Here is a 57671-nt window from a genome sequence, read left to right as displayed (position 1 = left end):
ATGGCATCGCGCACTTCGGTGACTTCGGAAAACATCACGGTCGCGCCGGCGCGCAGCAACAGGTCCGAGGCATAGCCCAGCGCCGGGTTGGCGGTGATGCCGGAAAACGCATCGCTACCACCGCACTGCATGCCCAGGATCAGCTCCGAAGCCGGCACGGTTTCGCGACGGCGCTGGTCGAGCTTCTTCAGGCGGGTTTCAGCCAGCGCCATGATCTGCTCGATCATCTCGGTGAAGCCGTGGCTGGAGTCCTGCAGGCGATACAACCATGGCTCGCTGAGGTCCACCGAGCTGTCGTTTTCGTGCATCACCTGGCCGGCCTGCAATTTCTCGCAACCCAGGCTGATCACCAGCGCTTCGCCACCCAGGTTCGGGTTACGCGCCAGGTTGCGCACAGTGCGGATCGGAATGTACGCATCGGTGGCGGTGATCGCCACGCCACAGCCGTAGCTGTGGGTCAACGCCACCACGTCGTCGACGTTCGGGTACTTGGGCAGCAATTCATCCTTGATGCGCTTGACCGCATGATCCAGCACCCCGGTCACGCACTGCACCGTGGTGGTGATGCCCAGGATATTGCGCGTGCCAACGGTACCGTCGGCGTTGCGGTAGCCTTCGAAGGTATAACCCTCCAGCGGCGCATCCGCCGCCGGCACGTCGGTGGACAGCGGCAGGCTGTCCAGCGGTGGCGCGGTGGGCATGCGCAACTGGTCTTCCTTGACCCAGCTGCCACGGGGGATCGGTTGCAGCGCGTAGCCGATGACCTGGCCGTAGCGAATCACCTCGCCGCCCTCGGGAATGTCCTGCAGCGTGACCTTATGGCTCTGGGGCACGAAGTCCACGGTGACCAGGCCGTCCGGAAACTCGGTCCCGGCCGGCACACCCTGGTCATTGACGACGATCACCACATTGTCCCGCTCGTGCAGGCGGATGTAGCGGGGCGAATCGGCATGTTCAATCAGTTGCATCGGTGCCGCTCCTTCAGGATTTGGCTTCAGACAGACTGGAGAGGTCGGCATCCCTGGCCATGGGTTCCTTGAGCACGACACGCTTGATCGGCCCGACGATGACCAGGTAGCTGAACACCGCCACCAAGGCGTTGCAACCGACGAATACCAGTGCCCACTTGAACGAACCGGTGGCACTGATGATGTAGCCGATGACGATTGGCGTGGTGATCGACGCCAGATTGCCGAAGGTGTTGAACAAGCCACCGCTCAGACCGGCGATCTGTTTTGGCGAGGTGTCGGACACCACGGCCCAGCCCAGCGCGCCCACGCCCTTACCGAAGAAGGCCAGGGCCATGAAGCCCACCACCATCCATTCGATTTCAACATAGTTGCAGGCCACGATGCTGCTGGACACCAGCAGGCCGGCAATGATCGGCGCCTTGCGAGCGAACGTCAGCGAGTGACCCTTGCGCAACAGGTAATCGGAAATCACCCCACCCAGCACACCGCCGATGAAACCGCAGATCGCCGGCAAGGACGCGATGAAACCAGCCTTGAGGATGGTCATGCCGCGTTCCTGAACCAGGTATACCGGGAACCAGGTCAGGAAGAAGTAAGTGATGCCGTTGATGCAGTATTGGCCCAGGTACACGCCGAGCATCATGCGGTTGGTGAGCAATTGGCGGATGTAATCCCATTTCGGACCGTCGGCCTTCTTCTCTTTCTTCCCTTTGTCCTGATCCATGTCGACCATCGCACCGTTGGCGGCGATGTGGTTGAACTCGGCGTCATTGATCAGCGGATGCTGGCGTGGGCTGTGAATCACTTTGAGCCAGATCAGCGAGAACACAATGCCGACCACGCCCATCACAATGAACACGTGCTGCCAACCGAAGCGGTAGACGATCCAGCCCATCAGCGGCGCGAACAACACCGTGGCGAAATACTGCGCCGAGTTGAAGATCGCCGAGGCGGTGCCGCGCTCTGCGGTGGGAAACCAGGCGGCGACGATACGTGCGTTACCCGGGAAGGACGGCGCTTCGGCCAGTCCTACCAGAAAACGCAGCATGAACAGCGCGACCACGGCCGTCGACATACCGAATTCACCGACATAACCTTGCAACACGGTGAACAACGACCAGGTAAAAATGCTCAGGGCATAGATTTTTTTCGAGCCGAAACGGTCGAGCAGCCAACCACCGGGAATCTGCCCGGCGACATAGGCCCAACCAAAAGCGGAGAAAATATAACCGAGGGTAACGGCGTCAATGCCGAGGTCTTTCTGCAGGCTGGAGCCTGCGATGGCGATAGTTGCGCGGTCGGCATAGTTGATCGTCGTCACCAAAAACAGCATGAGCAGGATCAAATAGCGGACGCGGGTCGGCTTGGTTTCTTGCATGTAATCTACTTCCACTATTTATTTTTATACGGGAAATCAAATTGTGCGGTCGGCGCCGGTTTCGGCGCCGACCGGTGTTGCGTGTTACGAACCGATGTAGGAGGTCTTCACCACGGTGTAGAACTCCTGCGCGTAGCGACCTTGCTCGCGCGAACCATAGGACGAACCTTTGCGCCCGCCGAACGGCACGTGGTAATCCACGCCGGCGGTCGGCAGGTTGACCATCACCATGCCCGCCTGGGAATGGCGCTTGAAGTGGTTGGCATACTTCAGCGAGGTGGTGGCGATACCGGCCGACAGACCGAACTCGGTGTCGTTGGCCATCGCCAGCGCCGCCTCGTAGTCGGCCACGCGCACGACGTTGGCCACCGGGCCGAAAATTTCTTCGCGGCTGATGCGCATGGCCGCTTCGCTGTCGGCGAACAGGGTCGGCGCCAGGAAATAGCCTTCGGTGTCGCAGGTTACCAGGCCACCACCGCTGACCAGCCGCGCACCTTCGCTCTGGCCAATGTCGATGTACTTCAAGTCCTGGCTGAGCTGGGCTTCGGAAACCACCGGGCCGATGTCCGTACCCGCCTTCAGGGCGTGACCGACCTTGATCGATTGCATGCGCTCGGCCATGGCTTCGACGAACCTGTCGTGAATGCCGGCGGTGACAATCAGGCGACTGGAGGCCGTGCAACGCTGGCCGGTGGAATAGAACGCACTCTGCACCGCCAGTTCGACGGCCTGCTTGAGGTCGGCGTCGTCGAGGATGATCTGCGGGTTCTTGCCGCCCATCTCCAACTGCACCTTGGCCTGGCGCGACACGCAGCTGACGGCGATCTGCCGGCCCACGCCCACGGAGCCGGTGAAGCTGATGCCGTCGACTTTCGGGCTGTTGACCAGGATGTCACCGACCACGCGACCGCTGCCCATCACCAGGTTGAACGCACCGGCCGGGAAACCGGCGCGGGAAATGATTTCCGCCAGGGCCCAGGCGCAACCTGGCACCAGCTCGGCGGGCTTGATCACCACGCAGTTGCCGTAGGCCAGGGCCGGGGCGATTTTCCACGCGGGGATGGCGATGGGGAAGTTCCACGGCGTGATCAGGCCAACCACACCCAGGGCTTCACGGGTCACTTCGACGTTGACGCCCGGACGCACCGACGGCACATAGTCGCCGGACAAGCGCAGGCATTCACCGGCGAAAAACTTGAAAATGTTGCCGGCGCGGGTCACTTCGCCGATGGCCTCGGGCAGGGTCTTGCCCTCCTCCCGGGCCAGCAGTTGGCCGAGTTCTTCGCGGCGGGCGAGGATCTCGCTGCCTACCTTGTCCAGCGCATCGTGACGAGCCTGGATGCCCGAAGTCGACCAGGCCGGGAACGCGGCGCGGGCGGCTTCGATGGCGGCATTGACTTGAGCAGCGTCAGCCTTGGCGTACTCGCCGATGACATCGGACAGGTCAGACGGGTTGATGTTGGTGCAATAGTCGGCACCGGCCACCCACTGACCATTGATGTAGTTATCGAAACGCTTTGCATCTGCCACGGATGCTTCTCCTTACAAATAGCCTGTCTGGTTCCGAGAGCGTTCCCACGCGGAGCATGGGAACGAGCCGCTGATTGCTCAGCGGCTCGCCGGGGTCTGTTACTGCTTGCCTTGCTTGTCGATCAGCGCGGCCAGGGCTTCGTATTCGTCCGGTAGCAGATCGGTCAGCGGCGTGCGCACGGGACCGGCGTCGTAGCCGACGATCTTCGCGCCCGCCTTGACGATGCTCACGGCATAACCGGCCTTGCGGTTGCGGATATCCAGGTACGGCAGGAAGAAGTCATCGATGATCTTGCCGACAGTGGCGTGATCGTCGCGGGCGATGGCGCGGTAGAAGTCCATCGCGGTTTTCGGGATGAAGTTGAACACCGCCGAGGAATAGACCGGCACGCCCAGGGCCTTGTAGGCCGCTGCGTAGACTTCAGCGGTCGGCAAACCGCCCAGGTAGCTGAAGCGATCGCCGAGGCGACGACGGATCGACACCATCAGCTCGATATCGCCCAGGCCGTCCTTGTAGCCGATCAGGTTCGGGCAACGCTCGGCCAGTTGTTCGAGCTGCGCGGCGTTCAGTCGGCAGACGTTGCGGTTGTAGACCACCACGCCGATCTTCACCGATTTGCACACGGCTTCAACGTGAGCGGCAACACCGTCCTGGCTGGCTTCGGTCAGGTAGTGCGGCAGCAGCAACAGGCCCTTGGCACCCAGGCGCTCGGCCTCTTGGGCGTACTCGATGGCCTGGCGAGTCGCACCGCCGACACCGGCGAGAATTGGCACGCTGGTGGCGCAGGTATCGACAGCCGTCTTGATGACCTGGGAATACTCGCTGGCGGCCAGGGAGAAGAATTCACCGGTGCCACCGGCGGCGAACAGGGCCGAGGCGCCGTAGGGAGCCAGCCACTCGAGGCGCTTGATGTAGCTGTCGCGATTGAAATCGCCTTGGGCAGTAAAATCGGTGACCGGGAACGACAGCAGGCCAGACGAGAGGATGGACTTCAGTTCTTGTGGATTCATTATTCGAACACCCTGGGACGCAAAAATATGTTTGAGAGAGATAAGCTTCGGCCAGAAGTTGTAGGTCATCGTACAACTTAAAATACGAACGTCAACTGCATTTCGTCATCAAGGAGGGAAAAAGTCCGGCGGACCGTTCATCCGCACTGTCGACTTTGACAGTTTCGACTCGTCAGGCGATGCCCTAAAACAGCCTGAACAGCCACGGAGAGCAAACCATGAAGACCCAACATCGATTCCAATACACCCACGAAGCCAAACAGCAGACGCTGGACTTCACCGTATTCGACCTGCACGTCAACGTAGGCGATCGAGTGGTGTTTCCAGGCAGCGACCAGGCCCACATCGTTACTTACAAGGAATTCCACCTGAACGACGACGGCAGCGTCGGACATGTCGATTACCGGACAGATTAGGTTGATGGCGCCTTCAAGTCACATCGCCACGGTCGGCCCCTCAAGGAGTGACACTATGAGTACCTATAAAAAGCCTGTTCTCGTCCAATTCCCGGACACAGACGAAGTCACCATCGATCTGACGGATCTGGAGAGTGGGTTGAAATTCAGAATCCCGGAGCTGGATAAAATCGGATACGAATGGGAAGTCGCCCCGATACTGGGCTCGGAACCCGTTGAATGGGCCGATCGAAAGTCCCTGGCCAGCTATGACGACGAGGGCAATGCGCAGAAACTCACCGTACTGGAACTGATAGTGCCCAAGGCCAGGCTGGAAAAGTATCGCGGCCAGGTGGTTGAACTGCGTTACCGGTATTTCAGCGAGTCCGATGGCTATGGCGATGAGATGGTTTCGGCGCCGGTGCGCTTGAAGGTTGAGTAAGGTTCTTCGGCTCAGGCCGCGTGCAGGCACATAGGTATGGAGGTAGACCATCCTGTGGCGAGGGGATTTATCCCCGCTGGGCTGCGCAGCAGCCCCAAAGGCAGCGACCTCAATTAATCTGACACACCGAGGTGTCAGGTTGGGGGCTGCTGTGCAGCCCAGCGGGGATAAATCCCCTCGCCACAGGGTATCCCGGCGGACTCAGCCCTGCGCTTGCGCTTCTTCATGGGCCTGGCGCAGCCGCTCGCGGCTGTTGGTCAGGTGAAGGCGCATGGCGGCACGGGCGGCGTCCGAGTCCTGGCGGGCGATGGCTTCGTAGATTTCTTCGTGCTCGCGGCTCAGGCGGTCCATGTAGTGTTGCTGGTCGTCATGGGCCAGGCGTGCCGAGTTCACCCGGGTGCGCGGGATGATGCTGGTGCCCAGGTGGGTCATGATGTCGGTGAAATAGCGGTTGCCGGTGGACAGGGCGATTTCCAGGTGGAAAGCGAAGTCCGAGGCCACCGCATCGGTGGCGTGAGCCGCACTTTCGTTCAGTGCATCGAGGGCTGTACGCATCGCGGCCAACTGCTCGTCGCTGCGGCGCTGGGCGGCGAGCCCGGCGGACTCCACTTCCAGGCTGATGCGCAACTCCAGGATCGCCAGCACGTCACGCAAGGTGACCACCGTGGCCGGGTCGATTCGAAAACCGCTCGGGCTGGGGGTGTCCAGCACGAAGGTGCCGATGCCGTGGCGGGTTTCCACCTGGCCGGCCGCCTGCAAGCGTGAGATCGCTTCACGTACCACGGTGCGGCTGACGCCATGGGCCTCCATGATCGCCGACTCGGTGGGCAACTTGTCGCCACGCTTGAGCAGGCCGTCACGGATCTGCTCGGTCAGCACCGTCACCAACTCCTGCGCCAGGCTGCGGCGCTTACGGGGAAAGCGTGGTACGTCGATCGGGTTTTCCATGGGGCTCTTTCTCGGCAAGCGATTGAATGCGCATTATCATAGCGTAACGTGGTTGTATGATCACTGTGTTCCCTGGCGGCCTTCCCAAGGGTTGCTGGCCACCACAGTGGTCAGACACGGCCATCAAGTGACTACAGCCCGCTCCAGCAGTTGGCCATTTTCGATACGTACATGTCGTGGATGGAATCGTTTCAAGCTGCTTCGGTGGCCGACGCTGACGATGCTCAACCCCGGCAACTGATCGATCAACGCCTGGTACAGCGTCGCTTCGTCCTCCTCATCCATCGCCGACGTCGCTTCGTCCATGTACAACCACAGCGGTGCGTAGAGCAGTGCCCGGGCAAAGGCCAGGCGCTGCTGCTCGCCGGGCGAAAGCATGCGCTGCCAGTGGTTGCTTTCATCCAGGCGTGCGATCAGGTGCGGCAGGCGGCAGGTTTCGAGCACCTGTGCATAACGTTCGTTAGGGTAGACGTCGCCGGGCTGTGGATAACTCAGCACCTCGCGCAGGCTGCCAATGGGCAGATAGGGTTTCTGCGGCAGGAACAGATAACGTGCCGCCGGCAATACAATGCGACCATGCCCGGTGGGCCAGAGGTGCCCCATCGCCCGGAACAGCGTGGATTTACCACTGCCGGAACGGCCACTGAGCATCACCCGCTCCCCAGCGCCAACGGTCATGTCGGCGGCGTCGAGCAGATGACGCCCGTCATTCAGGTCCAATCCCAGCTGGTGCACTTTCAGTTGGTTGCCCTGGTTCTGCACGTCGATGGCCGGTATGCGCGCCTCGTTGTCGCTCATGGCCTGACGGAAACTCAGCAGACGATCACAGGTGGCGCGCCACGCGGCGAGGTCGGTATAGGCGCTGATGAACCAGCTGAAACTCTCCTGCACATTGCCGAACGCCGAGTTGATCTGCATGAGTTCGCCCAGCTGGATCTTGCCGGCGAAGTAACGCGGCGCCGCCACCATGAACGGGAAGATGATCGCGATCTGGCCGTAGCCGGAGGTGAAGAACGTCAGGCGCTTGGACACCCGCATGATGTCCCAGAAGTTATGCCAGACCAGGCCGAAACGCCCGCTCAGGCGACGGTTTTCGTTGGGCTCGCCGTTGTACAGCGCAATGCTTTCGGCGTTCTCGCGCACCCGCACCATGGAAAAACGCAGGTCGGCTTCGAAGCGCTGCTGGTTGTTGTTCAGGCCGATCAGGCGACGACCGATCAGGTGCGTCAGCCAACTGCCCACCGCCGCGTACACCAGCGCGCACCAGAACATGTAGCCCGGAATGGTGTAGCCGAACACTACGATACTGCCCGACACACCCCACAGGATGATCGAGAAGGACACCAGGCTGACCACGTTGCGCAACAAGCCCAGCCCCAGGCCCAAGGTATTGCTGGTGAAGCTGTTGAGGTCTTCGGAAATCCGCTGATCCGGGTTGTCGGTGTAGCCGCCCTGCTCCAACTGGTAGTAATTCTTGTTGTCGAGCCAGCGGGCAAAATGCTGCTCGGTCAACCAGGCCCGCCAGCGAATGGTGAGCATCTGCGTGAGGTACAAGCGGTACACCGCGCCCAGGATCGCCACCGCGGCGATGCCGCAGAAATATAGAATCAGCTGCCAGAACGCCGCGCTGTTTTTCTCTTGCAGGGCGTTGTAGAAGTCCTTGTACCAACTGTTGATCCACACCGAAATCGCCACGCTGAACAGTGACAGCGCGATGACCGCGATCAACAGCGTCCAGGCCTTGCCCTTCTCCTCACTGCGCCAGTACGGCGTGGTCATCTGCCAGACACGGCGGAAAAAATGGCCGCGCACTGTATCGTTGACCGCGGAATATTCAGCGTTCTGATTCATGGTTAAAGCTCAATAAGGAGAAAGAGTCGGGCCGATCATAGAGCAACGGCCCGATGTGTCGCGAGGGGGTGGACAACATCCGTTCAGCACAGGTTCAGCGACGCACGGGACGCTTCTGCAATTTGCGCTGCAAGGTGCGCCGGTGCATGCCCAGGGCGCGGGCGGTGGCGGAAATGTTGCCTTCGTGCTCGGTCAGCACCCGCTGGATGTGCTCCCATTGCAGGCGATCCACCGACATCGGGTTCTCCGGCACCAGGGTGTCGAGGTCGGCATGCTCGGACAGCAGCGCGGCCAGCACGTCGTCGGCGTCGGCCGGTTTGCACAGGTAATTGCAGGCGCCGCGCTTGATGGCTTCGACCGCCGTGGCGATGCTCGAATAACCGGTGAGGATCACCACGCGCATCTCCGGGTCCAGTTCCAGCAGCTTGGGCAGCAGCACCAGACCCGAATCGCCGTCCATCTTCAGGTCCAGGGCGGCGTAGTCCGGCAGATCGGCCTGGGCGATGGTCAGGCCCTCCTCGGCGGAACCGGCGGTGCTCACGCGAAAGCCGCGACGGGACATCGCCCGGGCCATGACGCGGGTAAACGTGGCGTCATCATCCACCAGCAACAGGTGCGGCAGTTCTTCGCCGTCGACTTGGATCTCGTCACTCATGTTCGTCTCCTCGGTCGGCATGGGGCAGGCGCAGCTCGGTGAGCGTGCCGCCGCTTTCATGGGGGTAGAGTTTCACCGAGCCGCCAGCGCGTGTCACGCTGGCCTTGCTCAAAAACAGGCCCAGGCCGAGGCCTTTGCCCTTGGTGGTATAGAACGGCTTGCCGATCTGCTCGGCGATGGCCAACGGCACACCGGCACCGTGGTCGCGAATGCTGATGATCAATTCGTAGGCATTCCACTCCAACGCCACCTCCAGGCCTTCGGGGCAGGCATCGGCGGCGTTGTTCAACAGGTTCAGCAACGCCTGGGTCAAATCCGGCGGCGGTGCCATGCGCGGCACCGGGCCGTAGCCCAGGCACCGAAATCGATAACTGGCTTCCGGGCGCATCAGGTGCCAGCGATTGAGGGCCTCGTCGAGCCAGTCGGTGACGTCCTGCATGTCGATCGCCAGCCGGCGGTTGGCCTCGGCGGCGCGCACCAGGTATTGCAGGGTCTCCTTGCAGAGCTTGACCTGATCCTGCAACACGCTGAGGTCGTCCTGCAACATCGGATCGGGATGATCCTGCTGCATCTCCTTGAGCAGCACGCTCATGGTCGCCAGCGGTGTACCCAGCTCATGGGCGGCGCCGGCGGCCTGGGTCGCCACGGCCAGCAGCTGTTCGTCCCGCAGGCCCTCTTCACGACGGATGGCCCGAAGCTCTTCCTGGCGGCGAAGCTCTTCGGCCATGCGCGCGGCAAAAAACGTGATGACCGCCGCGGCCAGGGCGAAACTCAGCCACATGCCGTAGATCTGCAGGTTCTCCCGGGCGATGGGGAAGGTTTCCAGGGGATAGAACCGCGCCAACAACAAGGTATACAGCGCCAGGGCGATGCCAGAAAGAATCAGCGAATAACGCCACGGCAGCGTCACCGCGGCGATGGTCAGCGGCACCAGGTAATAGGACACGAACGGGTTGGTCGAACCGCCGGAGAAATACAGCAAGGCACTGTGGATAAACAGGTCGCAGGCCAGTTGCACCGCGTACTCCAGCTCCGTCACCGGCCAGGAGGCGCGCAGGCGGATGGCCGTCAGCGCACACAGCACCGAGGCGCACACCAGCGTAATCGCCAGTTGCAGCCAGGGCAGCGGCAACAGCTCGAACCAATAGGCGAGCCCCACGGATCCGGCCTGGGCCGCAAGGACCAGGATACGGATGAACGTCAGCCGCCAGAGGTTCTGGCGCGAGGCGGAAGTCATTTGCAAAGGGACGAGCATGAGCTCTCCTGATGAGCGCTCCAGGCGAATCGCACGGAGTATAACCAAGGCGCGGGTGACAGCGGCAGCTATGCGGCAAAGCGCCACAGCCTCGAAATGACACACCCCCCCTGTGGCGAGGGGATTTATCCCCGCTGGGCTGCGAAGCAGACCTAAAGCCAGACACCGCGCCCTATCAGATGGACTGAGTTGCTGCCTTTGGGGTTGCTGCGCAACCCAGCGGGGATAAATCCCCTCGCCACAAGGGTGCGTCATTGGCCTTATGCATCTGTATAGAAGTTGTAACTGTGCGAACCACACCGCAAACGCTAGAGTCTTATCGTTCACGCAGGCCCGGACCTGACCCCTGCACATCATCCCAAGGAGCTTTCATGCACACGTTCAGTCGCCCCGCCGCCCTCCTCGCCCTCAGCCTCGGCACCGTCGCCAGCCTGCCGGCGCTGGCCGCCGATGAACTGCACTACAACCAGATTTCCCTGCGCGCCGAAGCCAGCCAGGAAGTGGCCCGTGACCTGATGATCGTCACGCTCTACACCGAAGAGCAAAACACCGACCCGGCCAAACTCGCCGCCGCCGTCAGCACCACGCTGAACAAAGCCATCGACCAGGCCAAGCAGGTCAAGGACATCACCCTGCGCCAGGGCAGCCGCAACAGCTATCCGATCTACGACGGCAAGGGCCAGAAAATCACCGGCTGGCGCGAACGCGCCGAACTGCGCCTGGAAAGCGCCGACTTCGCCGCCCTGTCCAAACTCACCGGCGAACTGCTGACCGACATGAAAATGGGCGGCATGGACTTCGCCATCTCCACCGCCACCCGCCAGAGCAGCGAAGACGCCCTGCTCAAGGACGCCGTCAACGCCTTCAAGGCCCGCGCCCAACTGGCCACCGAAGCCCTGGGTGGCAAGGGCTACAAAATCGTCAACCTGAACCTCAACACCAACGGTTATCCACAGCCCTACATGCGCGCACCGATGATGATGAAGGCCGGGGCCATGGATGCCGAGTCCGTCACGCCTGAAGTGGAAGCGGGCACCAGCAAGGTGAGCATGACGGCGGATGGGGCGATTGAGGTATTGATGCAGTAAAAGGGCTGACCGAGATATCCAGCCCAGTGACACGCTTTGTGGCGAGGGGATTTATCCCCGCTGGGCTGCGTAGCAGACCCAACCCTGACACCTCGGTGTGCCAGGACGATTGAGGTCGCTGCCTTTTGGGGCTGCTACGCAGCCCAGCGGGGATAAATCCCCTCGCCACAGGTTAGCGTTGAACCGCTCCTGCGCTACGCCTCACCCGGACTGGCCGACGCCTCAAGCTGATCCAGCGCCTTGTCCACCAGCAACTGACACAACTCCACCAACTGATGAATCCCCAGCGCCACGCTGCGGCGCGTGCCATCCACCTCGAAGGCCAGATCCTCGGCCATGGCCTTGACCGAGGCCAGGGTTTCGCAGGTGCTGGTCAATAGCGTGTCGGCGTCTGCTTTGGCGGTGACTGAAAAGAGGCTGTCGATGCGCGGGTCGGTGCTGGGCTCTGGAGGCTTTGGGTTGAGGTAATGATCGAGCACCCGCTCGGCAGCGGCGCGGTCTTTGAGAAGTTCTTCGAGGGTGTCAAAACTGGAAAGAGGGTTGGTTCTGTTGAACGGCGGATCGGGAATCAACTTGTCCATATTCAATGTTCCTACTAAACGTGAAATTTGGAGCCATCCCAGTGTCGTTTCCACGCGACAATAAAGGTGGCAGCGGTACGCGGGGTGGAAATACCGGTTAGTAGGACCCGGCCAGACCGAAGCCTGCCCACGCACAGCTGCCAGAACGCAGTTTGCAGACGAAACAGGACGTCGGCAACACGATGTTCAGCTAGGCCACTACTAAAGGGTTCAGGTTTCCACACCCGGTCGCTGAATGGCAGCGACGTTCAAAGGTTAGAGAGCCCACTTCCGAGGGACAACCCTAAAAAGCCGTGGGATGTTTCCCTTCGGTCCAGAAGATCCTTCCGATGCACCTGAATGATTCGCGCTGCCTCCAGCCTTACCACAACACTGTGGCGAGGGAGCGAGCTCCCTCGCCACAGGGCAGCGTCCAACCTGCAGCTATGCCCAAAGTCAGGGGTCCCCCTCACTTTTGGATATTTCCAACCATCTCCACTACACAGCTACTCTCCATGAAAACCGTCACCACGCCCCAAGGGACTTCATGGACAGAACCACTTTCCAACCATTGCTGCTCACCCTCGCCCTGATCGGCTGCACCCCGCTGGCCCAGGCCGCCACCACCCTGGTCTACTGCTCCGAAGCCAGCCCCGCCGGGTTCGATCCCAGCCAATACACCAGCGGTACCGACTTCGACGCTTCGGCCGAAACCGTCTTCAATCGTCTCACCCAGTTCAAGCGCGGCGGCACCGAAGTCGAGCCGGGGCTGGCGACGCGTTGGGATGTCTCCGCCGATGGACTGGTCTACACCTTCCATCTGCGCGACGGCGTGAAATTCCACACCACCGACTATTTCACCCCCACCCGCGACTTCAACGCCGACGACGTGGTGTTCACCTTCCAGCGCCTGCTCGATCCGCAACAGCCGTTCCGCCAGGCCTACCCGACCGAGTCGCCCTACTTCACCGACATGGGCCTGAACACCACGATCAAGAGCGTCGAGAAAGTCGACGAGCACACGGTGCGCTTCAACCTGAACAACGTCGATGCCGCGTTCGTGCAGAACCTGGCGATGAGTTTTGCCTCCGTGCAGTCCGCCGAATACGCCGCGCAGTTGTTGAAGGAAGGCAAGGCCGGCGACCTCAACCAGAAACCCGTCGGCACCGGCCCGTTCGTGTTCAAGCGCTACCAGAAGGACTCGCAGATCCGCTACGCCGCCAATACGGCCTATTGGAAACCCGAGGACGTGAGGGTCGATAACCTGATCTTCTCCATCACCCCCGACGCCGCCGTGCGCCTGCAAAAGCTCAAGCGCAACGAATGCCAGGTCAGCGGTTACCCGCGTCCGGCCGACATCGAAGTGATGGAACAGGACCCGAACCTGCAAGTGCTCAGGCAACCCGGCTTCAACCTGGGCTTCCTCGCCTACAACGTGACGCACCCGCCCCTGGACCAGCTCAAGGTCCGCCAGGCGCTGGACATGGCCATCGATAAACCGGCGATCATCAAGGCGGTGTACCAGAGCGCCGGGCAACTGGCCCAGAACGCTCTGCCGCCGGCCCAGTGGTCGTTCGACCCGGCCATCAAGGACGCGCCCCACGACGTGACCAAGGCCAAGGCGCTACTCAAGGAAGCCGGGGTGGCGCCAGGTACCACCATCAATTTATGGGCGATGACGGTGCAACGCGCCTCCAATCCCAACGCGCGGATGTCGGCGCAGATGATTCAGCAGGATTGGGCGAAAGTCGGCATCAAGGCCAACATCGTCAGCTATGAGTGGGGTGAGTACATCAAGCGCGCCAAGAATGGCGAACACGACGCCATGATCTACGGCTGGACCGGCGACAACGGCGACCCGGACAACTGGCTTGGCGTGCTCTACAGCTGCGCGGCGGTCAAGGGCAGCAACTACGCCAAGTGGTGCGACCCGGCCTACGACAAGCTGATCCAGCAAGCCAAGGTCTCGACCGACCGCCAACAACGGATCGACCTGTACCGGCAGGCGCAAAAGATCCTCAAGCAACAGGTGCCCATCACGCCGATTGCCAACTCCACGGTGTTCCAGCCGATAAACAAAAAAGTCGTGGATTTCAAACTCAGTCCGTTTGGCCTTACACCCTTCTACGGCGTGGGTTTGCAGCAGTAGAACCCGCCCCAACCCGGTGCGCGACAAGCCCGTTGCGCACCGATTCAAGGCACTGTTTGCACCAAAAACGCCAGCGCAAACGATCAACTGCGTCAGAACTTACACAGATGCGACATTAAGGTACGTTCGTGCCACTGTTTCAGATTTGGAACCGCTCTGGATCTTGCATTGGGTATGGGGCCTGCATAAGTATCCGCAGGACGACTCACGAGGTCGCCCTCAAATCCAAAAATGACAACAAATCATGAGGCCAACATGCTTAAACACGCGGTCATTCCGTTTTTAGTCGGCGCAAGCCTATTAGCCAGCGCCCCTTTCGCCCACGCGGCGACTAACCTGGTGTTCTGCTCCGAAGGCAGCCCGGCGGGTTTCGACCCGGGTCAATACACCACCGGAACCGACTTCGACGCCTCAGCCGAGACCATCTTCAACCGCCTGACCCAGTTCGAACGTGGCGGTACCGCCGTGATCCCGGGCCTGGCGACCAAGTGGGACATTTCCGAAGACGGCCTCACCTACGTCTTCCATCTACGTGATGGCGTCAAGTTCCATACGACCCCGTATTTCAAGCCGACCCGTACCTTCAATGCCGACGACGTGCTGTTCACGTTCAACCGCATGATCAACAAGGACGACCCGTTCCGTAAGGCGTACCCGACCGAATTCCCGTACTTCACCGACATGGGCATGGACACCAACATCGCCAAGGTCGAGAAGATCGACGACAAGACCGTCAAGTTCACCCTCAACGCCGTCGATGCCGCGTTCATCCAGAACATGGCGATGCACTTCGCGTCCATCCAGTCCGCCGAATACGCCGCCCAGTTGCTCAAGGAAGGCAAGCCTTCCGATATCAACCAGAAGCCGATCGGCACCGGTCCGTTCGTGTTCAAGAGCTACCAGAAAGACTCGAACATCCGCTTCACCGGCAACAAGGACTACTGGCTTCCGGAAGACGTGAAGATCGACAACCTGATCTTCGCCATCACCACCGATCCGTCGGTGCGTATCCAGAAGCTGAAGAAGAACGAATGCCAGATCACTCTCTTCCCGCGTCCTGCCGACTTGCAGGCCATCCGTGAAGACAAGAACCTGAAGATGCCGGACCAGCCGGGCTTCAACCTGGGCTACATCGCCTATAACGTGATGGACAAGATCAAGGGCAGCGACCAGCCCAACCCGATGGCCCAACTGAAAGTGCGCCAGGCGCTGGACATGGCCGTCAACAAGCAGCAGATCATCGACTCGGTGTACCAGGGCGCCGGCCAACTGGCGGTCAACGCCATGCCGCCGACCCAGTGGTCCTACGACACCACCATCAAGGATGCGGGGTACAACCCCGAGAAAGCCAAGCAGTTGCTCAAGGAAGCGGGCATCAAGGAAGGTACCGAAATCAACCTGTGGGCGATGCCGGTCCAGCGCCCGTACAACCCCAACGCCAAGCTGATGGCTGAAATGCTGCAGTCCGACTGGGCCAAGATCGGCATCAAGGCCAAGATCGTTACCTACGAGTGGGGCGAGTACATCAAGCGCTCCAAGGGCGGTGAGAACGGCGCGATGCTGATCGGCTGGAGCGGCGACAACGGTGACCCGGACAACTGGCTCAACGTGCTGTTCGGTTGCGACTCGCTGCAGGGCAACAACTTCTCCAAGTGGTGCGACAAGAAGTTCGACGACATCGTCAAGCAGGCCAAGCGCACTTCGGACCAGTCCAAACGCACCGAGTTGTACAAGCAGGCGCAACACATCCTCAAGGATGCCGTGCCGATGACACCTATCGCTCACTCGACGGTGTTCCAACCCATGCGCACCAACGTGCAGGACTTCAAGATCAGCCCATTCGGCCTGAACTCCTTCTACGGTGTCAGCGTCAGCAAATGAGGTATGCAACGGCGGCGTCTCCTGACGGCGCCGTTGTTTTATCTGCCAAGACCCGGGAAATCGCCTACTTCCAAACACATCTGCGCGGCATGGCAGTTGGTTGAGGACGTACAGCCCTTTCTCACAAGTCTTTCAGGCGTTACGCATTGACTGCCAAACCCACGGCCATACCGTTGGATCCTGGCAGACCTGTTGACCCTGTGGCATTGCTGCATGCAATGGAATGAGCTCAGTGTCCCGGACCTGTCCCCGGATGGACGCCGGTTCACTGTTTAACACCCCGAACGAAAGAGGGAGCGTCATGCGCCATACCCTGATTTTTTCTGCATTGCTGAGTACCGGCCTGCTGGCCGCGACATCCGTGGCCCAGGCCGCCGCCGGCGGTAGTCTGGTGTTCTGCTCCGAAGGTAGCCCCGCCGGTTTCGATACGGCGCAATACACTACCGCCACCGATAACGATGCCGCCGAGCCGTTGTACAACCGCCTGGCCGAGTTTGAAAAAGGTGCGACCAATGTCGTACCGGGCCTTGCGACGAGTTGGGATATTTCCGAAGACGGCCTGAAATACACCTTTCACCTGCGCGAAGGGGTGAAATTCCATAGCACCGCATACTTCACGCCGACCCGGGACTTCAACGCCGACGACGTGCTGTTCACCTTCAACCGCATGCTCGATCCGCAGCATCCGTTCCGCAAGGCCTACCCCACCGAATTCCCGTATTTCAATGGCATGAGCCTGAACAAGAACATCGCCAAAGTGGAGAAGACCGGACCGCTGACCGTGGTCATGACCCTCAACAGCGTCGATGCGGCGTTCATCCAGAACATCGCCATGAGCTTCGCCGCGATCCTGTCGGCCGAATACGCCGACCAGTTGCTCAAGAGCGGCAAGCCGAGCGACATCAACCAGAAGCCCATCGGCACCGGTCCGTTCGAGTTCAAGAGCTACCAGAAAGACTCCAACATCCGTTACGTCGCCAACCCCCAGTACTGGGCGCCGGAGCGGGTCAAGCTGAAGAACCTGATCTTCTCGATCAACACCGACGCCTCGGTGCGGGTGCAGAAGCTCAAGGCCAACGAATGCCAAATCACCCTGCATCCGCGTCCGGCCGATGTGCCGGCGTTGAAGAACGACCCCAAGCTGCAACTGATCGAGAAGCCCGGTTTCAACCTGGGCTACATCGCCTATAACACCCGCCACAAACCGTTCGACCAGGTCGAAGTGCGCCGTGCGCTGGACATGGCGGTGAACAAGCAGGGCATCCTCAACGCCGTGTACCAGGGCGCAGGGCAACTGGCGGTCAACGCCATGCCACCGACCCAGTGGTCCTACGACGACACGATCAAGGACACTCCCTACAACCCGGAAAAAGCCAAGGAGCTGCTCAAGGCCGCCGGGGTCAAGGAAGGCACCGAGATCACCCTCTGGGCCATGCCCGTGCAACGTCCGTACAACCCCAACGCCAAGCTGATGGCCGAAATGCTCCAGGCCGACTGGGCGAAGATCGGCCTGAAGGTGAAGATCGTCAGCTACGAATGGGGCGAGTACATCAAGCGCACCAAGAACGGTGAGCACGACATCAGCCTGATCGGCTGGACCGGCGACAACGGTGACCCGGACAACTGGCTGGGCACGCTGTACAGCTGCGACGCCATTGGTGGCAATAACTACTCCATGTGGTGCGACCAGGATTACGACAAGCTGATCAAGCAGGCCAAGGTCGTCACCGACCGCGACCAGCGCACCGTGCTCTACAAACAGGCCCAGCAGTTGCTCAAGCAGCAAGTGCCGATCACCCCTGTTGCCCACTCGACGGTCAACCAGCCGCTGAGTGCCAAAGTCGAAGGATTCAAGGTCAGCCCCTTCGGTCGCAACGTGTTCTCGGGCGTCAGTCTGAACCCATAACCGATTAGTCCTACAGCGAGGGCCCCTTGGGGCCCTTACGCAGAGGTCTTGCCGTAATTCGCCGATCAGGCCAACTGCAAACGTTTGCGATCTGTAGTCCGCAGTAAAACCAATAGCCGTATCACTGAAGAAGACCGGCATTAAAAAGAAAGAAAAAGGAGCGTTACCCATGAAATTGAGCAGCACCGCGTTACTGGCCCTGGCCATCAGCAGCGTTACCGCGACAGCCTGTGCTGAGTCGCAAAGCCAGGACTTCATGCCGACCGAACTGGCTGGCACCAACGCCCAATCCGAAGCCAAGGGTTTCCTCGACGGCCAGAGCCTGTCGGGCACAACACGGAACTGGTATGCCAACGAACTGCTGAAACGAGGCAACTTCAGTTATCAGAAGCACGGTGAGACACGCCCAACCGACCGGCGCATCAACTGGGTCCAGGGCACCATTCTCAACTACACCTCGGGCTTCACCCAAGGCACCGTCGGTTTCAGCACTGAAGTCGCGGCCTATAACGCAGTAGTCCTGGACCGTAGCCGCAAGGATATCGCCAACGGCGGCAACCGCACCCTGGCCGAGAACAACGGCGATGCCGTGGACCAGTGGAGCAAGCTGGGCCTGGCCAACATAAAGGCACGGGTTTCCAACACCACCCTGACCGCCGGGCGCCAGAACTTCAGCACCCCGATCGTCGACGTCATCGGCAACCGCGCGCTGCCTTCGAGTTTCGAAGGTGTAAGCCTGCACAGTGAAGAATTCAGCAACTTGTCGTTCGATGCCGGCGTGTTCGACCGCGTCTCGCCACGTACCGAACAGAGCCTGTCGAAATTCCGCTCCGAGTACACCAACAACAGCGCAGAAACCGACAAGGTCAGCGTCGTCGGTCTGAACTACCAGCCACTCAAGAGCCTGAAGACCAGCCTGTACGCCTCTCAGGTCGAAGACTTCTGGAACCAGTACTACTTCGGCGCCACCCACGAACTGGGCGACGCTTCGGTGCTGGCCTTGACCACCGGCCTGAACTACTACAAGACCGTGGACGAAGGCAAAAAGGAGATGGGTGAAATCGACAACGACACCTACTCGCTGTCGTTGGGCCTGACCCACCAGGCCCATACCCTGACGTTCTCCTACCAGGCGGTGAACGGTAACGAATACTTCGACTACCTGCACGAAACCAACGGCATCTACCTGGCCAACTCCCTGCTGTCGGACTTCAACGGCCCAAACGAAAAATCCTTTCAGATCGCCTATGGCATCAACATGGCTGAATACGGCGTGCCAGGTCTGAAGTTCAACGTCTACCGTGCTCGCGGCTGGGGCATCGACGGCACTCATTACACCGGTACCGCCTATGACGTTCGCGGCCTGAACGATGAAAATCATTACGAAACCGGCGTGGGTGCTTCCTACGCGGTGCAGAGCGGTCCGTTGAAGGCCACGGCGATTCGTGCCACCTACACCGAACACCGCTCCAGCCGTAACCAGATTGACGGCAGCATCAACGAGTTCCGCCTGGTCACCACCGTTCCGTTCAACATTCTCTAACCGTGCACGGACGGTCGACCCACAAGGTCGACCGTTCGATTTTTTGCCGTTCAACCGATTGCAGAGGATATGACGATGAACATGATCCCCCTACGCGCAGCCATCGCCGCTGCGTTGCTGAGTGTCGCCGTTGGCGCCACGGCCAAGCCCCTCGTGGTTTGTACAGAAGCCAGCCCGGAAGGCTTCGACATGGTCCAGTACACGACTGCAGTCACTGCCGACGCCGTGGCGGAAACCATTTTCAATCGCCTGGCCGATTTCAAGCCCGGTACCACCGAAGTGATTCCGGCCCTGGCCGAATCCTGGGACATCAGCGACGATGGCCTGACGTACACGTTCCACCTGCGCAAAGGCGTCAAGTTCCACACCACCGAATACTTCAAGCCGACCCGCGACATGAACGCCGACGATGTGGTCTGGAGCTTCCAGCGCCAGCTGGACCCGAATCACCCATGGCACAAACTGTCGAGCGTGGGCTTCCCCTACTTTGAAAGCATGGGCTTCAAAGAGCTGTTGAAAAGCGTCGAGAAAGTCGACGAGCACACGGTCAAGTTCACCCTGACCCGCCGCGAAGCGCCGTTCCTGGCCGACATCGCCATGGCCTTCTCCTCGATCTACCCGGCCGAATACGCCGACCAGTTGCTCAAGGCCAACAAGGCCGGCGACCTCAACAGCAAGCCGGTCGGCACCGGGCCGTTCATCTTCCAGCGCTACAACAAGGACGCCCAGGTTCGCTTCAAGGCCAACCCGGACTACTTCCGCGGCAAGCCGCCGGCCGATGCACTGGTACTGGCCATCGCCACCGACAACAACGTGCGTATGCAGAAGCTCAAGACCAATGAGTGCCAGATCGCGCTTTACCCGAAACCGGACGATATCCCCAGCATCAAGAAGGACCCTAACCTCAAGGTCACCGAGCTGGACGCGATGACAGTTTCGTACACCGCCCTGAACACCAGTCGCAAATACATGAGCGATGTACGGGTCCGCAAAGCCATCGATCTGGCTTTCGACAAGGAAGCCTACGTCAACGCACTGTTCGGCAAGGGCAACGCCACCGTGGCGGTCAACCCCTACCCGCCAACACTGCTGGGCTTCAATCACGAGCTGAAGAATCCGCCCCGGGACCTGGACAAGGCCCGCCAACTGCTCAAGGAAGCCGGCGTGCCGGAAGGCACCGTGTTCACCCTGTTCACCCGCAACGGCGGCGGCCCGACCAACCCCAACCCGATGCTCGGCGCGCAGATGATGCAGGCCGACCTGGCGAAAGTCGGGATCAAGGTCGACATCCGTGTCATGGAATGGGGCGAAATGCTCAAGCGCGCGAAAAACGGCGAGCACGACATGGTCTCCGCCGGATGGGCGGGCGATAACGGCGACCCGGATAACTTCCTGACGCCTATGCTCAGTTGCGAGGCCGCCAAGAACGGCGAGAACTACGCCCGCTGGTGCAACGAGAAATTCCAGGCGTTGATCGACCAGGCCCGCGCCACAGTGAACCCCGACGAGCGCATCAAGCTCTATGAACAGGCCCAGGTGATTTTCAACCAGGACCAGCCGTGGATCAGCATGGCCCACACCCGGATGTTCACGGCAATGCGCAAGAACGTAGAGGGCTATGTCATTAGCCCACTGACCACCAACAACTTCGCCACCACCCAGGTGAAGTAGATAAGAAAGCGTCCGGTATCCCCTGATCAAAGGGGTGCCGGACATGCCTAACCGGCTGATGAGGTACACCTGAAGATGTTTAGTTTTATTGCCCGCCGACTGGGATTACTGATCCCCACGTTCTTCGGCATCACCTTGCTGACCTTCGCGTTGATTCGCATGATCCCCGGCGACCCCGTGGAAGTGATGATGGGCGAACGTCGGGTCGATCCCGAAATGCACGCTCAGGCAATGGAACGCCTTGGCCTCAATAAACCGCTGTACGCCCAATACCTGGACTACATCGGCAAACTGGCCCACGGTGATCTCGGCGAATCGCTACGCACCCGCGAAAGCGTCTGGACCGAGTTCAGCTCACTGTTTCCCGCGACCCTGGAACTGTCCATGGCCGCCCTGTTGTTCGCCGGTATCCTGGGCCTGCTGGCCGGGGTGATCGCGGCACTCAAGCGAGGGTCCCTGTTCGACCATGGGGTGATGGGCATCTCCCTGGCGGGGTATTCGATGCCGATCTTCTGGTGGGGCCTGATCCTGATCATGTTCTTCTCGGTGTCCCTGGGCTGGACCCCGGTGTCGGGACGCATCGACCTGCTCTACGACATCGAGCCGAAAACCGGCTTCATGCTGATCGACACCTTGCTCGCCGATGAGCCGGGCGCGTTCCTCGACGCGCTGCACCACCTGATCCTGCCGGCCATTGTGCTGGGCACCATTCCGCTGGCGGTGATCGCCCGCATGACCCGCTCTTCGATGCTCGAAGTGTTGCGCGAAGACTACATCCGCACCGCCCGGGCCAAAGGCCTGTCGCCGGCGCGCGTGGTGTTCGTCCACGGCCTGCGCAACGCGCTGATCCCGGTACTGACCGTCGTCGGCCTGCAGGTCGGCACGCTGCTGGCCGGCGCGGTCCTGACTGAAACGATCTTCTCCTGGCCGGGCATCGGCAAGTGGCTGATCGAGGCCATTGGCGCCCGGGACTACCCCGTGGTGCAGAACGGCATCCTGTTAATCGCCTGCCTGGTGATTCTGGTCAACTTCGTCGTGGACATCCTCTACGGCTTTGCCAACCCACGCATCCGTCACCAGCGCTGAGATCAAAACCATGAGTACTCCAACTACCGCGGTAGCAGTCGATCAAAGCCTGCTGTACCCGTCCCCGTACAAAGAATTCTGGCAGGCGTTTTCCCGTAACAAGGGCGCCGTGGCCGGGCTGATGTTCATGATCCTGGTGGTGTTCTGCGCGATCTTCGCCCCATGGGTCGCCCCCCACGATCCGAGCGAGCAATACCGCGACTTCCTGCTGACGCCGCCGGCCTGGCTCGAAGGCGGGCAGATCCAGTTCCTGCTGGGCACCGACGAACTGGGCCGCGATTTGCTGTCCCGGCTGATCCAGGGCTCGCGCCTGTCGCTGCTGATCGGCTTGTCGTCGGTGGTGATGTCGCTGATCCCGGGCATCCTGCTGGGCCTGTTCGCCGGGTTCTTCCCGCGCATCCTTGGCCCGACCATCATGCGCTTGATGGACATCATGCTGGCCCTGCCTTCGCTGCTGCTGGCCGTGGCGATCGTCGCCATCCTCGGCCCAGGCCTGATCAACACCGTGATCGCCATCGCCATCGTGTCGCTGCCGTCCTACGTGCGCCTGACCCGCGCCGCCGTCATGGGTGAACTGAACCGCGACTACGTGACCGCCGCCCGCCTGGCCGGTGCCGGCCTGCCGCGCCTGATGTTCATCACCGTGCTGCCCAACTGCATGGCGCCACTGATCGTCCAGGCGACCCTGAGCTTTTCCTCGGCCATCCTCGACGCCGCCGCCCTGGGCTTCCTCGGCCTGGGCGTGCAGCCGCCGACTCCGGAGTGGGGCACCATGCTGGCCTCGGCCCGGGACTACATCGAACGCGCCTGGTGGGTCGTGAGCCTGCCCGGTTTGACCATTTTGCTCAGCGTGCTGGCAATCAACCTGATGGGCGACGGCCTGCGCGATGCGCTGGACCCGAAACTCAAGAATGCCGCCTGAGGAGATTCCCATGTCACTGCTAGAAATCAAGAATCTCAACGTCCGCTTCGGCGACGCCAACGCCGTTCCGGTGGTCGATGGCCTGGACCTGAGCGTGGATAAAGGCGAAGTACTGGCCATCGTTGGCGAATCGGGTTCGGGTAAATCCGTGACCATGATGGCGCTGATGGGCCTGATCGAGCACCCCGGCATCGTCACCGCCGATGCGCTGAACTTCGACGGAAAGAACATGCTCAAGCTGAGCGCCCGCCAGCGCCGGCAAATCGTCGGCAAGGACCTGGCGATGGTCTTCCAGGACCCGATGACCGCGCTCAACCCCAGCTACACCGTGGGGTTCCAGATCGAAGAAGTGCTGCGCCTGCACCTGAAGATGTCCGGCAAGGCCGCCCGCAAGCGCGCCATCGAACTGCTGGAGAAAGTCGAGATCCCCGGCGCTTCGAGTCGCATGGAGGCCTACCCTCATCAACTGTCCGGCGGCATGAGCCAGCGCGTGGCGATTGCCATGGCGATTGCCGGCGAGCCGAAGCTGTTGATCGCCGACGAACCGACCACCGCCCTGGACGTGACCATCCAGGCGCAGATCATGGACCTGCTGCTGGCCCTGCAGAAAGAGCAGAACATGGGCCTGGTGCTGATTACCCACGACCTCGCCGTCGTCGCGGAAACCGCCCAGCGCGTCTGCGTGATGTACGCCGGTCAAGCCGTGGAAGTGGGCAAGGTGCCGCAGTTGTTCGACATTCCGGCCCATCCGTACAGCGAAGCATTGCTGGCGGCGATTCCGGAGCACAGCATGGGCGCCGAGCGCCTGGCGACGTTGCCGGGCATCGTTCCCGGCCGCTATGACCGCCCGCAAGGCTGCCTGCTGTCGCCGCGCTGCCCCTACGTGCAGGACAACTGCCGTCAACAACGCCCAGCCCTTGACCCGAAAACCAACAGCCTCGCCCGCTGCTTCTACCCGCTGAACCAGGAGGTGGCGTGATGGCCGTCGTACTTACCGCCCGTGACCTGACCCGTCATTACGAAGTGTCCCGTGGCATGTTCAAGGGCCACGCCACCGTGCGCGCCCTCAACGGCGTGTCGTTCGAACTCGAGGCCGGCAAGACCCTGGCCGTGGTGGGCGAATCCGGTTGCGGCAAATCCACCCTGGCCCGGGCCCTGACCCTGATCGAAGAGCCGTCCTCCGGCTCCTTGAAGATCGCCGGGCAGGAAGTGGCCGGCGCCAACAAGGCCGAACGCAAGCAGTTGCGCAAAGACGTGCAGATGGTGTTCCAGAGCCCTTACGCCTCCCTCAATCCGCGGCAGAAGATCGGCGATCAACTGGCCGAGCCGCTGCTGATCAACACCAGCCTGTCGGCCACCGAGCGGCGGGAAAAAGTCCAGGCGATGATGAAGCAGGTGGGCTTGCGCCCCGAGCATTATCAGCGCTATCCGCACATGTTCTCGGGCGGCCAGCGCCAGCGCATCGCCCTGGCCCGCGCCATGATGCTGCAACCCAAGGTGCTGGTGGCGGACGAACCAACATCGGCGCTGGACGTGTCGATCCAGGCTCAGGTGCTGAACCTGTTCATGGATCTGCAGCAGGAATTCAACACCGCCTACGTGTTCATTTCCCACAACCTGGCGGTGGTGCAACACGTCGCCGACGATGTGATGGTGATGTACCTCGGCCGCCCGGTGGAGATGGGGCCCAACGAGTCGATCTACAGCCGCCCGTTGCATCCGTACACCCAGGCGCTGCTGTCGGCCACCCCGACCATCCACCCGGACCCGAACAAGCCGAAGATCAAGATCGTCGGCGAACTGCCCAACCCGCTCAACCCGCCGTCCGGCTGCGCCTTTCACAAGCGCTGCCCGTACGCGACCGAGCGTTGCACCACCGAAGAGCCGGCCTTGCGGCCGCTGGATAATCGGCTGGTAGCGTGTCACTACGCCGAGCAGTTCCTCGACGGCGCGGCGTAACAATCCGGGCAAGACCCACTCACCCCGTGGCGAAGGGGCTATCCCCCTCGCCACGGTTTTCTACTTATCTGGAAAATTACGTCTGGCTGTCGCCTTCATCACTTTCGTCGCCCTCATCTCCATCCCCATCCTCGTCTATCGTCGAGTCATCATCGTCCTGATCCCCCGGTTGGGTTTCGGTCGCAGCAAACATCATCGCGCCCTGCCCCCCTTGCCCGCTCAAAGCCTGTTGCTCGTGGTCGACGCACTCGGCCCATACAGCGCTGGAGCCGAGGGACAACATCACCAAAACCTTCAGCAACAACATCACGCGTAGAAACCTGTTCATAGCCGATTTCCTCTTTCCTGGATAAAAGCGGGCCCCCACGGCGTTCAGGAATCTGATCCCGAACTGGCTGGCTCGTATGACTAGGACGCAGAACCACGGACAGAAATGCCGCTTGGGCACAGACCGCTTTCGAATAGACCTTATTCCAAGCCGCTATGTGGGAGCGAGCCTGCTCGCGATAGCGATGTGTCAGCCAACATCATGCCAAACGGGCCACCACCATCGCGAGCAAGCTCGCTCCCACAGTCCCTGGCGTCGTACACAAATCTCATCTACCTATCAGTTCCATTGTGGGAGCGAGCCTGCTCGCGATAGCGGTCTGTCAGCAACATCAATATCGAATGGGCTGTCGCCATCGCAAGCACGCTCCTACAGGGGCGGCGCCGTAACGAGCAGGGATAAAAAAGCCCCGCAGCTTTCGCAACGGGGCTTTGGGTCTTGCGGCTCAGCGCTTAGTGATGCTCACGGGTCGCGCGGAATTTCACGTCCGGCCAGCGCTCTTCCATCAGCGCCAGGTTGACCCGGGTCGGGGCCAGGTAGGTCAGGTGACCACCGCCGTCCAGCGCCAGGTTTTCCACGGCTTTATTGGAAAACTCTTCAAGCTTCTTCTTGTCGCCGCATTCGATCCAGCGGGCCGAGTACACGGTGATCGGCTCATAGGAGCACTCGACCTTGTATTCCTCCTTCAAGCGGCTGGCGACCACATCGAACTGCAGCACGCCGACCGCGCCGAGGATGATGTCGTTGCTGCGCTCCGGGAAGAACACCTGGGTAGCGCCCTCTTCGGCCAGTTGCTGCAGGCCCTGGCGCAGTTGCTTGGACTTGAGCGGGTCCTTCAGGCGCACGCGGCGGAACAGTTCCGGGGCGAAGTGCGGGATGCCGGTGAACCCCAGGACTTCGCCTTCGGTGAAGGTGTCGCCGATCTGGATCGTGCCATGGTTGTGCAGGCCGATGATGTCGCCGGCGAAGGCCTCTTCCAGCTGTTCGCGCTCCGAGGAGAAGAAGGTCAGGGCGTCGCCGATGCGCACGTCCTTGCCGGTGCGCACGTGGCGCATCTTCATGCCTTTTTCGTACTTGCCGGAACAGATGCGCATGAACGCGATACGGTCGCGGTGCTTGGGGTCCATGTTCGCCTGGATCTTGAAGATGAAGCCCGAGAACTTTTCTTCCACCGGTTCCACGGTGCGCTCGTTGGCGACCCGGGGCAGCGGACGCGGCGCCCAGTCGACCACGGCGTCGAGCACATGGTCCACACCGAAGTTGCCCAGCGCGGTACCGAAGAACACCGGGGTCATCTGGCCGTCGATAAAGGCCTGCTGGTCGAATTCATGGCAGGCGCCCTGCACCAGCTCCAGTTGCTCGACGAAACGCTCGTATTCGTCGCCCAGGTGCTCGCGCGCTTCGTCGGAGTCCAGCCTTTCGATGATCTTGGTTTCGGTACGCTCATGACCATGACCGGCGGTGTAGACGATGATGTAGTCATCGGCCAGGTGGTATACGCCCTTGAAATCGCGGTAGCAGCCGATCGGCCAGGTGATCGGCGCAGCCTTGATCTTCAGGACCGCCTCGATCTCGTCGAGCAGTTCGATCGGGTCGCGGATGTCGCGGTCGAGTTTGTTGATGAAGCTGACGATCGGCGTGTCCCGCAGGCGGCAGACTTCCATCAGCGCGATGGTCCGTGGCTCGACGCCTTTACCGCCGTCGAGCACCATCAACGCCGAGTCCACCGCGGTCAGGGTGCGGTAGGTGTCTTCGGAGAAGTCTTCGTGGCCCGGGGTGTCGAGCAGGTTGATCATGTGCTCGCGATACGGGAACTGCATGACCGACGTGGTAATGGAAATACCCCGCTGCTTTTCCATCTCCATCCAGTCGGAGGTGGCATGGCGGTCGGACTTGCGCGACTTCACCGTGCCGGCGATCGCAATCGCCTTGCCCATCAGCAGGAGCTTCTCGGTGATGGTGGTCTTACCGGCATCGGGGTGGGAAATAATGGCGAAAGTGCGGCGTTTCGCGACTTCGGCGGCCTGTTTGGTCATGGGAAATCGCCTGGCAGGTGATTCAAAAAAGGGCGGCGATTATAGCTCAACTTGTGCCAGGAACCGAACCGTTGAGCACATCGAAGGTGGCCAAAGGCTTCCCGACAGGGGAACCTTTTGCGCCATGGAGACGTCCACCCCCCTGCTGCATTTATTCGTCAGGGGCTGAAAAATCAGCAAGTTAGCCTGACGAGGCGGCGCTCATGGCTCGATCACCTGCCGTTTTACCGGCATCGAAAAGAGCTGCTTCTCGCGAACGTTTTCCCGGCAACCCCACGGTCTGCCGCCTGGGAAGCGTGCGCCGACTGAAAGACAAAGGAGTCCGCCTGTGGCTATCCGCTATGGCAAAGGGCTGACAGGAGGCGTGGTCGTCGTCGCGCTCCTGGCCCTGTTGGTCCACTGGATCGGCATCGATACGATCCGACATTATCGAGACGACTTGTTGTTCTACCTGCAAGCCCATCTGCTGCTGGTACTGGTTTCCATGGTGGCAGCCCTGATCGTGGGCATCCCCGCCGGTATCGCCTTAAGCCGCCCCGGTATGGTCGGGCGCGCCGAGCGCTTCATGCAAGTCTTCAACATCGGCAACACCGTGCCGCCCCTGGCCGTACTGGCCATCGCCCTGGGTGTCCTGGGGATCGGCAGCGGGCCGGCCATCTTCGCTCTGTTCCTCGCCTCGCTGCTGCCCATCGTGCGCAACACTTATGAAGGCCTGAAAAACGTCCAGGGCTCTCTCAAGGAAGCCGCCACCGGCATCGGCATGACCCCGCGCCAGGTGCTGTGGAAAGTCGAACTGCCCAACGCCGTGCCAATCATTGTCGGTGGCGTGCGGGTCGCCCTGGCGATCAACGTCGGCACCGCGCCGCTGGCCTTCCTGATCGGTGCCAACAGCCTTGGTAGCCTGATCTTCCCTGGCATCGCCTTGAACAACCAGCCGCAACTGTTGCTCGGCGCCGCCTGCACCGCCCTCTTGGCGTTGTTGCTCGACGGCCTGGTGACACTGGCCAGCCGCCTCTGGCTGGAACGTGGTCTGCGACCGTCATAAAGCCGGCTGGATAAAGGAATCATCATGAAGAAGTTGAGCTTGATACTGGGCTGCGTGCTGCTGTTCGCCGGGTTCGCCCAAGCGGCGGAAAAACCTGTGATCCGCCTCGGTGCCCGGGTCTTCACCGAGCAGACGTTGCTGGCGGAGATCACCGCGCAATACCTGCGCAGCAAAGGCTACGACGCGCAGATCACCGGTGGGCTGGGCAGCAACCTGGCCCGCAGCGCCCAGGAAACCGGGCAACTGGACCTGCTCTGGGAATACACCGGCGTATCCCTGGTGGCCTATAACCATGTCACGGAGAAACTCGACAGCGCCCAGTCCTACGCCCGGGTGAAAGCCCTCGACGCGAAAAAGGGTCTGGTCTGGCTGGCGCCGTCGAAGTTCAGCAACACCTACGCCCTGGCCCTGCCGGAGAAAATCGCCCGTCAGTACCCGCAGATCCGCAACATCAGCCAATTGAACAGCGTGCTGCAGGCCGAAACGGACGAGAACCACCTGGTGGCCCTGGACACCGAATTCGCCAACCGCTCCGACGGTCTGGCGGGCATGGTCGAGCAGTACGGCATGAACCTGACCCGCAAGAATATCCGGCAGATGGACGCCGGCCTGGTCTACACCGCCCTGCGCAACGGCCAGGTGTTCGCCGGGCTGGTGTACACCACCGACGGCCGGTTGAACGCCTTCAAGTTGAAATTGCTCGAAGACGACAAGCACTACTTCCCCGACTACACCGCCGCGCCGGTGGTGCGTCAGGCGTTCCTCGACGCCCATCCACAGTTGGCCGCGCAGCTCAAGCCGCTGGCCGAGCTGTTCGACGACGAAACCATGCGCCAACTCAATGCCCGCGTGGACGTCGACCATCAAAGCCCTTCCGTGGTGGCCGCCGATTTCCTGCGCCAGCACCCTATCGACTGAGGAAAAAGCCATGGAACTGTTGAACGCCTTTTCCCATCTCGACTGGCAGCAGGTGATGCACCTGACCTGGCAGCACATCACCCTCGTGGGCATCGCCGTGACCCTGGCGATTCTCATCGGCGTGCCCCTGGGCATTTTCATGACCCGCTTCCCGGCACTGGCCGGGCCGTTGCAGGCCAGCGCGACAGTGCTGCTGACGATCCCGTCGATAGCCCTGTTCGGCCTGTTATTGCCGTTCTACTCGAAATTCGGCCAGGGCCTGGGGCCGATGCCGGCGATTACCGCCGTGTTCCTGTACTCGCTGCTGCCGATCATGCGCAACACCTACCTGGCTCTCACCGGCGTCGAACCCGGTATCCGGGAAGCCGCCCGCGGCATCGGCATGACCTTCGGCCAGCGCCTGCGCATGGTCGAACTGCCCATCGCCGTGCCGGTGATCCTCGCCGGCGTGCGCACCGCCGTGGTCATGAACATCGGCGTCATGACCATCGCCGCCACCATCGGCGCCGGTGGTCTGGGCGTGCTCATCCTCGCTTCCATCAGCCGCAGCGACATGTCGATGCTGATCGTCGGCGCCGTGCTGGTCAGCCTCCTGGCCATCTTCGCCGACCTGCTTCTGCAATGGCTGCAACGCTCGCTGACCCCAAAAGGGCTATTGAAATGATCGAACTTCAAAACCTCAGCAAAATCTTCCAGAGCAACGGCAAGGATGTGAAAGCCGTGGACGCGGTGAACCTGACCGTCAACGAAGGCGAGATCTGCGTATTCCTCGGGCCGTCGGGCTGTGGCAAGAGCACCACGTTGAAGATGATCAATCGGCTGATCAAGCCCACCTCGGGCAAGATCCTGATCAATGGCGAAGACACCACCGGCCTCGACGAAGTGACCCTGCGCCGCAACATTGGCTACGTGATCCAGCAGATCGGCCTGTTCCCAAACATGACGATCGAGGAGAACATCGTGGTGGTGCCGAAGCTGCTCGGCTGGGACAAGCAGAAATGCCACGACCGCGCCCGCGAGCTAATGAGCATGATCAAGCTCGAACCCAAACAGTACCTGCATCGCTACCCCCGTGAACTGTCGGGCGGCCAGCAGCAACGGATCGGCGTGATCCGCGCCCTGGCGGCCGATGCACCGCTGCTGCTGATGGACGAACCCTTCGGTGCGGTGGACCCGATCAACCGCGAGATGATCCAGAACGAGTTCTTCGACATGCAGCGGGCACTGAACAAGACCGTGATCATGGTCAGCCACGACATCGACGAAGCCATCAAGCTGGGGGACAGGATTGCGATCTTCCGCGCCGGCAAGCTGGTCCAGTGCGACCACCCGGACACCCTGCTGGCGCACCCGGCCGACGAGTTCGTCAGCAATTTCGTCGGCCAGGACAGCACGCTCAAGCGCCTGCTGCTGGTCAAGGCCGAGGACGCGGCCGACAACGCGCCCTCGGTCAGCCCGGAAACCCCGGTGGCCGAGGCACTGGAATTGATGGACGAGCATGACCGTCGCTACGTGGTGGTCACCTGCGCCGAGAACAAGGCCCTGGGCTATGTGCGCCGGCGCGACCTGCACCGCCAGACCGGCACCTGCGGGCAATTCCTGCGGGAATTCAACGCCACGGCCGCCTATGACGAGCATTTGCGGATCCTGCTGTCGCGCATGTACGAGTTCAATCGCTCGTGGCTGCCGGTGATGGATGCCGAACGGGTCTTCCTCGGCGAGGTGACCCAGGAGTCCATCGCCGAGTACCTGAGTTCCGGACGCTCCCGTGGCGGCAAGACCAGCATTGTTTCGCCGGCCGAAACCGCGCAGGCCTGAGGTAATAGATTCCCTTGTGGCGAGGGGATTCATCCCCGCTGGGTCGCGAAGCGGCCCCAAAAACAAGGTCTCGAATGTTCTGACGCACCGATGAGCCTCTTCCGGGGCTGCCTCGCAGCCCAGCGGGGATGAATCCCCTCGCCACAGGGGGTTTGTATGCCTGTTGAACCCAGTCAGGTCCACATGCAGCCGATCCAAGGGAACATCAATCCGTCACACAGGTCGGTTACATCAAGAGCTGTCGCGGGCCGCACGACGGATGTGTGCAAAAACGCGACATTTTTAGTTGATCTCAGGCCCCTCACGCCCTAAAGTTCGCGCCGAACGTCCATGCTGGAAACGATCCATCCGGCTCAAGTACTGACGACGAGACAGCAAGGCCAAGGGCACCACGCAGCCCATGGCCTTTTTGCTTTCGGCGACATGCCTTGGGAAGTAGGCGAACCAAAGTGGGGATACGGAGGACGTTCACGGGGGCAGCTTGCCCTCAAACCCATTGATCCTGATGTTTGCCAGTAGGAGTCCCAACGTATGTCGATCCAGGTCGAAGATTATTTCGCGCGCGAAACCTTTCAGAAAATGAAGGCGTTCGCCGACAAGCAGGAAACCCCGTTCGTGGTGATCGACACCGCGATGATCTCTCAGGCCTATGACGACCTGCGCGCCGGTTTCGAATTCGCCAAGGTCTACTACGCCGTCAAGGCCAACCCGGCGGTGGAAATCATCGACCTGCTCAAGGAAAAAGGCTCGAACTTCGACATCGCCTCGATCTATGAGCTGGACAAGGTCATGAGCCGTGGCGTAACGCCAGACCAGATCAGCTACGGCAACACCATCAAGAAATCCCGGGACATCCGCTACTTCTACGAGAAGGGCGTGCGCCTGTATGCCACCGACTCCGAAGCCGACCTGCGCAACATCGCCAAGGCCGCGCCGGGCTCGAAAGTCTATGTGCGCATCCTGACCGAAGGCTCGACCACCGCCGACTGGCCCCTGTCGCGCAAGTTCGGCTGCCAGACCGACATGGCCATGGACCTGCTGATCCTGGCCCGTGACCTGGGCCTGGTGCCGTACGGCATCTCGTTCCACGTCGGCTCGCAACAGCGCGACATCAGCGTCTGGGACGCCGCCATCGCCAAGGTCAAGGTGATCTTCGAGCGTCTCAAGGAAGAAGACGGCATCGAGCTGAAACTGATCAACATGGGCGGTGGCTTCCCGGCCAACTACATCACCCGCACCAACAGCCTGGAAACCTACGCCGAGGAAATCATCCGTTTCCTCAAGGAAGACTTCGGCGACGACCTGCCGGAAATCATCCTCGAGCCGGGCCGTTCGCTGATTGCCAACGCCGGTATCCTGGTCAGCGAAGTGGTGCTGGTCGCCCGTAAATCCCGTACCGCCGTCGAGCGTTGGGTCTACACCGACGTGGGCAAGTTCTCCGGCCTGATCGAAACCATGGACGAAGCCATCAAGTTCCCGATCTGGACCGAGAAAAAAGGCGAGATGGAAGAAGTGGTCATCGCCGGGCCGACCTGCGACAGCGCCGACATCATGTACGAGAACTACAAGTACGGCCTGCCACTGAACCTGGCCATCGGTGATCGCCTGTACTGGCTCTCGACCGGTGCCTACACCACCAGCTACAGCGCCGTGGAATTCAATGGCTTTCCGCCGCTGAAGTCGTTCTACGTGTAAAGCACCCTGTCGATAGAAAGGTCCATGACATCATGGACCTTTTTTTTGCGCGGCCAGGTCTCGAATCATCCCGCTCGCTACTGCAACTGGGTCAATTGCAGAAAACGCTGGTGGTAACCATGTGCCATGGCGCGAATCTCAGGGTGAGAGGCACCCGATAACGATTCACTGCTCACACGCAGGAAATTCACGTTCCCGGTAGCCAGCGCCTTGCGCAACCAGCCCAGGGCCTCGTCAATGAGCCCCTTCCCCGCCAACACCGCCGCATGACTGAACTGCCCCCGAAAATCGCCACCTTCGGCCGAGCGTCGATACCACTGAGCCGCGGCCAGCGGATCCGCCGGACAGCAGCGTCCGTCCTCCAGGTAGCGCCCCAGCAGATTCATCGACTTTGCGTGGCCTGACTCGGCGGCGCGACGATAGAGACTCAAGGCCTGCGCCTGGTCTTCGGCCACACCGCGCCCGGTCGCCAGCAGATTGGCGTAGTTGTACATCCCCCAGTCCAACCCCGCTTCGGCGGCCAGGCGGTAATGCCCGGCGGCGACGCTGGCATCGGCGACACAACCCCAACCGTGTTCATGACAACGCCCCAGCATGTTGCGCGCCATCGGATGCCCTCGCCGCGCGGCAATACCGAACCAACGTACCGCCAGGACCGGATCACGGGCGATGCCCCGGCCGTCGAGCAGGATCTGACCCAGCAACGCCTGGGCGTCGAGCATGCCTTCGCCCGCTGCGAGCAGAATCGCCTGGGCCGCCCGCGCCGGGCTTTCGTCAAGCATGGCCTTGAGACGTTCGCCATCGAGCACCTCCTCGCGGCGCAGACGAAAATCCGCCATCTACACCTCGACCCAGCGGCGCAGCAGGTTGTGGTAGGTACCGGTCAGGCGAATCAACGAAGGGTGATCCGGCACGTCGCGGGTCAACGCCTGGATCGCCCCGTCCATCTCGAACAGCAATGCGCGCTGGCTGTCTTCGCGCACCAGGCTCTGGACCCAGAAAAACGACGCATAGCGAGCACCACGGGTCACCGGGTTGACCTTGTGCAGACTGGTGCCCGGATACAACACCATGTCCCCGGCCGGTAGCTTGACCCGTTGGGTGCCGTAGGTGTCCTGGATTTCCAGCTCGCCGCCGTCATAGTCCCGGGGATCGCTGAAGAACAGGGTGGCCGACAGATCGGTGCGCACCCGTTCGGCGCTGCCCTTGGGTTGGCGCACGGCGTTATCGATGTGGAAGTCAAAACTGCCGCCGCCGGTGTAGCAGTTCAACAGCGGCGCAAAGACCTTGTGCGGTATCGCGGCGGACATGAACAACGGGTTGCTCCACAGCCGATCGAGCATCGCGGCGCCGATCTCCTTGGCCAGGGGATGGCCCTCGGGCAATTGCAGGTTGTGCTTGGCCCTGGCCGACTGATAACCGGCGGTGATCTTCCCGTCCGCCCATTCGGCCTGTTCCAGCGCCTCGCGGATGCGCTGCACTTCTTCAGGAGAAAACACACCGGGGATGTGCAGCAACATGGGATCTAGCCTGTGGATAAATACGGGGCGCCAATGGTAGTGATTCTTATTGCCTGTGCACAACCCCTGCTGTGTGTCACGGAAGCCAAAGGGGTAAGGGGAATTGTAAAGAATGTAAATTCATATCAAATAGCAATATTTCGCAATTGATACAGATACACGTTTACCCTATATTCCGCGGCCTCGAAACCTTGGGGAAGGCAACCTTCATGTCGCGTCAATCATTACAATTACCGGTCCAATCACCCCGTTTGCTGGCGTCTGCCATTGGTGTCGCGCTGAGTGCGACGTCCGCGGCCCAGTTGGCCCAGGCGGCGGAGAATACCGATGAAAAATCCCCGCGCGAGGCCATTGCGCTGGATGCCACCAGCATCACCGGCGAAGCCCAGGACACGACGTCGTATCAGGTCGAAAAAGCCTCTTCCCCGAAATACACCGCACCGCTGGTCGACACCCCACGCTCGGTGACCGTCATTCCCCAGCAAGTGCTCAAGGACACCGGCGCGCTCAATATGCAGGATGCCCTGCGCACCGTGCCGGGCATCACCTTCGGCGCTGGCGAAGGCGGCAATCCCCAAGGTGACCGCCCCTTCATCCGCGGTTTCGATGCCCAGGGCGACACCTACCTGGATGGCGTGCGCGACACGGGTTCGCAAAGCCGCGAAATCTTCGCCGTGGAATCCATTGAAGTCAGCAAAGGCCCGAACTCCGCCATCGGTGGTCGGGGCGCGGCCGGCGGCACTATCAACCTGGTGAGCAAGAAGGCGCACCTGGGCGACTCCTTCGACGGTGGCTTCACCTGGGGAACGGACCAGACCCAGCGCTACACCCTGGATGGCAACTATCAGTTCAGCGACAGCGCCGCCGGCCGTCTCAACCTGATGAGCCACGAAAGCAACGTCGCCGGGCGCGACAAGGTCAACTACGACCGCTGGGGCATCGCACCATCGCTGGCGTTCGGCCTCGGCACGGACACCCGGGTCAACCTCGACTACTACCATCTGGAAAGCAACGACCTGCCAGACTCGGGCATCCCTTACAGCATGCCGGCCTCAGGGAAAACGGCCGACCGCACCAAGTCCAACCCGGACAAGCCCAACGACGGCGGCGACAGCAGCAACTTCTATGGCCTGGACCGCGACTTCCGCAAGACCCGCGTCGACACCGCGACCTTCGCCATCGAGCACGACCTGAACGATGCCCTGACCGTCAAGAACACCCTGCGCCATGGCTCCAGCATGCAGGACTACATCCTGACCCAGCCCGACGACAGCAAGGGTAACGTCAACAACGGGACGGTCTGGCGTCGGGTCAATACCCGTGTCAGCAACGTCGACACCACCACCAACCAGACCGACCTGTTTGGTGATTTCTATGTGGCCGGGTTCAAGAACAGCTTCTCCACCGGCATCGAGCTGAGCCGCGAGAAAGGCGAAAAATCCTCCTACGCCGTCAACACCGACACCGTACCGGGCACCGCCGCCGCGAACACCAACTGCACCCCGTCAATGATCGGTTCGTCCAGTGGCTTCAACTGCACCTCGTTGTCCAACCCGAACCCGAACGATCCGTGGAACGGCACCATCGCACGCAACTACGCCGGCACCGAAACCACCAGCGTCACCCGTGCGCTCTATGCGTTCGATACCCTGGAGCTGTCGCCGCAGTGGCTGGTGAACATGGGCTTGCGCTACGACCATTTCGACACGAAGTACAAGACCTACAACGCCGCCGGCACCACCACGTCCAAGGGCGACGATGTCAGCGAATTCGTCACCGGCCAGTTGGGCCTGGTCTGGAAACCCGCTGACAACGGCAGCATCTACGCCTCCTACGCCACCTCGGCCACACCGCCAGGCAACATGGTCGGGGAAGGCCAGGAGGGCAATCCGCTGGGCGGCACGCCCGACCGCAACGGCAATCTGCTGGCAAGCGACATGGAGCCGGAAACCACCAAGAACTACGAAATCGGCACCAAATGGGACCTGCTGGGCAGTCGTCTCTCGCTGACCGCCGCGGTCTTCCGCACCGAGAAGGAGAACGCCCGGGTCCAGGTCGATACCACCACTTATGAGAACGCCGGCAAGACCCGTGTCGACGGCCTCGAACTGTCGGCCAGCGGCAAGATCACCGACAAATGGCAAGTGTTCGCCGGCTACAGCTACCTGGACAGCGAACAGGTCGACGGCGGCCCGTTGAGCGTCACCAACGGCAATCAGTTGCCGAACACGCCGAAGAACAGCGCCAGTGTCTGGACCACCTACGCGATCACTTCGAAGCTGAGCATCGGCGGCGGCGCCTTCTATGTCGACGATGTCTTCGGCAACGTGGCCAACACCACCATGGTCGACTCCTACGTGCGCTACGACGCCATGGCCGCCTACAAGGTCAGCAAGCACCTGGACCTGCAACTCAACGTACAGAACCTGACCGACGAAACCTACTACGACAAGGCACTCGGAAGTCACTTCGCCAACCAGGCGGCGGGGCGTACGGCGCTGTTGAGCACCAACTTCCATTTCTGACCGGAAATGGCTGGGGCCTTAATGCGGTCACCGGTGGAGCGAGCCTGCTCGCGATAGCGGTGGATCAATCGATCACACTATCGTCTGACATGCCGCCATCGCGAGCAGGCTCGCTCCCACAGGGTTTGACTCGCCATCGCAGACCACACATAAAAGCCCCGCCCATCTTCATGAGCGGGGCTTTTATGTGTGTTTATGAATGCTTCTCGATAACACACGGCATAATGCACGCCGTGATGAACAGTAATGAATGAAAGGCGGGCGACGTGTTGAAGAAAACCCTGTTCCAGTTGCACTGGTTTTTCGGCATCAGTGCCGGGCTGGTCCTGGCTTTTATGGGCATTACCGGCGCCGCGGTGTCGTTCCAGGACGAGATCCTGCGGGCGCTGAACCCGCAGGTGCTGACGGTGGAGAAGCAACCGACCGGTGTCCTGCCGCCCGCCGAACTGGTGGAGCAGATCGAGGCTGCCGCCGGTAAAACCGTCGCGATGCTCTGGGTCGAAACCGACAGCGGTAATGCCGCACGGGCGATCTTCGCCGCGCCGCCCGGGGAAAAGCGCGGCCCCATGCGCTATTTCAACCCGTACAACGCTCAATTCATGGGCGATGTGGTGGGCCAGGACTTCTTCGGCCTGATGCTCAAGCTGCACCGCATCCTGGCCCTGGACGACGTAGGCCGGCAGATTACCGGGGCCTGCACGTTGATCCTGGTGTTTTTCTGCCTGTCCGGGTTGTACCTGCGTTGGCCGCGCCAGTGGAAGAGCTGGCGTGCCTGGCTGACCCTCGATTGGCAGAAGAAAGGCCGCAGTTTCAACTGGGACTTGCATTCGGTGGCCGGGACCTGGTGCCTGGCGTTCTACCTGTTGGCGGCCCTGACCGGGCTGACCTGGTCCTACGACTGGTACAACAAGGGTGTGACCCGCCTGCTTTCCGACTCACCGAAGAACGAGCGGGTGCGCAACCGCGGCCCCGTGCCTGACGGCCCACCGCCGGTGGCCGATTACCGGGCCATGTGGAGCAGCATCTACAGCGCCGCCGGCCCGGACCTGGCCTCCTACAATGTGCGCATGCCGCCGGTGGCCGGACAACCGGCGACGGTGTTCTACCTGCTGAAAAACTCGCCCCATGACCGGGCGCTGAACCAGATCATCCTCGACCCGGCCACCGGCGTCGTCAGCCAACACAGACGCTACAGCGACAAGAGCCTCAAGGCGCAACTGCTGACCAGCATCTATGCCCTGCATGTCGGCAGCTATTTCGGCCTGATCGGACGGATCCTGGTGACGGTGGCAGCGCTGACCATGCCGCTGTTCTTCATCACCGGCTGGTTACTGTACCTGGACCGTCGCCGCAAGAAACGTCAAGTCCGCCAGGCACGCCAGGGGCTGGCCGCCAGCCCCGGCGATGCGCCCGCGTGGCTGATCGGCTTCGCCAGCCAGAGCGGTTTTGCCGAACAGCTGGCGTGGCAGACCGCCGGCCAGCTCCAGGCCGCCGGACTGCCGGTGAACGTCCAGCCACTGGCCGGCGTCAGCGAGCAGGACCTGAGCAATTCCACCCACGCCTTGTTTGTGGTCAGTACCTTTGGCGACGGCGAAGGACCGGACAGCGCCCGGGGTTTCGAGCGCAAGGTGCTGGGCCGCCCCCTGGGCCTGGAGCGCCTGCAGTATGCGGTGCTGGGCCTGGGCGACCGGCAGTACGACAACTTCTGCGGTTTCGCCCGGCGCCTGCACGCCTGGCTGGCTGAGCATGGCGGCAAGACCCTGTTCGCCCCGGTGGAGGTCGACAGCGGCGACCCATATGCCTTGCGTCACTGGCAACAGCAACTGGCCGAGCTGACCGGGCACGCGCCAGTGGACACCTGGAAAGCCCCCGATTTCGAACATTGGACGCTCAGCCAGCGCACCTTGCTCAACCCCGACAGCAGTGGCTCGGGGGTATACCTGCTGGGCCTCAGCGCGCCTGGGCCAAGCAGCTGGCTGGCCGGCGACCTGGTGGAAATACTGCCACGCAACGAGCTGCTGGCCATCGAGCATTTTCTCGAGGGCCTGGGTATCGCCGGCAACGCTCGCGTCCAGGTCGACGGTTTGCCGCAAAGCCTGGAACAGGCCCTGGCGACCCGTCAGTTACCGGAGAACCGCGCCCATCTGGTGGGCCTGCATGCCCAGGCGCTGCTGGACGCGCTGGCACCGCTGGCGCCGCGTGAGTATTCCATCGCCTCGATCCCGGCCGATGGCGTGCTGGAACTGATCGTGCGCCAGGAACGTCATGCCAACGGCAGCCTGGGCATCGGCTCCGGCTGGCTCACCGAGTACGCCCCACTGGACAGCGCCATCAGCCTGCGGGTGCGGCGCAACAGCGGCTTCCACTTGCCGCCCCAGGGCGTGCCGATGATCCTGCTGGGCAACGGCACCGGACTGGCAGGCCTGCGCAGCTTGCTCAAGGCCCGCGTCGCCGAAGGCCCGCAACGCAACTGGCTGCTGTTTGGCGAACGCCAGCGCGAACATGATTTCCATTGCCGCGATGAGCTTCAGGAATGGGTGACCTCCGGCGACCTGGAACGCCTGGACCTGGCGTTCTCCCGGGATCAGGAACAGAAGATCTACGTCCAGGACCGCCTGCGCGAATCCGCCGCGCTGCTCAAGCAATGGCTGGCCGACGGCGCGGTGATCTATGTCTGCGGTAGCTTGCAGGGTATGGCATCGGGGGTGGATCAGGTGCTCAACGACGTGCTGGGGGCCGAGGAAGTGGAGCGGTTGATCGAGCAGGGGCGGTATCGGCGGGACGTTTACTGACCGACAACCCTGTCCCCTTGTGGGAGCGAGCCTGCTCGCGATGCGGTGTGTCAGTCGACAAAAATACTGTCTGATGCACCGCTATCGCGAGCAGGCTCGCTCCCTCGGGGGGATGTCGTGGAGCAGAACTCACACCGGCTGCAACTTCTTCTCGAACACCGCCCCCCCTTCCAGATCCCGCAACACCACGCTCATCTCCCCACTCTGCCCGTCAATGTTCACCTCGCCAAAGAACTGAAAGCCGGCAAACGGCGAGGTGTTCTGGGCCGGGGGTGCCTTCTGGAACACCACTTCGGGGCCGAAGGTCTTGTCCAAGGGATTGGGTCCGAAACTGCCGGCGTTCAGCGGCCCGGCGACAAATTCCCAGAACGGCTCGAAATCCTGGAACGCGGCCTGTTCCGGGTGGTAGTGGTGGGCGGCGCAATAGTGGACATCGGCGGTGAGCCAGACGTAGTTGCGCACTTGATGCTTGCGCAGGTAGCCAAGCAGTTCGGCCATTTCAACTTCGCGGCCCTGGGCCTGGCCCGGGTCACCGTTGGCGACCGCTTCCCAGCGTGGCACACCGGGGCTGACTTCACCGTCGGGTACGCCCAGGCCGATGGGCATGTCGGCGGCGATGACTTTCCATTGAGCGCGGGATTGCTGCAACTCGCGCTTGAGCCAATTCAACTGCTCGCGACCGAGGAAGGGTTTGGCCGCGCCGAGGTTGGCATCATTGGCCTCTCGGTAGCTGCGCATGTCGAGCACGAACACATCCAGCATCGGTCCATAGGCGAGTTTGCGATAGATCCGCCCGCCGCCATCGGCCTGCTGCAAGCGCATCGGCGCGTATTCCAGCCAGGCTTGGCGCGCACGGCCCACCAGAGTGCCGATATCCCTGGTCTGGTAGCGCTCGTCCAGTTGTTTGCCCGGCGACCAGTTATTGACCACCTCGTGGTCATCCCACTGCCAGATCTGCGGCACCTCGGCGTTGAAGCGCCGCACGTTCTCGTCCATCAGGTTGTAGCGGTAATTGCCGCGATACTCGTCCAGCGTCTCGGCCACCTTGCTCTTGGCTTCGGTGGTGAGATTACGCCAGATGCGCCCGCCTTCCGTGGTGATCTGGGCAGGCACCGGGCCGTCAGCGTAAATCGTGTCGCCGCTGTGGATGAAGAAGTCCGGCAGGCGCAGGCGCATGGCTTCGTAGATACGCATGCCGCCGAGGTCCGGGTTGATCCCGAAGCCTTGGCCGACGGTGTCGCCGCTCCAGACAAAACGGATATGGCGCTTGAACCGCGGCGCGCTGCGCAGATGGCCCAACCAGCGTTCACTGGCAACGCCGCTCTGGGCGTCTTCGAAATGGACGCGGTAGAAAATCGCCTGGTCGGGCGGCAGGCCACTGAGTTCGACCCGGGCGGTGAAGTCGCTGCGACCATCGGCCAGTGGCGAAACGACGCGCCGGGGGTTGAGGAAGCCGCTGCGGGTGTCCCACTCCACCACCATGCGCGCCGGACGGTCGCTGCGACTCCAGATCATCACCCGGTCGCCCTGCAAGTCACCGGACTGCACACCATCGGTCAGTACCGGCCGATCCTTGACCGAGGCAATCACCGCTGGCGCCAGCCCCGGCAACAACAACCCCGCCCCCACGGCCTGCATCACACGGCGCCGGCCCAGGTCGAATTCGCTCATGGTGTTCCTCCCAAATGGGGAAACTAGAACATGCTCGTGTTAATCGTTTGTGAACGTTGCAAAAAACAGTGTGGGAGCGAGCCTGCTCGCGATGGCGGAGTATCAGATAACAAAGTTGTTGGCTGATAGACCGCATCGCGAGCAGGCCCGCTCCCACAGGGGACTTCCTATTGTCTCAGGAAATGGCTCAGGCCTTGGCGGGCTCCAGTGCCATCTCGACTTGCTCCGGCCGCTTGAGCAGCGCATACGACACCGCCGTCAGCAGGCTGCCCGCCACGATCGCCATCACGTACAGCAACGCATGGTTGATGGCGTTGGGGATGAGCATCACGAACAAGCCGCCGTGGGGTGCCATGAGTTTGCAGCCGAAGTACATCGACAGCGCACCGGTCAGCGCCCCCCCTGCGATACTGGCCGGGATCACCCGCAACGGATCCTTCGCCGCGAACGGAATCGCACCTTCGGAAATGAAGCACAGCCCCAGCACCAACGCCGCCTTACCGGCCTCGCGTTCGGTCTGGGCAAACTTGCGGCGAGCGATGAGGGTGGCAATGCCCAGGCCAATCGGCGGCACCATGCCGGCGGCCATGGTCGCGGCCATCGGCGCATAACTCTGCGACGCCAGCAACCCCACCGAAAATGCGTAGGCGGCCTTGTTGATCGGGCCACCGAGGTCGACACACATCATCGCCCCCAGTAGCAGGCCCAACAGAATCGCATTGGTGGTACCCATGCTGTCGAGGAAGTGGGTCAGGCTTTCGAGCATGCCCGCCACTGGCTTGCCCACCACGTAGATCATCACCAGCCCGGTGAACAGGCTCGCCAGCAGCGGGATGATCAGGATCGGCTTGAGGGCTTCAAGGCTCTGGGGCAGACGGGCGTAGCGGTTGATCGCCTTGGCCGCGTAACCGGCCAGGAAGCCGGCAATGATCCCGCCGATGAACCCGGCGCCCAGGGTGCTCGCCAGCATCCCACCGATCATCCCCGGCGCGAGGCCAGGACGGTCAGCGATGGAATAGGCAATGTAACCGGCCAGCAACGGCACCATCAATTTGAACGCGCTGTCGCCGCCGATCTGCATCAGCGCGGCCGCCAGCGTCCCGGGTTCCTTGAACGCGGTGATGCCGAACACGAACGACAAGGCGATCAGCAAACCACCGGCCACCACCATCGGCAGCATGAACGACACGCCCGTCAGCAGATGCTTATAGACGCCGGTCTTCTCCGCCTTGGCCGGCCCCGCACTGCTGCTGGAGGCCGTTTCCTGTTGCCCTTCGGCCAAGGCTTTTTTCAGCGTGGCCTCCGCTTGCTTCAAGGCGATGCCCGTGCCGCAGCGGTAGATCTTCTTGCCGGCAAAACGCTCGGTGGCGACTTCGATGTCGGTCGCCAGCAGCACCACGTCCGCATCGGCAATGGCCTGGGGGCTCAACGGATTGCGCGCGCCCACCGAACCCTGGGTTTCCACCTGCAGGTCGTAGCCCAATCGCGTTGCGGCTTGCTGCAATGCCTCGGCGGCCATGAAGGTATGGGCCACGCCCGTCGGGCACGCGGTGATAGCAACCAGGTGCGGCGCACGTTCACTCGCAGCCCCGGGCGATTGCGCAGCACCAGCCGCTTCCTGCTGAACATCCGACTCGAGCAGCACCGCCGCCTCTTCGGCGCCACGTCGCAACACCGAATCGACATCCTGTAGAGCCTGGGCCGGGGTACTGCGGAACAGGCGTTTGCCGACGAACCGCGACAGGTCCACCGGGCCGCTGGCGACCAGCAACACCCACTCGGCGGCTTCAAGGGTGGCCGTCGACAACTGGCGCTCCGGATGGGCCGCGTCATGGACTTCGACGCTGGTGCTCCATCCCTGGCGCTGGGCCGCCGCGTCCAGCAGGCGGGCGCACAACACACTGGTGACCATGCCGTTCGGGCAGGCCGTCACAATGGCTAATTTCATTCTCGCGAACCCTCTTATTGTTCTGTCAGGGGGCGCACGCGCACGCCCTGTTCAAGCGACGCCAGCAACGCGGTGTCATGAATGCCGAAGCCGATCTGGGTGACCGCCATCGCAGCGATGGCCGTGGCGGTGCGCAGGGTCTGCTCCGGGGCGTGTGCACCGAGCAGGCCGTGCAACATGCCCGCCAGCAGCGAATCCCCGGCGCCCACGGTGCTGGCGACGGTGACCTTGGGGGGAGAAGCGTGCAACGCCGAACCGACACTGAACCAATTCACACCGTCGGCACCGTGGGATATCACCACATGCTCAACACCTTGAGCATGCAGGCGTTGCGCCGCTTGGGCCTGGGCCTGTTCGGTCACCACATCGCAGCCCAGTGCATCGGCCAGTTCCTCGGTGTTCGGCTTGATCAGCCACGGCCCGGCCGCCAGCGCGACGCGCAAGGCTTCGCCACTGGTATCGAGGGCCACTTTCAGGCCGAGGGTTTTCAGGCGCGTGATCAATGCCTGCAACCACTGCGGGCTGACACCCCGGGGCAAGCTGCCTGCCACCACCACGGCATCGTGCCCGGGGGCGATCTGCTCCAGGCGCGCCAGCAACGCTTGCTGCGCCGCGTCATCGACCCTCGGGCCGGGGCCGTTGAGGTCGGTGATGCGGCCATCCTGCTCGGCCAGCTTGATGTTGCTGCGGGTTTCCCCGGGCACCCGGATAAAGGCGTCGGCAAAACCGCGTTGAGCGAACAGTGTCTCGAACGTCTGAGCGTTGTCTTCACCCAGAAAGCCGCTGACGGTCAGCGTATGTCCCAGGTCGGCAAGTACCTGGGCGACGTTCACGCCTTTGCCGGCGGCGTGGCTGTGCATGGCATCGCTGCGGTTGACCTGGCCCGGTTCCAGGCGCGCCAGTTCCACCGTGAGGTCGAGCGCCGGGTTGAGGGTCAGGGTAAGAATCTTCGCCATTACAGCGCCTCCACTAATGCGCGCACGTCATTGGCGCTGCCCACGGCCAATGCTTCGCGGGCCAGGGTTTGTGCTTGTTCGAGGCTCAGTTCGCGTACTCGCGCCTTGACCTCGGCAATGCTGCGGGCCGACACACTCAGCTCATCCACCCCCAGGCCCACCAGCACCGGTACCGCCAGCGGATCGGCCGCCAGCTCGCCGCACACGCCCACCCATTTGCCATGGGCATGGGCTGCGCGCACGGTGATGTCGATCAATTGCAACACCGCCGGGTGCAAGCCGTCGGCCTGGGCCGAAAGACTCGGGTGACCCCGGTCGATGGCCAGGGTGTACTGGGTCAGGTCGTTGGTGCCCACGCTGAAGAAGTCGACCTCCTTGGCGAGCACCGGCGCCAGCAACGCGGCGGACGGCACTTCGATCATGATCCCCAGCTGCAGGTCCGCCACCGGAATTTCCAGGCGCAGGCGCTCGGTCATGTCCCGGGCCTGGCGCCATTCCTCGACGTTGCCCACCATCGGGAACATGATCCGCAACGGACGGTTGTCCGCCGAACGCAGCAAGGCACGCAGTTGTGCCTCCATGATCTGTGGGCGCTGCAAAGTCAGACGGATGCCGCGCACGCCGAGGAACGGGTTTTCTTCTTTCGCGATCGGCCAGTACGGCAGCGGCTTGTCGCCGCCGACATCCAGCGTGCGCACCACCAGCGGCCGGCCGGCCAGGCCGTCGAGCACCTTGCGGTATTCGGCTTCCTGGGTCGCTTCGTCCGGTGCCTGGGTGTGGGCCATGAAAATCAGTTCGGTGCGTAACAGGCCGATGCCTTCGGCACCCTGCTCCACCGCGCTGGCGACACCGGCGCTTTCGCCGATGTTGGCGAACACCTCCACCGGGTGGCCATCACGGGTCAGCGCGGGTTGGTGACGCTGTTCGGCAGCAACCTTGAGGCGCTGCTCGCGGGTGTCACGCTCCTCGACGGCGCGTTGCAGGGTGGCGGCATCGGGCTCCACATGCAGGCGACCGCGCTGGCCGTCCAGCAACAATGAAGTGCCTGGGGCCAGCAACAACACCGAGGCCCCCGCCCCCACCAGCGCCGGAATGCCCAGGGCCCTAGCGACAATCGCGCTATGGGCGGTGGCGCCGCCACGTGCGGTGAGAATCCCCGCCACCCGGCTCGGGTCCAGGCGCGCCACGTCGGACGGACCGACCTCGTCCATCACCAGGATGTACGGCTGCTCGGGTTCGTTCGGGGTTTCGACACCGCATAACTGCGCCAGCACGCGTCGGCCGACGTCACGCAGATCGGCAGCACGCTCGGCGAGCAGCGCGTCCTGCAAGGCTTCCTGTTCTTTCGCCGCGGCTTCAATCACGCCCATCCACGCCGCCTGCGCACTTTCACCGAGCTTCAGGCGGGTATCGACTTCGTCAGTGAGCTCAGGGTCGTCGAGCATTTCCTGATGGGTCACGAAGATTTCGCGGATGGCCTTGGCCTTGGCGCGCTCGATCAGGCCTTCGATGTCGCGGCGCACCTGATTCAAGGCGTTCTGCAAGCGCTCGCGCTCGATGGCGGCCGACTCGCCGCGCAGCGGATAGTCGATGGCTTGCACGACCTGGATATGAGCCGGGCCAATGGCGATTCCCGGCGCGGCAGGCACCGCCTGGATCAGGCTGCCGGATTCGGGGGCCAGCATCACGGCGGCGACTTCGGCCATCGGGCTTTCCTGCGGCGCACTCGGTGGCGGCAGCGGCTCGACTTCTTCGCCCAGGCCTTCTTCGATGGCCGCCAGCAGTGCCGGCAACGCATCGGCGGCGATGCTCGGTTCAGCGATGAATTCCAGGACCTGACCGCGGCGGGCGCCCAGGCTCAGCAGCTTGCTCAGGCTCTTGGCCGACACGGCGCTGTCCTGGCCGTCGACGATGCGCACGCGGATCTCGCCTTCGAAGCTTTTCGCCAATTGCGCAAGAATCTTCGCCGGACGCGCATGCAAGCCATGGGCGTTGGCCAGGCCGATTCGAGCGCTGGGCCAGTCGGCGGGCAGCTCGCCACCGAGCACTTCCAGCACCTTGCGACTGCTGGTGGCACGGCCCAGCTCATGGCCGCGACCTTCGATCAGCAACGCGCAGAGTCGTTCGAGCAACGCCTGGTGAGCTTCGCCGAGACTGGCAAGACAGAACAGGCCACTCAAGGGTTGTCCCAGATAGCGGATGGGTTTGTCCGGTGTCACGAAGGCAAGACCTGGGCGCTTGACGGTCTGTTCGCTGTGCAGCCACCACAGGCCATCGCCCAGGGGCAGCGCATCGACCTGCTGCAACACCCCGGCAAAGCCGTTACTCACGCAATCGGCCTGGCGCAGCAAACGGGCGCCACGCCACACCAGCTCTTCGAAATCATCGGCCGACACGCCGAGCCCGATCATCTGTGCATCCAGAGCCAGCTCCTGCGGCGCGCCTTGCAGCAACTTCAGCAAGGCTTCGGCGGAGCCGGCACGCCGCAGCGCCTGGCCCAGGTCGGTCTCGCCGAGGGCGCGGGTCAGCAGTTGCAGCAGGCGCAAGTGTTCGTCGGACTTGGCCGCGATCCCGATCGCCAGGTAGACGATCTGGCCATCGCCCCAGTCCACCCCTTCGGGGAACTGCAGCAAGCGCACGCCGGTGGAGTGCACCAGGTCGCGGGTTTGCGGCGTACCGTGGGGAATGGCGATACCTTGGCCAAGAAAGGTCGAACCCTGGGCTTCACGGGCCTGCAAGCCGGCGAGATAACCTTCGGCCACCAGGCCATCGGCCACCAGTTTGTCAGCGAGCAATTGCAGCGCGGCGGCTTTATCCACGGCGGTCTGGGCCATGGATATCTGCTCTGGATTGAGCTCGAGCATGCTTTCTCCTTTTTGGCGTCGGGTTGGCGCCAGGTATTGTTTTGAATGACAGCTTAGCGTTACAGGACGGCTTTTGGCGGTATCGCGGCAGTGCGGCCAAAAAATCCTGCTAACCTTGAAAATACGCTTGCTGAAACGTTTAATCTAGAAAGATTGGCACGTTACTCGATAATCTCTCATCCTTGAAGTGCAACTTGTCGCCAGTGTTTGGACCACGACCGTCGCGCCGAATCGGTTAGGATGGACGCTCAGTGTCGGGCAAACTCGAAAAAACAAGGAAAAACGGGTTGAAACTCAGTGATATCGCCCAACTGGCCGGTGTGTCCGTCACCACCGCCAGCTATGTCATCAACGGCAAGGCCGAACAGCAACGCATCAGCAATGCGACCGTCGAACGGGTGCGTGCGGTGGTCGAAGAACATGGCTTCACGCCTAACCCCCAGGCCGCCGGATTGCGCAGTCGGCATACCCGCACCCTGGGCTTCATCCTGCCGGACCTGGAAAACCCCAGTTACGCCCGCATCGCCAAGCTGCTGGAACAGGGCGCCCGGGCGCAGGGCTACCAGTTGCTGATCGCCAGTTCCGATGATGCGCCAGAAAGTGAGCGGCAACTGTTGCAGCTGTTCCGCGCCCGCCGCTGCGACGCGCTGATCGTCGCCAGCTGCCTGCCGGCCGGGGATGACAGCTATCGCCAGCTGCAGGCCAAGGGCATTCCGATCATCGCCATCGACCGGGTGATGGAGCCTGAGCACTTCTGTTCGGTGATCAGTGACGACCGTCAGGCCAGCCTGCAACTGACCCGCAGCCTGCTGGAGACGCAACCCCGGCAGATCGTGCTGGTCGGCGCGCGTCCCGAGCTGAGTATCAGCCAGGAGCGGGCCGCGGGCTTTCGCGAAGCACTGAGCGGATTCGATGGCCAGGTGCTGATCGAGCACGGCGAATCGTTCAGCCGCGAATGCGGCCGCCAGTTGATGGACGACTTGCTTGAGCGCTTGGGGCATCTGCCCGACGCGCTGATCACCACTTCCTACGTGCTGCTGCAAGGGGTGTTCGACGCCCTGCACGATTTCCCGCTCAAGTCGCGCCCGCTGCGCCTGGGCACCTTTGGTGACACGCAACTGCTGGATTTCCTGCCATTGCCGGTCAATGCCATGTCCCAGCAACATCAATTGATCGCCGACAAGGCGCTGGAACTGGCCTTGGCGGCCATCGAGAACGATGACTACCAGCCTGGCGTACAGGCCATTGCGCGGACCTTCAAGCAGCGTATCCACCAGGACTGAATCGTGGAGCTGATCGACACCCACACCCACCTGGACTTTCCCGATTTCGACGCGGATCGTCCGGCGCTGCTGGCCGCAAGCCGCGCCTTGGGCGTCCGGCAGATGGTGGTGCTGGGTGTGTATCGCGACAACTGGCAGCGGGTCTGGAACCTGGTACAAAGCGACCCGGACCTGCACGCCGCGCTGGGCCTGCACCCGGTGTACCTCGACCAGCATCGCCCCGACGACATGACCCACCTGCGCGACTGGCTGACCCGCCTGGCCGGCCATCGGCAATTGTGCGCGGTGGGGGAAATCGGCCTGGATTACTACATCGAGAACCTGGACCGTGAGCGCCAGCAGACGCTGTTCGAAGCGCAACTGCAACTGGCGGCGGAGTTCGAACTGCCGGCACTCATCCACGTACGCCGCAGCCACGCAGCGGTCATCGCCACCCTCAAGCGCCTTCCCCTGAAACGCGCGGGGATCATCCACGCCTTCGCCGGCAGTTTCGAAGAAGCCCGCGAGTACATCAAGCTCGGTTACAAACTCGGCCTCGGCGGCGCCGCCACCTGGCCCCAGGCCCTGCGCATGCACCGGGTCCTGGCGAAACTGCCACTGGATGCGATTGTGCTGGAAACCGACTCCCCGGACATGGCCCCGGCAATGTTCCCCGGCCAACGCAACAGCCCGGCACACCTGCCGGCGATTTGCGAGGCCCTGGCCGGCATCATGGCAGTCAGCCCGGAGCAACTGGCCGAAGCCAGCACAGCGAACGCCCGGCAATTGTTCAACTGGTGACAGTACTCTCCGATGCGGACTGCTCGCGCAAGCGGTCAGCCTGGGCGAGAGAGGCTGGATGTACCGACGCCTTCGCGAGCAAGCCCGCTCCCACAATTTGATCGAGGTACCGCAGGAGAGACAGGTCGGCTGTAAAGCCGCCTCGCTTTCTTGCTTTTGCTTTTTGCTTTTTGCTTTTTGCTTTTGATCTTCGGGCCCCATTAACCACGACGGCCGAACGCAGGTATTGCGTAGTGGGCAACCCGGCATGGATGCCGGGTTAGCCGCGCTGGGCCATGGATGGCCCTTCGCGGCGGGCCCACGGAGCAATGCCGGAGTGAGGGTATGCCGAGCCCAGGCGAGGCACCGAGTGGTGGGGCCAAGCGTTCTTTGCTTACTTTCTTTGGCGTTTGAAAGAAAGTAAGCCGCCGTAAGGGCGGAACCCTAAGCCGCCGTTACCGCAGCAACGGATATGTACTCGACCCAACCCCCCGGCCAACCACAAGACCGCCTCGCTTTGCTTTTGCTTTTGCTTTTGCTTTTGATCTTCGGGCCCCATTAACCACGACGGCCGAACGCAGGCATTGCGTAGTGGGCAACCCGGCATGGATGCCGGGTTAGCCGCGCTGGGCCATGGATGGCCCTTCGCGGCGGGCCCACGGAGTAATGCCGGAGTGAGGGTATGCCGAGCCCAGGCGAGGCACCGAGTGGTGGGGCCAAGCCTTTTTTGCTTACTTTTTTTGGCGTTTGAAAAAAAGTAAGCCGCCGTAAGGGCGGAACCCTAAGCCGCCGTTACCGCAGCAATGGATATGTACTCGACCCAAAACCCCGGCCAACCGCAAGACCGCCATCGCGAGCAGGCTCGCTCCCACATGGGTTCCGCAGCGATCTTCACACCCGAAACGCATTGATCAACAACTTGAGCTGCCCCACCTGCGCAGACAATTCACGGCTGGCATCCTCAGTCTGATGCGCACCTTCGGCCGTGCGCTCACCCGCACGGTTGATCTCGACAATGTTCCGGTCGATATCATGGGCCACCGCCGTCTGCTGCTCGACAGCCGCCGCGATCTGCTGATTCTGGTCGACGATCATGCCAACTGCACCGAGGATGTTCTCCAACGCTTGCTGGACCTTCTCCGACTGACCGACCGTGCCATTGGCCATCTCATGACTGGTACCCATGGCCTTGACCGCCGCCCCCACACCGCCGTGCAGACGGCTGATCATCGCCTCGATCTCTTCAGTCGACTGCTGGGTCCGCTTGGCCAGGGTCCGCACCTCATCGGCCACCACCGCGAAGCCGCGCCCCTGTTCACCGGCCCGAGCCGCCTCGATCGCGGCGTTGAGGGCCAATAGGTTGGTCTGCTCGGCAATGCTCTTGATCACATCCAGCACGCGGCTGATGGCCTGGCTGTCGGTCGCCAACTGATTGATCACCTGCACCGACTGATCGATTTCGCTGGCCAGGCGGGCGATGCTGCCCTGTTGGGACTCCACCAACCCTCGCCCGCTGAGTGTTTCATCGTTCACGCTGTGCGCGCTGCTGACCGCCGCTGCGGCACTGCGGGCCACCTCCTGAGCCGTGGCCGACATCTGGTTCATCGCCGTGGCAACCAGTTCGATCTGGCTGCGCTGCCCCGCCACCGCCTGGTTGCTTTGGGCCGATACCGATTCCACCTGCCCGGCCTGGCGCTCCACCTCGACGACTGTCTGACCCACCCGTTCGATCAGGTCGTGGATCTTCGCCACGGTGCCGTTGAACACTTCGCCCAACTCGCCCAGTTCGTCCTTGCTGCGAGCCACGAAATTGACCGTCATATCCCCCGCCGCCACTTTGTCCATCATCCGGCCCAAGTACTGGAGGGTGGTGCGGGTCGAGGCATAGAAACCGGCGTACAGATAGAAAATCAGCAGGAACACCCCCACCAACGCCACGGCTTGCAGCACCATGTGGCTGCGGTTCTGCTCCAGGCGATGCTGCAACTGGACACCGAGAAAACCCAGCACCGCGTCGTTCAGCCGGTAGGTCTGTTCCATCAGGCTGCTGACCTGATCGAAAAATGCCGGCCAGGGCGCATCGAGGGTGTCGGCCATCACCACCTGTTCTTCGATCAGCTCAGCGGCCTTCCTCAAGGTGACCTTGCTGGCGTCAGCCGAACCGGCAAGGGCTTGTCCCGCCGCCGGGCTGGAGGTCAATGCGTCTTGCAGCTTCAGGCCATATTCACCCTGGACTTTTTCGATCTGCGCCAGCAGCTCATCGAACCGGGTGCTGGAGGCGGAATTGAGAAACCCCAGGCCCAAGGCCGAAGCACCCAGCGCACGCCCCTCACCCAGGATCTGGGTGACATCGGGGGTCACGCCGGTAATCAGTTCGCCGAGCTGACGAATATCGCTCTGGTTGTCACGACTAAGCCCCGCCTGACTGGCGATGATCTGGCTGAATATCTGCGAACTGTTGAGCAGCTTGCCGATCAGCGCACTTTTGCTCTGCAGGGAGTTTTCGGTCTGCTGGGCCTTGAACGCGGCGATTATTTCGGCACGCTTGGTCTCGAAGAGACTCGCCTGCTCGGGCTCCACGGCCATGGCGGTCAGGCCTTGCAGACGCGCAAGGATCTGTTGCTCGAGGGTGGCTATTTTTGCGTCCACAGCGCCGGCCTTGCCGGACTGGCCCAGGCTGGCGTTGATCTGCACCAGATTGTTCAGGGTTTCCAGGTCGCGGCGCAGGGTCAGGCTGCTGCCCAGCAGGTCGAGGCTTTGCAGCTCCACTTGCGTTCCCTGGAACTCACGGTAGGAATCGCGCACCAGAAAGAAGTTGGTCACCAGCATCGGCAGCAGGAATAACACGCTGATCAGGCTGAACTTCATGCCAAAACTCAGGCGGTTCATCAGGGCGACGGCGGGCCAGAGCAAACTCTTCACAAGGAAGCCTCCCGGTAGTGTTTTTATTGTTATGGGGTATGCGCACAGAGACAGCAGAAAGCCACTATCGGGCGCCGTCCCTGTATAGCCTAAATCAGAGGGGAGATTTGTAACTTAAGGTTAACGACTGTGGCGAGGGGATTTATCCCCGCTGGGGTGCGCAGCAGCCCTGGTAATTCAAAGGCAAGTATCGAGGGGACTGCCTCGCAGTCCAGCGGGGATAATCCCCTCGCCACAGAAAACCTGTTCGATTAAGCCAACACCGTCCACAACGCAAACCCGGCATACCAGAGCACCGCCGCACGCAGCAGCAACTCCCACAGCCGATCGAGGCTGTTGATGCCGTCCGGCCCGGCCACGGGCTCAGGAATTTCGCCGGCCACCAGGCCGACCTTGTCGACCAATTGAGCGGCGCTGATGTTCCAGTTCAGCAGTTCATGCAGCATCACCCGGCTGACCGCCACGAAGTTGCCCACCAGGGCGAAACTCGCCGCCAGCAGCCGTACCGGCACCCAGTCGAAGGCATGCCGCAGTTGCGCTGCCCGTTCGGCCACGCCGGGGTTCTGGCTATGCTCGGCGGCCAGCGCCAGCAGGCGATAACTCAGGGCCGCCACCGGGCCCAGCAGGAAGTACCAGAAAATCACCGCGAAAAAGCTCTGGTAGGCCTGCCACAACAGATGGCCCTGGACACGTCCCAGCAATTGCTCGCCATTGTCGGCTTCGATATCGAGGTCGCGCTTGGCCACATGGCTGGCCGCTTGCAGGTCTTCGCGACGCCACGCGTCGCGAAACGGGCCCAGCTCGGCCAACAGATCCCCACGCCCCAGGCTGTAGATCACCACCAGCAAGTGTACCGGCAGCACCAGTAATCCGTAGGCCACCGGCTCAAGCACCCACAACAACAGCGCCAGCAGCGCCACGGGCAACAGGACCATGGCCAGCAGCACTAGCCAGGGCCGATTGACCCAGCGAGGGCTCGCCTCGATCCGGTTCAGCTCGCCCAGCCACGCGCCGTCACGCTGGACTCGCTGGCGCAGTGCCGAGAACTTCTCGATCCAGACCGCCAGCAGCAACACCAGAAAACTCATTGTCCTTCCCCTTCTGTCAGGGCCGCTCGATAGCGTCCCCAGTCAAATGCCGGTCCCGGATCGGTCTTGCGCCCCGGCGCGATATCGCTGTGGCCGCAGATGCGCTGCACGGTGATCGCCTTGAAGGCCGCTTGCAACTGCCGCGTCAGGTCCACCAGGGCGGCATATTGCGCGTCGGTGAACGGCAAGTCATCGGTGCCTTCAAGCTCGATGCCAATGGAAAAATCATTGCAGGTTTCCCGCCCCTCGAAGCACGAAACGCCCGCATGCCACGCACGCTCCAGACAAGAGACAAACTGGGTAACGGCGCCGTCACGCTCGATCAGAAAATGCGCGGAGACACGCAAGTCGGCGATACCGGCAAAGTAGGGATGTTCCGTGACATCCAGACGATTCTGGAAGAATTCCTGCACCTTACCCGTGGCGAACTGGGCAGGCGGCAGGCTGATGTTGTGGATCACCAGCAGGGAAATTTCGCCCTCGGGGCGCGCATTGAAGTTGGGCGACGGGCAATGACGCACGCCATCGCACCAACCGCTCGCGGGGTCCAGCTGCATACAGGTTCCTTCGAAGACGACGGCGATGCCGCCAGTATGCCGTGATCGACCCGGACTGTGCGATCACTTGCCGCGATTGAGTTGGCGCAGATTGCCGAGCACGGATTCCAGCGCCCGGTCGAACAGCAAAGTGTCGTCCAACAGGCGCGCGGCCCCTCGACGAAACTCCAGGGCCAGGCCGGTGCGGCTGTGTTCCTGTACCTTGAGGCCGGTACGGTTGACGAAGATATATTTGCCGGTGCTCTGGATGATCGCCGCCAGCTTGCAACGCAGGCTGTTGTCGTCATCCTCCTGGAACTCCACCCAGCTGCCCAGGCGCAATTGGTCGACCTGAAGCAGGCCCACGTCATCGGCCGGCAAGCGCACCGTCACGTTATCCGCCGGAACTTTGTAGGCGGGGCGCAGGACAATTTTCTCCCGCACCTCGATCATCACCGGCGCATCGGCCGACTGGGCCTGATCCGTGGCCTGGCCCATGCGCTGCAAAGCCTGCACGTGCAGGACTTCCAGTTCGCTGAAGAATTCACTGGTGGCGAACGGATCGAACGCCGAACGGCTCAACCCTTCGCGCAAGGCCTTGAGCAGCTCCGGCACCATGGCCAGCAAGCGCAGGCCGGCATCCGGCTCATCGTGATACTGGACACTCCAGATCAGTTGCTCCAGGGTCAGGACATCGGCCTTCCATTCGGCTGACTGCTCGCCATGCTTGAAGCCGGTCAGCAGCAGCACCTGGCTCCAGGCCTGCTGCACGAACTCCACCACGGCCTGGGGCAGCACCTTGCCGAGCATGACCTGATTCAACGCACCTTCGACCCGCTGACGTGCCAGCTCGGCCTTGGCCCGCCCTTCCTCGGCATCGCGGATACGCTGCTCGAGCAGCTCGCTGCGGCGTCGCTCGTCGCTGGTGAAGGCGAGAAACTCGGCCAGGACTTCGGAGAAAATCGCCGGGTCATCGACGAAGTCGTTCAACAGGCGTTGCACCACCTGTTCGATGCGCTGATAAAGGCTATCGCGCTGATGATCGTCGCAATCGCCCCAGCCCATGGCTGCGGCGGCAATTTCGTTAAGCAGTCGGCGGGCGGGATGATTGCCGCGACTGAAGAAACTCTTGTCCTGCACCGCGACCTTGAGCATCGGGATTTGCAGGCGGCCGATCAACGCCTTGAGGGAGTCCGGCAGGTTGTGGTCGTCGAGGATGAACTCGAACATCATCGCGATCAGGTTGATCACGTCCTCATCGGCACCTTCGACCACCCGCGACTTGCCGCTCTTGACGCTGACCCGGGTGAGCAGTTGTTCGAGCTGGCTGCGCAGATCGAACTCGTCCTGAAGCGTGGGGGCCGGCACGTATTGCTGCAAATGGGAGAGCAGGCGCAACAGGTCACGGGTCGAGATGGGCTGCGCCGGTGCGCTGGGCTCCAGGGTCGGGGCCACGCTGCCACGCACCTGCATCACCAGTTTCTGCAAGGCGGAAAACACTTCCTGCACACTGTCATCGACCTCGGCGGCCCGGGGCTTGGTCGAACGCTCTGGCGCGGAGCGCGGAGCATCGTCGGCACGATCCGACGCACGCCGGGACGGCGAAATCTTGAGATCCGACAGGATACCCGTGGCCGCCAGCAACTGGTTGGCCTCGGCATAGAACTGGTCGCACTCGCTGAGCACATACCGCTCGAACAGCTTCAGCAGGATCAGCTTGACCTTGATCTCCACTCCCAGGTTGCGCCCGGCCTGCAGAAAGGTCTCGCACAGCAGCGCCGGGCTCAGGGGATTCTCGGAATTCGCCATCGGTCGCGCCAGCAGTACGCTGAGCCGGGCCGTCAATTGGTCGAGGGAGGCCCCATCGCGACTGAGCACCCGGGTGACCATGGCTTCCACTGCCAGATGGCGCTCCAGATCGTCATGGGAGGACTGGACCGGAACACTCGGAGCAACGGCGGTGCTCAAGGAGGCGTGAGTCAGGTCGTACTGGGCGAGGCTGACGAACGCCTCGAAGAACTGCTCGATGAATTCGCGTTCGATACTCTTTCGCTTCAGGCGCAGGTCCCGCATGGCTTCGAAGAACAGATTCTGTTCGACATCGTTGCGCGCCCGGTCGGCCATTTCGAACAAGGTGTCGTCGGCGTTATCGAACAGCCTCTGCAAGCCAAGGCGCAGCTGTTGCGCGGCCTTGTCGCGAACCTGGAGCAGAATTACAGGCAAACGGGCGAGTGGCGAGCGATTCGCCTGATCGGTAGACGCCTTGCGCAAAGGCACTACATTCCCGTCGTTATACATCCTGACCTCCTGAAACGGCGTCCTTCGGCTGGCAACGTCAAAGTCATGACGTCAATCGAAAGGCGAATTATCTGTAAAAGAACCCCGTCGCACCAGAGGACTCTGTGACCCAGCTTGAAATACATCGAAATAAATGACCGGCAAATCGGCAAAACGTTGCGAGAAGCCGACCAAATGCAGGTCCTGGTGAACAATGTTTGTGCAACAGGACACTGGCCCTATAATCGGCGCACTTTGCCTGTGGAGCCCGTTATGCCGAACCTACGTCTCGCCGACCTGACCGCCGAAATCGAAGCCAACGTGCGCCGCGCATTGCTCGAAGACATCGGCAGCGGCGACATCACCGCGCAGCTGATCCCCGCCGAACGCCTGGCCAAGGCCACCATCATTACCCGCGAAGCCGCGATCATCAGCGGCACGGCCTGGGTCGACGCCGTGTTCCGGCAATTGGACCCGCGTGTCGCGGTGCATTGGCAAGTGCGCGACGGCGACCGAGCGAGCCCCGACCAGGCGCTGTTCCACCTCGAAGGCCCGGCCCGCTCCTTGCTCACCGGCGAGCGCAGCGCGCTGAACTTCCTGCAGATGCTCTCGGGCGTCGCCACCCGCGCCCGCTACCTGGCCGACTTCGTCGCCGACACCCAGGTCAAGCTGCTGGATACCCGCAAGACCCTGCCCGGGCTGCGCCTGGCGCAGAAGTACGCCGTGACCTGCGGCGGCTGCCATAACCACCGCATCGGTCTGTACGATGCCTTCCTGATCAAGGAAAACCACATCGCCGCCTGTGGCGGGATCGCCCAGGCGATCGCGGCCGCCCACAAGATCGCGCCGGGCAAACCGGTGGAAGTCGAAGTGGAAAGCCTGGCGGAATTGAAAGAAGCCCTGGCGGCCAATGCCGACATCATCATGCTCGACGAACTGAGCCTGGATGACATGCGTGAGGCCGTGCGCCTGAATGGCGGCAAGGCGAAGCTGGAGGCCAGCGGCGGGATCAACGAAAGCACCTTGCGGCCGATTGCCGAGACCGGGGTGGACTACATCTCGATCGGAGCGATGACCAAGGATGTGAAGGCGGTGGATCTGTCGATGCGGCTCAGTCTTTGAGAGCTGCAAGCTGCAAGCTGCAAGCGATTCGAGCTTGTCTTGGAGCTTGCAGCTTGAGGCTCGAAGCGGCCGTTAAACCACCAGATTATTCATCTCGCAGTACTCATCCCAATCCACTCCCAGCACCTCGGCAGCCTCCTTGTGCAAGGCCAGACGCTGCGCCTCGAACTCTTCAGGGGTGCTGGTGTATTTGAGCGTCAACTCCCAAGGCTGCAGCCCCTGGGCTTCGGCCTCGTCTTCGAAGGCCCACTGGATCTGGTCTTTCTGCTCGTCGGCGCTCAGGTTCCTGATTTCTTCCAGTAGCTGAGGCGTGTCCAGGGCGTATTTGCGCAGCGCTTCTTCGTGTCTGGCTTCTTGGGTCAGTTCT

At 62.0% G+C, this 57671-nt stretch carries 44 protein-coding genes (2 of these 44 only partly in view); 22 read left to right on the top strand and 22 right to left on the bottom strand.

Annotation, left to right across the window (positions count from 1 at the left end; translation table 11 throughout):
* The 4 genes from garD to kdgD form a co-directional block, all read right to left on the bottom strand.
* Window positions 1-968, bottom strand: the 5' portion of a protein-coding gene (gene garD, locus LOY35_RS04185) for a galactarate dehydratase (RefSeq protein ID WP_258630898.1). The gene continues 586 nt to the left of window position 1, outside the view; 968 of the gene's 1554 nt are visible here — the first part of the coding sequence; it begins with the start codon at window positions 966-968; the stop codon falls past the left edge of the window.
* 13 nt (window positions 969-981) lie between these two features.
* Complete coding sequence (locus LOY35_RS04180) at window positions 982-2349, bottom strand: MFS transporter (protein WP_258630896.1); 1368 nt, start codon at window positions 2347-2349, stop codon at window positions 982-984.
* Window positions 2350-2433: 84 nt separating this feature from the next.
* Complete coding sequence (locus LOY35_RS04175) at window positions 2434-3879, bottom strand: aldehyde dehydrogenase family protein (protein WP_258630895.1); 1446 nt, start codon at window positions 3877-3879, stop codon at window positions 2434-2436.
* A 99-nt stretch (window positions 3880-3978) separates the two neighbouring features.
* Window positions 3979-4890, bottom strand: a complete 912-nt coding sequence (gene kdgD, locus LOY35_RS04170; RefSeq protein ID WP_258630892.1) for a 5-dehydro-4-deoxyglucarate dehydratase — start codon at window positions 4888-4890, stop codon at window positions 3979-3981.
* A 218-nt stretch (window positions 4891-5108) separates the two neighbouring features.
* On the opposite strand from kdgD, the gene LOY35_RS04165 reads away from it, so the two are divergent.
* Window positions 5109-5306, top strand: coding sequence for a hypothetical protein (locus tag LOY35_RS04165; protein WP_258630890.1), 198 nt, complete (start codon window positions 5109-5111; stop codon window positions 5304-5306).
* A gap of 55 nt (window positions 5307-5361) precedes the next feature.
* Entirely contained in the window at window positions 5362-5727 is a 366-nt protein-coding gene (locus LOY35_RS04160; protein ID WP_258630888.1) for a hypothetical protein, read from the top strand.
* Window positions 5728-5928: 201 nt separating this feature from the next.
* On the opposite strand, the gene LOY35_RS04155 is transcribed toward LOY35_RS04160, so the two are convergent.
* From LOY35_RS04155 to LOY35_RS04140, 4 genes are all read right to left on the bottom strand, one after another.
* Entirely contained in the window at window positions 5929-6675 is a 747-nt protein-coding gene (locus tag LOY35_RS04155) for a FadR/GntR family transcriptional regulator (RefSeq protein WP_258630886.1), read from the bottom strand.
* Window positions 6676-6798: 123 nt separating this feature from the next.
* The gene (locus tag LOY35_RS04150) at window positions 6799-8526 is read right to left on the bottom strand and encodes an ABC transporter ATP-binding protein/permease (RefSeq protein ID WP_258630881.1); all 1728 of its coding nucleotides are present in this window, start codon (window positions 8524-8526) and stop codon (window positions 6799-6801) included.
* A gap of 94 nt (window positions 8527-8620) precedes the next feature.
* Window positions 8621-9181 (bottom strand): response regulator transcription factor, encoded by a 561-nt coding sequence (locus LOY35_RS04145; protein ID WP_003177957.1) that lies wholly within the window; start codon window positions 9179-9181, stop codon window positions 8621-8623.
* Entirely contained in the window at window positions 9174-10436 is a 1263-nt protein-coding gene (locus tag LOY35_RS04140; protein ID WP_258630879.1) for an ATP-binding protein, read from the bottom strand. The genes LOY35_RS04145 and LOY35_RS04140 overlap by 8 nt, the downstream gene beginning before the upstream one ends.
* Window positions 10437-10807: 371 nt before the next feature.
* On the opposite strand from LOY35_RS04140, the gene LOY35_RS04135 reads away from it, so the two are divergent.
* Window positions 10808-11524 carry an SIMPL domain-containing protein gene (locus tag LOY35_RS04135; protein WP_258630878.1) on the top strand — a complete coding sequence of 239 codons (717 nt, stop codon included), beginning with the start codon at window positions 10808-10810 and terminating at the stop codon, window positions 11522-11524.
* A 194-nt stretch (window positions 11525-11718) separates the two neighbouring features.
* On the opposite strand, the gene LOY35_RS04130 is transcribed toward LOY35_RS04135, so the two are convergent.
* Window positions 11719-12105 carry a DUF6124 family protein gene (locus tag LOY35_RS04130; RefSeq protein WP_258630877.1) on the bottom strand — a complete coding sequence of 129 codons (387 nt, stop codon included), beginning with the start codon at window positions 12103-12105 and terminating at the stop codon, window positions 11719-11721.
* 526 nt (window positions 12106-12631) lie between these two features.
* Between LOY35_RS04130 and LOY35_RS04125 the strand changes: the two genes are divergently transcribed.
* From LOY35_RS04125 to LOY35_RS04085, 9 genes are all read left to right on the top strand, one after another.
* Window positions 12632-14233 (top strand): ABC transporter substrate-binding protein, encoded by a 1602-nt coding sequence (locus tag LOY35_RS04125; protein ID WP_258630876.1) that lies wholly within the window; start codon window positions 12632-12634, stop codon window positions 14231-14233.
* Window positions 14234-14488: 255 nt separating this feature from the next.
* A complete protein-coding gene (locus tag LOY35_RS04120; RefSeq protein ID WP_258630875.1) occupies window positions 14489-16114 on the top strand; it encodes an ABC transporter substrate-binding protein in 1626 nt (541 codons plus the stop codon).
* A gap of 301 nt (window positions 16115-16415) precedes the next feature.
* Window positions 16416-18020, top strand: a complete 1605-nt coding sequence (locus LOY35_RS04115; RefSeq protein ID WP_258630873.1) for an ABC transporter substrate-binding protein — start codon at window positions 16416-16418, stop codon at window positions 18018-18020.
* Between the two features lie 169 nt (window positions 18021-18189).
* Complete coding sequence (locus LOY35_RS04110; protein ID WP_258630872.1) at window positions 18190-19563, top strand: OprD family porin; 1374 nt, start codon at window positions 18190-18192, stop codon at window positions 19561-19563.
* A gap of 75 nt (window positions 19564-19638) precedes the next feature.
* Complete coding sequence (locus LOY35_RS04105) at window positions 19639-21234, top strand: ABC transporter substrate-binding protein (RefSeq protein ID WP_258630871.1); 1596 nt, start codon at window positions 19639-19641, stop codon at window positions 21232-21234.
* A gap of 75 nt (window positions 21235-21309) precedes the next feature.
* Complete coding sequence (locus tag LOY35_RS04100) at window positions 21310-22320, top strand: ABC transporter permease subunit (protein ID WP_024777452.1); 1011 nt, start codon at window positions 21310-21312, stop codon at window positions 22318-22320.
* A 10-nt stretch (window positions 22321-22330) separates the two neighbouring features.
* Window positions 22331-23242 (top strand): ABC transporter permease subunit, encoded by a 912-nt coding sequence (locus LOY35_RS04095; RefSeq protein WP_258630869.1) that lies wholly within the window; start codon window positions 22331-22333, stop codon window positions 23240-23242.
* Window positions 23243-23252: 10 nt separating this feature from the next.
* Window positions 23253-24221, top strand: a complete 969-nt coding sequence (locus tag LOY35_RS04090) for an ABC transporter ATP-binding protein (RefSeq protein WP_258630867.1) — start codon at window positions 23253-23255, stop codon at window positions 24219-24221.
* On the top strand, window positions 24221-25201 hold the full coding sequence (locus tag LOY35_RS04085; protein ID WP_258630865.1) for a peptide ABC transporter ATP-binding protein: 981 nt from the start codon (window positions 24221-24223) through the stop codon (window positions 25199-25201). The genes LOY35_RS04090 and LOY35_RS04085 overlap by 1 nt, the downstream gene beginning before the upstream one ends.
* A gap of 76 nt (window positions 25202-25277) precedes the next feature.
* Here the strand turns inward: LOY35_RS04085 and LOY35_RS04080 are convergent, their stop codons facing one another.
* Window positions 25278-25529 carry a hypothetical protein gene (locus tag LOY35_RS04080; RefSeq protein ID WP_258630863.1) on the bottom strand — a complete coding sequence of 84 codons (252 nt, stop codon included), beginning with the start codon at window positions 25527-25529 and terminating at the stop codon, window positions 25278-25280.
* Between the two features lie 452 nt (window positions 25530-25981).
* Window positions 25982-27565 (bottom strand): peptide chain release factor 3, encoded by a 1584-nt coding sequence (locus LOY35_RS04075; RefSeq protein ID WP_258630861.1) that lies wholly within the window; start codon window positions 27563-27565, stop codon window positions 25982-25984.
* A 328-nt stretch (window positions 27566-27893) separates the two neighbouring features.
* Between LOY35_RS04075 and LOY35_RS04070 the strand changes: the two genes are divergently transcribed.
* The 5 genes from LOY35_RS04070 (at window position 27894) to LOY35_RS04050 (ending at window position 33041) form a co-directional block, all read left to right on the top strand.
* Entirely contained in the window at window positions 27894-28610 is a 717-nt protein-coding gene (locus LOY35_RS04070) for an ABC transporter permease (RefSeq protein ID WP_258630859.1), read from the top strand.
* Window positions 28611-28634: 24 nt separating this feature from the next.
* Window positions 28635-29528, top strand: coding sequence for a glycine betaine ABC transporter substrate-binding protein (locus LOY35_RS04065; protein WP_258630857.1), 894 nt, complete (start codon window positions 28635-28637; stop codon window positions 29526-29528).
* A gap of 10 nt (window positions 29529-29538) precedes the next feature.
* Window positions 29539-30192: an ABC transporter permease gene (locus LOY35_RS04060; RefSeq protein WP_258630855.1), complete on the top strand. Its 654-nt coding sequence runs from the start codon at window positions 29539-29541 to the stop codon at window positions 30190-30192.
* Window positions 30189-31346: a betaine/proline/choline family ABC transporter ATP-binding protein gene (locus LOY35_RS04055; RefSeq protein WP_258630854.1), complete on the top strand. Its 1158-nt coding sequence runs from the start codon at window positions 30189-30191 to the stop codon at window positions 31344-31346. Before LOY35_RS04060 ends, LOY35_RS04055 begins: the two co-directional genes overlap by 4 nt.
* 531 nt (window positions 31347-31877) lie before the next feature.
* Window positions 31878-33041, top strand: a complete 1164-nt coding sequence (locus LOY35_RS04050; RefSeq protein ID WP_258630852.1) for a type III PLP-dependent enzyme — start codon at window positions 31878-31880, stop codon at window positions 33039-33041.
* A 77-nt stretch (window positions 33042-33118) separates the two neighbouring features.
* Here LOY35_RS04050 and LOY35_RS04045 read toward each other — a convergent pair whose 3' ends face one another.
* Both LOY35_RS04045 and LOY35_RS04040 read right to left on the bottom strand, forming a co-directional pair.
* Window positions 33119-33880 (bottom strand): tetratricopeptide repeat protein, encoded by a 762-nt coding sequence (locus tag LOY35_RS04045; RefSeq protein ID WP_258630850.1) that lies wholly within the window; start codon window positions 33878-33880, stop codon window positions 33119-33121.
* Window positions 33881-34561, bottom strand: a complete 681-nt coding sequence (locus LOY35_RS04040; RefSeq protein ID WP_258630847.1) for a Fe2+-dependent dioxygenase — start codon at window positions 34559-34561, stop codon at window positions 33881-33883. It lies immediately after the preceding gene.
* 209 nt (window positions 34562-34770) lie between these two features.
* On the opposite strand from LOY35_RS04040, the gene LOY35_RS04035 reads away from it, so the two are divergent.
* Window positions 34771-37086, top strand: coding sequence for a TonB-dependent siderophore receptor (locus tag LOY35_RS04035; protein WP_258630845.1), 2316 nt, complete (start codon window positions 34771-34773; stop codon window positions 37084-37086).
* 266 nt (window positions 37087-37352) lie between these two features.
* Complete coding sequence (locus LOY35_RS04030) at window positions 37353-39878, top strand: sulfite reductase flavoprotein subunit alpha (protein ID WP_258630842.1); 2526 nt, start codon at window positions 37353-37355, stop codon at window positions 39876-39878.
* A 129-nt stretch (window positions 39879-40007) separates the two neighbouring features.
* On the opposite strand, the gene LOY35_RS04025 is transcribed toward LOY35_RS04030, so the two are convergent.
* The 4 genes from LOY35_RS04025 to ptsP form a co-directional block, all read right to left on the bottom strand.
* Complete coding sequence (locus tag LOY35_RS04025) at window positions 40008-41549, bottom strand: alkaline phosphatase (RefSeq protein WP_258630841.1); 1542 nt, start codon at window positions 41547-41549, stop codon at window positions 40008-40010.
* 187 nt (window positions 41550-41736) lie between these two features.
* Entirely contained in the window at window positions 41737-43497 is a 1761-nt protein-coding gene (locus tag LOY35_RS04020; RefSeq protein WP_258630839.1) for a PTS fructose-like transporter subunit IIB, read from the bottom strand.
* 14 nt (window positions 43498-43511) lie between these two features.
* Complete coding sequence (gene pfkB / locus LOY35_RS04015) at window positions 43512-44453, bottom strand: 1-phosphofructokinase (protein ID WP_258630837.1); 942 nt, start codon at window positions 44451-44453, stop codon at window positions 43512-43514.
* Window positions 44453-47317 carry a phosphoenolpyruvate--protein phosphotransferase gene (gene ptsP, locus LOY35_RS04010; protein WP_258630836.1) on the bottom strand — a complete coding sequence of 955 codons (2865 nt, stop codon included), beginning with the start codon at window positions 47315-47317 and terminating at the stop codon, window positions 44453-44455. Before ptsP ends, pfkB begins: the two co-directional genes overlap by 1 nt.
* Window positions 47318-47604: 287 nt before the next feature.
* Here ptsP and cra point away from each other — a divergent pair, with 287 nt between their 5' ends.
* Window positions 47605-48600, top strand: a complete 996-nt coding sequence (cra, locus tag LOY35_RS04005; RefSeq protein WP_258630834.1) for a catabolite repressor/activator — start codon at window positions 47605-47607, stop codon at window positions 48598-48600.
* Window positions 48601-48603: 3 nt separating this feature from the next.
* The gene (locus tag LOY35_RS04000) at window positions 48604-49380 is read left to right on the top strand and encodes a TatD family hydrolase (RefSeq protein WP_258630833.1); all 777 of its coding nucleotides are present in this window, start codon (window positions 48604-48606) and stop codon (window positions 49378-49380) included.
* 870 nt (window positions 49381-50250) lie between these two features.
* Here LOY35_RS04000 and LOY35_RS28510 read toward each other — a convergent pair.
* The 4 genes from LOY35_RS28510 to LOY35_RS03980 form a co-directional block, all read right to left on the bottom strand.
* Entirely contained in the window at window positions 50251-50955 is a 705-nt protein-coding gene (locus LOY35_RS28510) for a methyl-accepting chemotaxis protein (protein ID WP_408981246.1), read from the bottom strand.
* 1577 nt (window positions 50956-52532) lie between these two features.
* Window positions 52533-53369: a regulatory signaling modulator protein AmpE gene (gene ampE / locus LOY35_RS03990; RefSeq protein ID WP_258630830.1), complete on the bottom strand. Its 837-nt coding sequence runs from the start codon at window positions 53367-53369 to the stop codon at window positions 52533-52535.
* Entirely contained in the window at window positions 53366-53926 is a 561-nt protein-coding gene (gene ampD, locus LOY35_RS03985) for a 1,6-anhydro-N-acetylmuramyl-L-alanine amidase AmpD (RefSeq protein ID WP_258630829.1), read from the bottom strand. The genes ampE and ampD overlap by 4 nt, the downstream gene beginning before the upstream one ends.
* A gap of 63 nt (window positions 53927-53989) precedes the next feature.
* Window positions 53990-56203 (bottom strand): DUF1631 domain-containing protein, encoded by a 2214-nt coding sequence (locus tag LOY35_RS03980; protein WP_258630827.1) that lies wholly within the window; start codon window positions 56201-56203, stop codon window positions 53990-53992.
* Window positions 56204-56455: 252 nt separating this feature from the next.
* Here LOY35_RS03980 and nadC point away from each other — a divergent pair, with 252 nt between their 5' ends.
* Window positions 56456-57304, top strand: coding sequence for a carboxylating nicotinate-nucleotide diphosphorylase (gene nadC, locus LOY35_RS03975; RefSeq protein WP_258630826.1), 849 nt, complete (start codon window positions 56456-56458; stop codon window positions 57302-57304).
* A gap of 72 nt (window positions 57305-57376) precedes the next feature.
* Here the strand turns inward: nadC and LOY35_RS03970 are convergent, their stop codons facing one another.
* Window positions 57377-57671, bottom strand: partial view of a DUF6388 family protein gene (locus tag LOY35_RS03970; RefSeq protein WP_258630825.1) — the 3' portion only. The gene runs 11 nt beyond the window's last position; the window shows 295 of its 306 coding nt (coding positions 12-306); its start codon lies beyond the right edge, outside the window; it ends in the stop codon at window positions 57377-57379.

The sequence above is a fragment of the Pseudomonas sp. B21-028 genome, from assembly GCF_024749045.1.
GTDB lineage: Bacteria > Pseudomonadota > Gammaproteobacteria > Pseudomonadales > Pseudomonadaceae > Aquipseudomonas.
Note: the sequence above shows the minus strand (reverse complement) of the source record. Positions and strands in the feature narration are given on the sequence as shown.

Coding starts and splice junctions, on each gene's coding strand:
- LOY35_RS04180 (WP_258630896.1), bottom strand. CDS start 2,349: ATGCAAGAAACCAAGCCGACCCGCGTCCGCTATTTGATCCTGCTCATG.
- kdgD (WP_258630892.1), bottom strand. CDS start 4,890: ATGAATCCACAAGAACTGAAGTCCATCCTCTCGTCTGGCCTGCTGTCG.
- LOY35_RS04165 (WP_258630890.1), top strand. CDS start 5,109: ATGAAGACCCAACATCGATTCCAATACACCCACGAAGCCAAACAGCAG.
- LOY35_RS04160 (WP_258630888.1), top strand. CDS start 5,362: ATGAGTACCTATAAAAAGCCTGTTCTCGTCCAATTCCCGGACACAGAC.
- LOY35_RS04155 (WP_258630886.1), bottom strand. CDS start 6,675: ATGGAAAACCCGATCGACGTACCACGCTTTCCCCGTAAGCGCCGCAGC.
- LOY35_RS04150 (WP_258630881.1), bottom strand. CDS start 8,526: ATGAATCAGAACGCTGAATATTCCGCGGTCAACGATACAGTGCGCGGC.
- LOY35_RS04145 (WP_003177957.1), bottom strand. CDS start 9,181: ATGAGTGACGAGATCCAAGTCGACGGCGAAGAACTGCCGCACCTGTTG.
- LOY35_RS04140 (WP_258630879.1), bottom strand. CDS start 10,436: ATGCTCGTCCCTTTGCAAATGACTTCCGCCTCGCGCCAGAACCTCTGG.
- LOY35_RS04135 (WP_258630878.1), top strand. CDS start 10,808: ATGCACACGTTCAGTCGCCCCGCCGCCCTCCTCGCCCTCAGCCTCGGC.
- LOY35_RS04130 (WP_258630877.1), bottom strand. CDS start 12,105: ATGGACAAGTTGATTCCCGATCCGCCGTTCAACAGAACCAACCCTCTT.
- LOY35_RS04125 (WP_258630876.1), top strand. CDS start 12,632: ATGGACAGAACCACTTTCCAACCATTGCTGCTCACCCTCGCCCTGATC.
- LOY35_RS04120 (WP_258630875.1), top strand. CDS start 14,489: ATGCTTAAACACGCGGTCATTCCGTTTTTAGTCGGCGCAAGCCTATTA.
- LOY35_RS04115 (WP_258630873.1), top strand. CDS start 16,416: ATGCGCCATACCCTGATTTTTTCTGCATTGCTGAGTACCGGCCTGCTG.
- LOY35_RS04110 (WP_258630872.1), top strand. CDS start 18,190: ATGAAATTGAGCAGCACCGCGTTACTGGCCCTGGCCATCAGCAGCGTT.
- LOY35_RS04105 (WP_258630871.1), top strand. CDS start 19,639: ATGAACATGATCCCCCTACGCGCAGCCATCGCCGCTGCGTTGCTGAGT.
- LOY35_RS04100 (WP_024777452.1), top strand. CDS start 21,310: ATGTTTAGTTTTATTGCCCGCCGACTGGGATTACTGATCCCCACGTTC.
- LOY35_RS04095 (WP_258630869.1), top strand. CDS start 22,331: ATGAGTACTCCAACTACCGCGGTAGCAGTCGATCAAAGCCTGCTGTAC.
- LOY35_RS04090 (WP_258630867.1), top strand. CDS start 23,253: ATGTCACTGCTAGAAATCAAGAATCTCAACGTCCGCTTCGGCGACGCC.
- LOY35_RS04085 (WP_258630865.1), top strand. CDS start 24,221: ATGGCCGTCGTACTTACCGCCCGTGACCTGACCCGTCATTACGAAGTG.
- LOY35_RS04080 (WP_258630863.1), bottom strand. CDS start 25,529: ATGAACAGGTTTCTACGCGTGATGTTGTTGCTGAAGGTTTTGGTGATG.
- LOY35_RS04075 (WP_258630861.1), bottom strand. CDS start 27,565: ATGACCAAACAGGCCGCCGAAGTCGCGAAACGCCGCACTTTCGCCATT.
- LOY35_RS04065 (WP_258630857.1), top strand. CDS start 28,635: ATGAAGAAGTTGAGCTTGATACTGGGCTGCGTGCTGCTGTTCGCCGGG.
- LOY35_RS04060 (WP_258630855.1), top strand. CDS start 29,539: ATGGAACTGTTGAACGCCTTTTCCCATCTCGACTGGCAGCAGGTGATG.
- LOY35_RS04055 (WP_258630854.1), top strand. CDS start 30,189: ATGATCGAACTTCAAAACCTCAGCAAAATCTTCCAGAGCAACGGCAAG.
- LOY35_RS04050 (WP_258630852.1), top strand. CDS start 31,878: ATGTCGATCCAGGTCGAAGATTATTTCGCGCGCGAAACCTTTCAGAAA.
- LOY35_RS04045 (WP_258630850.1), bottom strand. CDS start 33,880: ATGGCGGATTTTCGTCTGCGCCGCGAGGAGGTGCTCGATGGCGAACGT.
- LOY35_RS04040 (WP_258630847.1), bottom strand. CDS start 34,561: ATGTTGCTGCACATCCCCGGTGTGTTTTCTCCTGAAGAAGTGCAGCGC.
- LOY35_RS04035 (WP_258630845.1), top strand. CDS start 34,771: ATGTCGCGTCAATCATTACAATTACCGGTCCAATCACCCCGTTTGCTG.
- LOY35_RS04025 (WP_258630841.1), bottom strand. CDS start 41,549: ATGAGCGAATTCGACCTGGGCCGGCGCCGTGTGATGCAGGCCGTGGGG.
- LOY35_RS04020 (WP_258630839.1), bottom strand. CDS start 43,497: ATGAAATTAGCCATTGTGACGGCCTGCCCGAACGGCATGGTCACCAGT.
- pfkB (WP_258630837.1), bottom strand. CDS start 44,453: ATGGCGAAGATTCTTACCCTGACCCTCAACCCGGCGCTCGACCTCACG.
- ptsP (WP_258630836.1), bottom strand. CDS start 47,317: ATGCTCGAGCTCAATCCAGAGCAGATATCCATGGCCCAGACCGCCGTG.
- LOY35_RS28510 (WP_408981246.1), bottom strand. CDS start 50,955: ATGTCGGCCACGGCTCAGGAGGTGGCCCGCAGTGCCGCAGCGGCGGTC.
- ampE (WP_258630830.1), bottom strand. CDS start 53,369: ATGAGTTTTCTGGTGTTGCTGCTGGCGGTCTGGATCGAGAAGTTCTCG.
- ampD (WP_258630829.1), bottom strand. CDS start 53,926: ATGCAGCTGGACCCCGCGAGCGGTTGGTGCGATGGCGTGCGTCATTGC.
- LOY35_RS03980 (WP_258630827.1), bottom strand. CDS start 56,203: ATGTATAACGACGGGAATGTAGTGCCTTTGCGCAAGGCGTCTACCGAT.
- nadC (WP_258630826.1), top strand. CDS start 56,456: ATGCCGAACCTACGTCTCGCCGACCTGACCGCCGAAATCGAAGCCAAC.